General features: G+C 44.4%; 50 protein-coding genes, 1 tRNA gene and 7 pseudogenes. 40 read left to right on the plus strand and 18 right to left on the minus strand.

Annotated elements, in window-relative coordinates; all coding sequences use genetic code 11:
* The 13 genes and pseudogenes from CI959_RS20950 to CI959_RS21010 form a co-directional block, all read right to left on the minus strand.
* A pseudogene (locus CI959_RS20950) lies at positions 1 to 2419 on the minus strand (hypothetical protein); the annotation flags it as partial.
* Between the two features lie 34 nt (positions 2420 to 2453).
* The gene (locus CI959_RS20955; RefSeq protein ID WP_004289328.1) at positions 2454 to 2864 is read right to left on the minus strand and encodes a DNA-directed RNA polymerase subunit alpha C-terminal domain-containing protein; all 411 of its coding nucleotides are present in this window, start codon (positions 2862 to 2864) and stop codon (positions 2454 to 2456) included.
* A gap of 23 nt (positions 2865 to 2887) precedes the next feature.
* A pseudogene (locus tag CI959_RS20960) lies at positions 2888 to 5594 on the minus strand (DUF87 domain-containing protein).
* A gap of 106 nt (positions 5595 to 5700) precedes the next feature.
* Complete coding sequence (locus tag CI959_RS20965; RefSeq protein WP_032541330.1) at positions 5701 to 5997, minus strand: DUF4133 domain-containing protein; 297 nt, start codon at positions 5995 to 5997, stop codon at positions 5701 to 5703.
* A 12-nt stretch (positions 5998 to 6009) separates the two neighbouring features.
* A complete protein-coding gene (locus tag CI959_RS20970; protein ID WP_004289324.1) occupies positions 6010 to 6204 on the minus strand; it encodes a DUF4134 family protein in 195 nt (64 codons plus the stop codon).
* A 24-nt stretch (positions 6205 to 6228) separates the two neighbouring features.
* Positions 6229 to 8040, minus strand: coding sequence for a reverse transcriptase/maturase family protein (locus CI959_RS20975; RefSeq protein ID WP_004289323.1), 1812 nt, complete (start codon positions 8038 to 8040; stop codon positions 6229 to 6231).
* 562 nt (positions 8041 to 8602) lie between these two features.
* Positions 8603 to 8860, minus strand: a pseudogene (locus tag CI959_RS20980) (DUF4134 family protein); the annotation flags it as partial.
* 74 nt (positions 8861 to 8934) lie between these two features.
* Positions 8935 to 9261, minus strand: a complete 327-nt coding sequence (locus CI959_RS20985) for a DUF4134 domain-containing protein (RefSeq protein WP_004289321.1) — start codon at positions 9259 to 9261, stop codon at positions 8935 to 8937.
* A 1-nt stretch (position 9262) separates the two neighbouring features.
* Positions 9263 to 9709, minus strand: a complete 447-nt coding sequence (locus tag CI959_RS20990; RefSeq protein WP_004289320.1) for a hypothetical protein — start codon at positions 9707 to 9709, stop codon at positions 9263 to 9265.
* Between the two features lie 240 nt (positions 9710 to 9949).
* Complete coding sequence (locus CI959_RS20995; RefSeq protein ID WP_004289318.1) at positions 9950 to 10837, minus strand: toprim domain-containing protein; 888 nt, start codon at positions 10835 to 10837, stop codon at positions 9950 to 9952.
* Positions 10838 to 10918: 81 nt separating this feature from the next.
* Entirely contained in the window at positions 10919 to 12043 is a 1125-nt protein-coding gene (locus tag CI959_RS21000; RefSeq protein WP_004289317.1) for an AAA family ATPase, read from the minus strand.
* Positions 12021 to 12395, minus strand: a complete 375-nt coding sequence (locus tag CI959_RS21005; RefSeq protein WP_004294465.1) for a helix-turn-helix domain-containing protein — start codon at positions 12393 to 12395, stop codon at positions 12021 to 12023. Before CI959_RS21005 ends, CI959_RS21000 begins: the two co-directional genes overlap by 23 nt.
* A gap of 198 nt (positions 12396 to 12593) precedes the next feature.
* Positions 12594 to 13238 (minus strand): hypothetical protein, encoded by a 645-nt coding sequence (locus CI959_RS21010; protein ID WP_007478951.1) that lies wholly within the window; start codon positions 13236 to 13238, stop codon positions 12594 to 12596.
* Between CI959_RS21010 and CI959_RS21710 the strand changes: the two genes are divergently transcribed.
* Entirely contained in the window at positions 13143 to 13436 is a 294-nt protein-coding gene (locus CI959_RS21710) for a hypothetical protein (protein WP_224200298.1), read from the plus strand. The two genes, CI959_RS21010 and CI959_RS21710, sit on opposite strands and share 96 nt — an antisense overlap.
* Before the next feature lie 59 nt (positions 13437 to 13495).
* On the opposite strand, the gene CI959_RS21020 is transcribed toward CI959_RS21710, so the two are convergent.
* Complete coding sequence (locus CI959_RS21020) at positions 13496 to 14626, minus strand: site-specific integrase (RefSeq protein ID WP_004289313.1); 1131 nt, start codon at positions 14624 to 14626, stop codon at positions 13496 to 13498.
* A gap of 292 nt (positions 14627 to 14918) precedes the next feature.
* Between CI959_RS21020 and CI959_RS21025 the strand changes: the two genes are divergently transcribed.
* The 15 genes from CI959_RS21025 to CI959_RS21100 all read left to right on the plus strand — a co-directional run bounded on the left by CI959_RS21025 (position 14919) and on the right by CI959_RS21100 (position 30816).
* Complete coding sequence (locus CI959_RS21025; protein WP_008780898.1) at positions 14919 to 16010, plus strand: sugar-transfer associated ATP-grasp domain-containing protein; 1092 nt, start codon at positions 14919 to 14921, stop codon at positions 16008 to 16010.
* A 36-nt stretch (positions 16011 to 16046) separates the two neighbouring features.
* The gene (locus CI959_RS21030; protein ID WP_008780899.1) at positions 16047 to 17123 is read left to right on the plus strand and encodes an NAD/NADP-dependent octopine/nopaline dehydrogenase family protein; all 1077 of its coding nucleotides are present in this window, start codon (positions 16047 to 16049) and stop codon (positions 17121 to 17123) included.
* A 14-nt stretch (positions 17124 to 17137) separates the two neighbouring features.
* A complete protein-coding gene (locus tag CI959_RS21035) occupies positions 17138 to 18139 on the plus strand; it encodes a sugar-transfer associated ATP-grasp domain-containing protein (protein WP_057317578.1) in 1002 nt (333 codons plus the stop codon).
* A 12-nt stretch (positions 18140 to 18151) separates the two neighbouring features.
* Complete coding sequence (locus CI959_RS21040; RefSeq protein ID WP_011966007.1) at positions 18152 to 19378, plus strand: CapA family protein; 1227 nt, start codon at positions 18152 to 18154, stop codon at positions 19376 to 19378.
* Positions 19379 to 19382: 4 nt separating this feature from the next.
* Positions 19383 to 20630 carry a CapA family protein gene (locus CI959_RS21045; protein ID WP_011966008.1) on the plus strand — a complete coding sequence of 416 codons (1248 nt, stop codon included), beginning with the start codon at positions 19383 to 19385 and terminating at the stop codon, positions 20628 to 20630.
* On the plus strand, positions 20627 to 21775 hold the full coding sequence (locus tag CI959_RS21050) for a glycosyltransferase family 4 protein (RefSeq protein ID WP_011966009.1): 1149 nt from the start codon (positions 20627 to 20629) through the stop codon (positions 21773 to 21775). Before CI959_RS21045 ends, CI959_RS21050 begins: the two co-directional genes overlap by 4 nt.
* A 559-nt stretch (positions 21776 to 22334) precedes the next feature.
* A complete protein-coding gene (locus CI959_RS22000; RefSeq protein WP_224202555.1) occupies positions 22335 to 23057 on the plus strand; it encodes an O-antigen ligase family protein in 723 nt (240 codons plus the stop codon).
* Positions 23058 to 23099: 42 nt separating this feature from the next.
* Positions 23100 to 23975, plus strand: coding sequence for an ATP-grasp fold amidoligase family protein (locus tag CI959_RS21060; RefSeq protein WP_011966011.1), 876 nt, complete (start codon positions 23100 to 23102; stop codon positions 23973 to 23975).
* Positions 23968 to 25452, plus strand: a complete 1485-nt coding sequence (locus CI959_RS21065; RefSeq protein WP_255223131.1) for a flippase — start codon at positions 23968 to 23970, stop codon at positions 25450 to 25452. Before CI959_RS21060 ends, CI959_RS21065 begins: the two co-directional genes overlap by 8 nt.
* 11 nt (positions 25453 to 25463) lie before the next feature.
* Positions 25464 to 26720: a nucleotide sugar dehydrogenase gene (locus CI959_RS21070; RefSeq protein ID WP_009017637.1), complete on the plus strand. Its 1257-nt coding sequence runs from the start codon at positions 25464 to 25466 to the stop codon at positions 26718 to 26720.
* Between the two features lie 1160 nt (positions 26721 to 27880).
* Positions 27881 to 28384 carry a hypothetical protein gene (locus CI959_RS21080; RefSeq protein WP_008771657.1) on the plus strand — a complete coding sequence of 168 codons (504 nt, stop codon included), beginning with the start codon at positions 27881 to 27883 and terminating at the stop codon, positions 28382 to 28384.
* A gap of 200 nt (positions 28385 to 28584) precedes the next feature.
* Positions 28585 to 29034: an HU family DNA-binding protein gene (locus CI959_RS21085; protein WP_005855526.1), complete on the plus strand. Its 450-nt coding sequence runs from the start codon at positions 28585 to 28587 to the stop codon at positions 29032 to 29034.
* Between the two features lie 5 nt (positions 29035 to 29039).
* A complete protein-coding gene (locus CI959_RS21090; protein ID WP_005855528.1) occupies positions 29040 to 29237 on the plus strand; it encodes a hypothetical protein in 198 nt (65 codons plus the stop codon).
* A 5-nt stretch (positions 29238 to 29242) separates the two neighbouring features.
* Positions 29243 to 29671, plus strand: a complete 429-nt coding sequence (locus CI959_RS21095; protein WP_005855530.1) for a D-Ala-D-Ala carboxypeptidase family metallohydrolase — start codon at positions 29243 to 29245, stop codon at positions 29669 to 29671.
* Between the two features lie 95 nt (positions 29672 to 29766).
* A complete protein-coding gene (locus CI959_RS21100) occupies positions 29767 to 30816 on the plus strand; it encodes a DUF3810 domain-containing protein (protein WP_095231529.1) in 1050 nt (349 codons plus the stop codon).
* A gap of 8 nt (positions 30817 to 30824) precedes the next feature.
* Here CI959_RS21100 and CI959_RS21105 read toward each other — a convergent pair whose 3' ends face one another.
* The gene (locus tag CI959_RS21105) at positions 30825 to 33032 is read right to left on the minus strand and encodes an alpha-galactosidase (protein ID WP_057317576.1); all 2208 of its coding nucleotides are present in this window, start codon (positions 33030 to 33032) and stop codon (positions 30825 to 30827) included.
* A gap of 225 nt (positions 33033 to 33257) precedes the next feature.
* Here CI959_RS21105 and ileS point away from each other — a divergent pair, with 225 nt between their 5' ends.
* The 4 genes from ileS (at position 33258) to CI959_RS21125 (ending at position 38632) form a co-directional block, all read left to right on the plus strand.
* Positions 33258 to 36680, plus strand: a complete 3423-nt coding sequence (gene ileS, locus CI959_RS21110) for an isoleucine--tRNA ligase (protein ID WP_005855534.1) — start codon at positions 33258 to 33260, stop codon at positions 36678 to 36680.
* Positions 36681 to 36847: 167 nt separating this feature from the next.
* Positions 36848 to 37228, plus strand: a complete 381-nt coding sequence (locus tag CI959_RS21115; protein ID WP_005855535.1) for a TraR/DksA C4-type zinc finger protein — start codon at positions 36848 to 36850, stop codon at positions 37226 to 37228.
* A complete protein-coding gene (locus CI959_RS21120) occupies positions 37229 to 37846 on the plus strand; it encodes a lipoprotein signal peptidase (protein ID WP_005855536.1) in 618 nt (205 codons plus the stop codon). It abuts the gene before it with no gap.
* Entirely contained in the window at positions 37847 to 38632 is a 786-nt protein-coding gene (locus CI959_RS21125; protein WP_008771662.1) for a DUF4296 domain-containing protein, read from the plus strand.
* Between the two features lie 276 nt (positions 38633 to 38908).
* On the opposite strand, the gene CI959_RS21135 is transcribed toward CI959_RS21125, so the two are convergent.
* Positions 38909 to 39676: an RNA methyltransferase gene (locus tag CI959_RS21135; protein WP_005855539.1), complete on the minus strand. Its 768-nt coding sequence runs from the start codon at positions 39674 to 39676 to the stop codon at positions 38909 to 38911.
* Between the two features lie 76 nt (positions 39677 to 39752).
* Between CI959_RS21135 and CI959_RS21140 the strand changes: the two genes are divergently transcribed.
* The 14 genes from CI959_RS21140 to CI959_RS21225 all read left to right on the plus strand — a co-directional run bounded on the left by CI959_RS21140 (position 39753) and on the right by CI959_RS21225 (position 50077).
* Positions 39753 to 42113 carry a BamA/TamA family outer membrane protein gene (locus CI959_RS21140; RefSeq protein WP_005855540.1) on the plus strand — a complete coding sequence of 787 codons (2361 nt, stop codon included), beginning with the start codon at positions 39753 to 39755 and terminating at the stop codon, positions 42111 to 42113.
* 78 nt (positions 42114 to 42191) lie between these two features.
* Positions 42192 to 42265, plus strand: a tRNA-Arg gene (locus CI959_RS21145).
* Between the two features lie 188 nt (positions 42266 to 42453).
* Positions 42454 to 42834 (plus strand): transposase, encoded by a 381-nt coding sequence (locus CI959_RS22005; RefSeq protein WP_008780911.1) that lies wholly within the window; start codon positions 42454 to 42456, stop codon positions 42832 to 42834.
* Between the two features lie 32 nt (positions 42835 to 42866).
* Positions 42867 to 43715 carry an IS3 family transposase gene (locus CI959_RS21375; RefSeq protein WP_036628659.1) on the plus strand — a complete coding sequence of 283 codons (849 nt, stop codon included), beginning with the start codon at positions 42867 to 42869 and terminating at the stop codon, positions 43713 to 43715.
* Between the two features lie 905 nt (positions 43716 to 44620).
* The gene (locus CI959_RS21165) at positions 44621 to 44914 is read left to right on the plus strand and encodes a hypothetical protein (RefSeq protein WP_004289507.1); all 294 of its coding nucleotides are present in this window, start codon (positions 44621 to 44623) and stop codon (positions 44912 to 44914) included.
* 18 nt (positions 44915 to 44932) lie between these two features.
* Complete coding sequence (locus CI959_RS21170) at positions 44933 to 45109, plus strand: hypothetical protein (protein WP_004289506.1); 177 nt, start codon at positions 44933 to 44935, stop codon at positions 45107 to 45109.
* 14 nt (positions 45110 to 45123) lie between these two features.
* Positions 45124 to 45456, plus strand: coding sequence for a hypothetical protein (locus tag CI959_RS21175; RefSeq protein ID WP_005777168.1), 333 nt, complete (start codon positions 45124 to 45126; stop codon positions 45454 to 45456).
* Positions 45457 to 45467: 11 nt separating this feature from the next.
* The gene (locus CI959_RS21180; RefSeq protein ID WP_004289504.1) at positions 45468 to 45764 is read left to right on the plus strand and encodes a hypothetical protein; all 297 of its coding nucleotides are present in this window, start codon (positions 45468 to 45470) and stop codon (positions 45762 to 45764) included.
* Positions 45765 to 45768: 4 nt separating this feature from the next.
* A complete protein-coding gene (locus tag CI959_RS21185; protein WP_004289503.1) occupies positions 45769 to 46026 on the plus strand; it encodes a hypothetical protein in 258 nt (85 codons plus the stop codon).
* 474 nt (positions 46027 to 46500) lie between these two features.
* Positions 46501 to 46788, plus strand: coding sequence for an LPD11 domain-containing protein (locus CI959_RS21195; protein ID WP_004289501.1), 288 nt, complete (start codon positions 46501 to 46503; stop codon positions 46786 to 46788).
* A gap of 36 nt (positions 46789 to 46824) precedes the next feature.
* The gene (locus tag CI959_RS21200) at positions 46825 to 47058 is read left to right on the plus strand and encodes a hypothetical protein (protein ID WP_004289500.1); all 234 of its coding nucleotides are present in this window, start codon (positions 46825 to 46827) and stop codon (positions 47056 to 47058) included.
* A 756-nt stretch (positions 47059 to 47814) separates the two neighbouring features.
* A complete protein-coding gene (locus CI959_RS21205; RefSeq protein WP_004289499.1) occupies positions 47815 to 48198 on the plus strand; it encodes a single-stranded DNA-binding protein in 384 nt (127 codons plus the stop codon).
* A gap of 377 nt (positions 48199 to 48575) precedes the next feature.
* Positions 48576 to 49103 carry a hypothetical protein gene (locus CI959_RS21215; RefSeq protein ID WP_004289498.1) on the plus strand — a complete coding sequence of 176 codons (528 nt, stop codon included), beginning with the start codon at positions 48576 to 48578 and terminating at the stop codon, positions 49101 to 49103.
* A gap of 659 nt (positions 49104 to 49762) precedes the next feature.
* Positions 49763 to 50077, plus strand: a complete 315-nt coding sequence (locus CI959_RS21225; RefSeq protein WP_004289495.1) for a hypothetical protein — start codon at positions 49763 to 49765, stop codon at positions 50075 to 50077.
* 181 nt (positions 50078 to 50258) lie between these two features.
* Here the strand turns inward: CI959_RS21225 and CI959_RS21230 are convergent, their stop codons facing one another.
* Together CI959_RS21230 and CI959_RS21235 are read right to left on the minus strand one after the other, a co-directional pair.
* Positions 50259 to 50540 (minus strand): HU family DNA-binding protein, encoded by a 282-nt coding sequence (locus CI959_RS21230; protein WP_005777181.1) that lies wholly within the window; start codon positions 50538 to 50540, stop codon positions 50259 to 50261.
* A gap of 434 nt (positions 50541 to 50974) precedes the next feature.
* The gene (locus tag CI959_RS21235) at positions 50975 to 51607 is read right to left on the minus strand and encodes a recombinase family protein (protein ID WP_004289492.1); all 633 of its coding nucleotides are present in this window, start codon (positions 51605 to 51607) and stop codon (positions 50975 to 50977) included.
* A 235-nt stretch (positions 51608 to 51842) separates the two neighbouring features.
* Between CI959_RS21235 and CI959_RS21240 the strand changes: the two are divergent.
* From CI959_RS21240 to CI959_RS21270, 6 genes and pseudogenes are all read left to right on the plus strand, one after another.
* A pseudogene (locus CI959_RS21240) lies at positions 51843 to 52891 on the plus strand (hypothetical protein).
* A 26-nt stretch (positions 52892 to 52917) separates the two neighbouring features.
* Positions 52918 to 53370: a hypothetical protein gene (locus tag CI959_RS21245; protein ID WP_004289490.1), complete on the plus strand. Its 453-nt coding sequence runs from the start codon at positions 52918 to 52920 to the stop codon at positions 53368 to 53370.
* 10 nt (positions 53371 to 53380) lie between these two features.
* Positions 53381 to 53779: a hypothetical protein gene (locus CI959_RS21250; RefSeq protein WP_005777184.1), complete on the plus strand. Its 399-nt coding sequence runs from the start codon at positions 53381 to 53383 to the stop codon at positions 53777 to 53779.
* A pseudogene (locus CI959_RS21255) lies at positions 53776 to 54352 on the plus strand (hypothetical protein). Before CI959_RS21250 ends, CI959_RS21255 begins: the two are co-directional and overlap by 4 nt.
* Positions 54353 to 54354: 2 nt before the next feature.
* Positions 54355 to 55195 (plus strand): annotated as a pseudogene (locus tag CI959_RS21260) (MarR family transcriptional regulator).
* Between the two features lie 221 nt (positions 55196 to 55416).
* Positions 55417 to 55806, plus strand: a pseudogene (locus CI959_RS21270) (plasmid recombination protein); the annotation flags it as partial.

Genomic DNA, 55806 nt, shown 5'->3' on the forward strand with positions numbered 1-55806 from the left:
CGGGCAGCACATCCTTCAGCACGTCGATGATGCTCCGCTTATAGTGCATCATCTTTTCCAGCGACACGAGGTCTGCATATATTTTTGTAATCCGGGAATCCACTTCCCGTGCGATTTCGAGCCGGTCGCTCGACCACAGCAGATGGTACACCTCCCCGGTCGGAGTCTCTTCCAATGGCGGGGTACGGGCGTATTCCGTCGTGATCTTGCACGAAGGGTGTTCCCGTGCAATCTCCGCAATACGGTCGTTCACCAGTTTCGTTTTCTCCGCGTCCGACAGGTTCGGGTCGAGTGTCAGCACGTCGGCTACATACGTGTCGGTATATTCCGTGGTCAGTTCCCAACTGATCTGCACGATGGCACGGTGTATCTTGATACCGAGGAAATATTTCGGTTTGCGGGCTATCGAGACCGTCGCCTTGAACGTGATGACCCCGTTGATGTTCGGCATGGTCGCCTTACGGACATAGGTGTAGCCGTTCCACGCCCCGCCGTCCTGCCATGACAGGCTGTAAGCCGTCTTACAGTCCTGCATGATGGCCGGTATGCGGTAATAGTCGTCCGTTGCCACATCGTTATCGCCCGCCGCCTCGGCTTTTGCGTCGGTGTATTCCCGTTGTTTCTTCTGCCATTCGGACAGCTCGCTTTTCAGGCGGTCTATCTGTGTTTTGTTCGCATTGTACTGCTGTCGGTACACCGCCGCATCTTCCACGCTCGCCTCGGCGATTTTTTTCAGCAGGTCGGCATTCTCATTCTCCAACGCATTGATTTGCGACTGAAGGGCGGCCACCTGGTTCTCCGCCTCCTGCAGCATGGCGTCCAACTCGGACAAGTCCAATTCGTTCTCCGTAACCGTGGTCTGCATGGCACACTCCTTTGAATGGGCGTTCAGGGATTTGCCGCACTTTCTGCACTTGTACTGCGTCGTGCCCTGACCAAGCGTAGCCCCGTCCGAGCAGGTTACGCTGATGGTCACGCTCTCGCAGCCCTGCAACTTCGCAGCGTCCGTCGCCTGATAGTAGTTCCGCGCATCGGATGCGATATAGTAAGTATAACCCTCCTCGTTGTCGTTGAACTCCAAGAGGCGGGCATTGAGTTGCGCCTTGAACGTGTTCAGGTCCATCGAATAGGAATCGAACACCTCCTCGTAAATGATTTCCTCCCGGTTCCAGCTTTTCTTCACATGGATTTCATAGGCATAGGCTTTCTTCGTCTGTTTGCCGCCCCGACTGATGATGTAACCGTTCTGCCAGTAGTCGATGGTGTAGGTATAGCCGTCGTTCTGACTGTTGAGCAGCTGAACCCGGCTTCTCGACCAACCGGCGTACCGTTCCGAATTGGCGAGAACCTGCTCCCGTTGCGAGGCATTGGGATAGAAGCCGGGATCGGTCGTCTCGAAACGTGTCCACTCTCTGCCGTTCAATATGCTGTTGTCGTCCGTCGGCGGGTAGTAATCGCACAGGGCGATACTCCCTTGCTCGCGACGGGCGATATACCACCGTTGCGTGTAGTAGTTTCCCGCTGTCTTGTCCAGATAATCTGTCATCCACGAGGTAAGGTCGTAGTTGCTGAAATCGAACAGTCCCGCCACGTTGTCCTCTCCGCCCACCATATCAATCAGCAGACCTCCGAGGTCATGTTCCGCCTGCTCGAAGAGCGCACCGTAATGGTCATACAGGTCGATGACCTTGCTGACCCTGCCGCCCATCAGATCATGGAAAGAACTGGTCTGCAGCAGGACGTCACCGATATTTCCGATACCAGCCGAGGCGAGACCGACACCCATGTTGTAGAGGTTGTCGATGTCGTGTTGCAGGTTCTCTTTCGTAAAGTTACCCGGCACGCTGGCGAGATCGGTCAACATACGTTGCCAGTCGATGTCGCCCACTTCCGAGAGTTTCAGCAGAGGGCGATGTTTCGGTTGATTTCCAGAAACACGATGTCCGAAAAGCCCAGCGTGCTGTTCGTCACCACACTCTCGAACTGCATACACAGACTTTTCGTCTCGTCGCAGATTTTCATTCAGGTAGCTGCCCAGTAGATAGCCGTTTGAGGCGAGCGGAGCATCAGTTTCGCCACCACCCATATCTTCGGCATGATTTTCTCCGAGACCATGCGGTAAATGCGGCGGTAGTAGTAATTTTCTGTACTGCTATTCCAGATACGAGGTCGGAAAAGGCTTTATGCTCCAAGAACTTGGAGGCAAAAATCCCCGCCGTAGCACTTCCGCCGCATTGTAGTGCTTGAGAATGTCATCGACCTGCTCCCGGTAATAGCTTTCCGCCACGGCTTCCGTACCGAAAGCGGTAGCCATTGCCGCCACCGTGCGTGCGTCGTAGTTCACGCTGTAATACTGCGCGTGGACCTGCTGCACAACGGCGAGCGACAGGAGTATAAGGATAAGTGACAGCCGTTTCATCATGGATTCCTCTCCGGTTAAAAACAGATATCCGTCAACGGTGCGTCATGCCTCTTAGTGCACGTATCAGTCCGTCGGCCTCATATACGGCGGAATTTGCCACCAGACGGTGATGTATGAATACCTCCTTGGCGATCTCGTACCTGCGTTGTTCCCACTTCGCCTCTTCTTCCTCGTCCTGTACGGAATTTTCTATGCCGGCGTATTCGTCCAGTTCCTTACCGAGCATCCCCAACCGGAGATTGTATCTTTCCAGAACATCCTCTATTTCCTCAATGCTTTTTCTTCCCATGTCGCGTACCCTTACCAAGTCCTTTCCGGGCCATTGGCACAAATCCCGGATGGTCTTGATGTCGAACTCACGGAATATCCGCTGGATACGGGCTTCATATTTGCTCCCGAACTCAAGTGTCTTTACACTTTGGCTAATGTCTATCTTTTCCATTTTTGTAATTAATGATTTGATTGTTATTGTTTTACATGAAGGTTCAATACCTGCCCGGCCTCGTTGACCTTTTGGGGCGAACGGCAGGGACTTCCCGATACGCTGGCGTTCCAGTCCCGGCAGTACGCCTCAATAGCTTCCTGATGACTGCACCGCAGTTCCCGTTTATAGAGTTTCAAGGCTTCTTTCTCCGCCCGCTCCGTGGTGTAGGTCATGTAACATTCTCTTGGTTCTTCTACACCGTACACGCCGCTGGTCGTTCCCCGGCGGATGAACACCTCGCGGAAGAAACTGCGCCCTTCCTTGTTTTCCAGCCGGTTGATGGTGAATATCTTCTTGCAGTCCACGTCAGTAAGGCGAGGATAGCCTTGATTTCATCGAACCGCTCACGGAACTTGCTCTGGTCGAGCAGCATCACCACGTCCGAGTTGTTGATGATGGCTTCCTTGACGATAGGGCTGCCGATGATGTCCTGTATCTCCTGTGTCACCACGCCGACCGAAGCCCAGAACTTACGGGCCGTCTTGTACATAAACTTGATGTATTCGGCCATGAGCGGGCTGGCAATCGCCTTCCACGCTTCCTCTATGACCAGGACTTTGCGGTTCTTCTTGATACGCATCTTCTGTAAGAATACGTCCATGATAATCAGCGTGACAAGAGGGAACAGGAGAGGATCATCTTTTTATACTGTCGATTTCGAAGACGATGAACGTCTCATCAAACAGTGAAACTGTCCATGTTCTCGTTCAGCGTCTTTTCATGATTGCCTCCCCGGTAGAAGTCCTTCATCATGTAACGGTACGTCGAGATGTCGATGCCCGAAATGTGGTTCTCGGTACAGATGTCGGGGATGCGCTGCACGGAAAACTCATAGAACGAGTTGAACGACAGCTCTTCCACTTTTAGCTCCTTACGGCGGCGTTCCATCTCGTCGATCATGCGCTCGATACGCCCGGCCCGCTCTCCTTCGTCCTCGTCCCGCTTCTCGGTACGGTTACGGTCGTCGATGAGCAGCCCCTTACGCAAATCCTCCCGTTGCAGGGGCGTGAAGCCGTCGAAACCGTTGAAATAGGTGTCGTAATACTCCGTGATGACCTGTTCTATCAGGCGGTCCTCCGTCTTCGTGACCGTACCCTGCGAGCCTTTCCAGATGAGCAGTACGAGGTTTTTCAGGAAGCCCGTTTTCTCCACATTCATTTCAACCCGGTTGATGCGGAACGGGTTCATGGTAATCGGTCTTTCCTCGGTATAGGAAATGTACTTGCCGCCGAGGTATTCGCAAAGGCCCTCGTAGCTGTTACCCGTATCGACCATCACCACGTCTGTGCCCTGCTCGTACAACTGGCGCACGACAGAGTTCATGTGGAAGCTCTTGCCGCTGCCCGAAGGCCCTAAACAAAAGAAATTCGAGTTGTCCGTCAGTTTGTTTTTCCCTTCCTTTCCCGTGATGTCGATAGCTACCGGCACGCCTTGGCGGTCCGTGTAGTAAATTTTCAGCGGTGTTTCTTCGCTGTGCTGTATGTGCTCCTTATACATCAGGCACACCGCCGCGTCACCCAGCGTCAGGAAGCGGTCATAGTCCTCGTTCATGCCGTAGCAGTTACCCGGAAACGAGTTTACGAACAGTTCCAGCTGGTTGTACGCCCTTTTGGAAATATGGATACCCATACGTCCGAAAGCATTCTCCAAATGGTTCGTGCATTTTTGCAGGTCCGTACCAGTCGGTACGGCGACAATCAGGTTGAAATGAGTGTACACGAGCTGCTTGCTTTCCCGCGCGATGACCTCCTGTACCCGCTTGATGTCCTCCACGGCCATCTGGTTGCTCGGATTGGGAATACTGGCGTGCCGGTTCTTCTTTTTGTCCAGCAGGGCCAGTTCCCTTTTCTGATTGGGCAGGAAGACAATCTGGTTATAGATGACAGCCTCCGCACTCGGAATGCTGTCAATGGCAGCCAGCAGGTCCACGGGCATATCCGTGTTATTGACCTCTATATTGGTATAAGGTCTTATCAGTGAAGGCAGTGCGGCGCAGTCCACATCGACAAGACTATATACCTTGCAGCGTTTGTCGCCCATCGAGACTGTCTCGTCGTCTGCCTTGAAGTTGGTCATCGACACGATCCGGTCCTTGAAGTTCATGGCGAAATAGCGGTCCACGTATTCGCTCGCCTCGGCTTTGTTCAGGAACTTGGCCTGTACCCCGGCATCGTGCAGCTGGTCATGCACTTTGCGGATCTTGACCAGAAAATCGCGCCACTTCTTGTTGTCGAACGAGAACAGTCGGCTCTTCTTCGCCTCCTGTGTGATAGTCAGGTAACACACGCTGTCCGTGTAGTTGCGCCCCTTGAAGTAACGGAAGTAGGCCGACGAGAGGAACTCGTGTTTGTCGCCCGTCTCGTTCTCGAACTGTTTCCTGACGAAGATGTCCTGTTTGTGCAGGGCATATCCTTCGCCGAGCGTCTGTGCGAGGGCGGTGAAAAGGTGCGTGAACTCATAGTAGCTGTCAATGTTCGCGCAGTATTTTTGCACGGGGTTCTCTATTTTCAGGATAGCAGAATATTCGCCCGTCTTGGTATAGAGCACGCCCACGCCGTTCGTCTCTTCCACGGAAAAATAGATGTCCTGAAAGATACGCTTGCGCTTGCCTCCGGTACCGAACGCATAGACCGACAGGGCCATGCCGGCACACAAGGCGATAAAAAGTAGAATGATGTACAAAGTCATCTTAAAATACGATAAAAAAGGCCGGGCCGCCCGGATTTCAGGCGGCCGGCCCGCGTTCAACATTCAACAAGACCACACGTTGCCCGTGATGGTTTTTCTTTTCTTCTCACAGCTTCTTCGAGTGGGCGTAGATATACACCCCGCGCCCGTCTTTCTTGGTATGCAGCCCTTTCCGCTGTTTGAGCATGATAAGGGCGATACCCGTCGAGACGACCGCAACCAGCACGACCAGTCCGACCACGAACCCTGCGAGACAGTAGGCGATGATAAAGCCGACGATGGCTCCGCCGGCAACGCCTGCCGCCCAGTAGGTATAGCGTCCCTGGATGCCCATGAACTCCAAAGGCCGTTGAAGACCTTTGAACAGCGGGTAGTCAGGGTAACGTTCGTCCTTGCCTTTCATCGTGCGGAAGGTTTATGCGCCGATACCGAAGAACATCGGAAGTGCTTGTGCGGCAGCGATTAAGAAAATACATGCGCCCACGACCATCATGATTTTCTTCTTCACGTCCTGTTCCTCGTTGTGTGGGCTAAGCACCCAGCGCCATACCCACCTTGCGGTGGGCGGTTTCCGAGTACTCGCCCCCAAACCGTACTTACATGTCTCCATGTATACGGCTTTCCATTAGTAACATTACTCTTTACCATAGTTCTGAATCATAGAGTTGCAGTCCTCACAGACAACCAGTGTCTTGCGATGTCTTTTGAGCATCAGTTTCTCCCACTCATTATTGCCTTTCAGCTTGGTGAGAGTCCTCACATGATGCATGACTACTTTTCCTTCCTTACCACATAGTTCACATCTGCCATCCTTCAACCTTTCCACAAGGCTCGGATATGGCACGTACATGGTCTGTGGCAGTTTGTCATAGTCAACATCGAACTGAGCATTTCTCTTTTTGAAACCCTCATTGTAGAAGACTCTGTATTTCTGCTTTCCCTTGGCATCGTTGTACGGAATGACAAAGTCCTTGTCCTTCTGATACTTCTGGCGAACTTTCCTTGCGGAAGTGTTCAGTTTCCAGCCAAGTGTCTTGAACATACTCATCTTCATAATGAAGGCGAAAGATGCACATTCTTTGGACACGTTTGCAGCAAGTGAATAGTAGTTGTAAAGTCCTCTGGTTTCCGCATTGTATTGGGCAAGAATATCTTCGGGCTTCATTGGAGTCATATATCTGCGAGGCTTTGACCACCAAATGTCTTTGCCATCAATGTTTCTGACCTCCAACGCGTTGTACTCAGTGAGCTTCTTTTGTATCACAGCCGAGTTAAGGGTTAACACCACTGCGCCGTTGAAGTCTCTTTTGAGAACTCCGTCCTTATTCCTTTTCACTGCGTCTGACTTTCTGATGAAGATTTCATATCCAAGGAATTTCGCCTTGTCTTGTGCGTGTGTTATCAAAGTTTTCTCATCAGACAATTCAAGTTTGAGTTGTTCTCTCATGAATTGGGTGATGTCCGCTTTGATGGTCTCGCATTCAGACTTGCTTCCGATAACCGATATAAGGAAATCGTCCGCATACCTTACATACTGCATTCTTCTAAAGTCCGCATCCATTGCATCCTTGTGAGGAGTGGACAGCATCTGTTTGCTCAGTTGGGCAATTTCATACAGATAGCTTTTCCGTATCTGCTCATCGGATGTTTTCTGCAACTTCTTTTTCAGCCAGTTCTTCTTATTGTTCAAACGCCAGTATTCGGGATTGATGCTGCGTCTGTCACCTTTGCGGAATTTGGCTGCGTACTCCTTGATGTACTTGTCGAACTTGTCAAGGTAGATGTTAGCCAGCATGGGGCTGATTATTCCACCTTGCGGAGTTCCTGAGTACGTCTTGTTGTACTTCCAGTCCTCCACATACCCTGCATTGAGGAATTTACGGATAAGTCTGAGGAAGCGTTCATCTGATATGCGTTCACGAAGAATGCTAATCAGTACGTTGTGGTCTATGTTGTCAAAGAAGCCTTTGATGTCTCCCTCGATAAACCACTTTGCTCCCGCAAAAGACTTCTGTATCATACCCAATGCCGTGTGGCAGCTTCGATGCGGTCGGAAACCATGTGAAGTGCCTTCAAAATGACCTTCATAAATAGCTTCAAGCAGCAGTCTAACTACCTCCTGCACCAATTTGTCCTCGAATGAGGGAATACCGAGCGGACGTTTCTTGCCGTTCTTCTTCGGTATGTACACTCTGCGTGCAGGGTGGGGTTGGTAACTTTCGTCCTTTAAGGACACAATCAATCTTTCAATCCTTTCAAGACTCATCTCATCGATGGTCTTGCCGTCAGTTCCGGGTGTCATGTTGCCTTGCTTCGCATAGATGCGTTGGTAGGCTACAGCGAACATCTCTTCACTGAACAGATACCGATACAGTCGCTCGTATTTATAATCCGAACTTTGACTGTGGTCACTTAGAGCTTTTAATACTCTTTCTGATTTTTCCATACGTCTTACACGTTTTCAAAATTTGTATTAAAACATTACTAACTGTTCCCCTTCGCCATGTACAAGGCATTACCTTGCTCGGACTACTATGGGAACTCCGTTACCATATTGGATATTCAGAGCCAAAGCCCATAGCCACTTTCATGGCTTTCCAACTTAGGTAATCTCCGTTTAGCTGTATGATAACTATTAGCACGACAGATTGTCGGATACGACTTCCGCCCTTTTCTCCGCTTACTGCGGTTGCGTTGTGGCTGGTTCTTTGCTATAACACCAATGACGTTGTCTTAGTGCCACAATGCGACGTTTGTAAAAGCCTTCCGTCGCAGCTACATCTTTTGCCGCTGGGCTATCGTTCAATCAGTATGGACTTTATCCTCATATCTGTCTTTCTCCCTCGCAATTCAGTCGCAGTCTGGCTTTTGACTGACTTATTGCTTTCCCAAAGTGCTATTTTCACCTTTAGGTTTCCCCTCGGGCTTATTTGGGTGGAAGTAGATCACTTGAACCCTGACCTATCCTCTTGCTAAAGAGGAATTTATCATGCAACCATTACGGACGCACTCATGGCGATGTACACCGAGATAGCGCCTACGATAGCCACAACACCGGCAATGGCGTAACACAGTTTGACCATGATGGGAACGTACTTGGCGATTTCCTCCGTCACGGTAGCCAGTGCAGTCGTACCGGCGGAATAATCGCCTGCGGAGTTCTGGGCCATGACGGCCGTCGTGCCACACAGCAACATCAGTGTGAGCATCTGTACTTTTTTAGCAGAAAACATTTTTTTCATTTGTCTTTTTGTTTTTTGAAACATGATTATTTATTTTAGGGTAAGTATTGCAGTTCTTTCGAATCGTTATGGCGGTACTTGATTCCTGCCTCCCGTTTCTATATGCGATAGCCGAAAAAGGCAGGAAAGACGAGGAACGCACCGATCAGGAACAGGCACGCGCCCACAAGCGTTACGACGGACTTGGTAATGCCGTCCTCGCCCGTGTTCATCTTTACGTAAATCTGGAATCCGGACACAATCACACAAATCCCGGCGATGGCACAACAGAGAGCTTGGACGTAAAACATCATTGTTACCACGTAGTCGTGCATCGTCGCCAGCGCATCCGCACCCCAACTGTAATTCACGCTGCCGCTTTTCGCCAGAGCTGAACAGGGGATGATGGAACAAAGCGCACATAGTATCTTTTTCGTTTTCGACATCTTACAGCTTATCTTTGACCGGTCTCCATTTCAGGCAGGGACGGTTGTCCAAGCGTCCTTTGGAAATCAACGCCTTATACATCTCTTCGTCGGTAAAGCCGTCGGACAGGTAGGGAGCGATCTCTTCCATCTGCGCCTCCGCCTTGGCCTTCAGCCTTTCAAGCCGCTCTTTCGCGGCTGCCTCCTTTTTCCCTGTATCGCCGTCTTGTACCGCAGGCGGGGCAGCTACGGCTTCCGTGTCGCATGTCTCATTTCCGATACTAAACCCGGTCTCGTTCTCCGAAACCTCGACACTCTCTTCCGTGGCATCCATCGGACCGAGGTCGAAAACTTCTTCGTCAGTCTTCTCCGTTCCCTTCTTTCCATACAGGTCACGGGTAATATTGACCGCGTAATAGACGATGTACAGCACCGTCAGTACAAGGGCGAATATAAAGTATGAACTCATCTGTTTTAAGTATGAAATTAAACTTTAATTGAACTTTGAAAGTACAAAAGCAAAGAAAAGTATTATATTTGATATAATGAAAACTCTTTATATCAAACAATATTTTATTACGTATAAATAAGTATGAAACATATAAATTGAACTTTAATTTCATACTTTAAGGCGAATGTACCGGGAAAAACGGGCATAAAAAAAGCCCTCCGGGAGGAGAGCTTTCAAGGGAGGGGTAACGATAATGCCTTACCGTTTCTTTCCGCGCAGGTAATCGTTCAGGTCCTTGTACTCGTGATAACGGAGTGCTTCGTTGTGCACCCGCTTGCCGTACATGCCGGCGATGGTCTCTTCCGTTTTCTGTCCGGCGAGATCATTGTCGAGATAACAGTGTATTTCCTCGTACACCTGCAAGTGTTCCAAAGCCTTTTTCAGGTTGTTCACCGAGTTCATCACGAGGTAATCGCAAGGTGCGCCGATGCAGACCGTATCATCACCCGTCTGTTTCAGCGTCAGGTAAGAGAGAAAATCCATGAAGCCTTCGAACACGCAAACCCGGTTCTGTGCTTCACTATGAGAATGCCTGATGACAGAGATGTCCTTACACCGGATACAGCCCTTATAATAAGGATTGCGAACCTCGTACCCGCCCGCCACGTTACCGAAGGCAAGGGCGAAGTAGCGCCGTTGCCGCAATTCATAATGGACCTCCCGGCAGAACATGCGGCCGATGTCTCCGTCGATTCCACGGGAATGAAGGTACGAGAGCAGCGCATGGTGCTGCAACGGTACGACGAGCACGTCCTTCATGTCGGCTTCGACGGGTCGGGGCGTTGTCCCCGGAATCCGCACCCTTTGTATCGGGATAGCGTTCTCGTGCTTCCCTATATAGGCAAGCACTTCGCTCACGCTGTCCGTCTGGTAAAGGTGTTTGCCCAGTTCCACAAGGTCTCCGCCCGTCGCTGCGCCAAAGTCATACCATTCGTTGAGCCGGTCATTGACCTTGAACGACGGGGTACGCTCATTGCGTAGCGGCGACAAATACCAGTATTGTTTCGATGTTACACTCTGGGGGTGGTAGCCGAGACTGGCAAGATAGTCCACGATACGCAGTTGTTTTGCTTCCGCTATGGTCATGTCATTTTCTTTTCACTTGTTTTCAAAAAACGGTTTACTTTGGTTTTTCTCCTATATATACCCGGACCAAAGTAAACTAAATTATTTTTCACCTTCTGCGTCCTCGCATTCTTCGTCGAAAAGCAAGGCTTCGGTCGGGGTCACATCGTAATAAAAGAGCTTGTCCCGTTTGACGATCAGCTTCAGGTTTTCCGTCAGGTACTGCAGCAGTTTTATCATGACGCTGCGTCCCCGTTTGAACCCGATAGCCTCATAGGAGGCCATGAGAGCCTGCAGTACGTTCTCGAAACCTTTGATGGGCCTGTCCCCGAAAGCGGCGGAAAGCGCCTCCCGGTGCTGCTCGATGGACAAATCCATGAAGCTGCTCCGGGCCTTCGGTCTCACGCTGCCATCAAACGAATAGTTATCCACCATGACCGGCAATCCTTCGTCATCAACGGAAAAAGCAAACGGTTTGAACTCCTTCTCGCGGATATGCAGCGCATGAACTTCACTGATAACGGGATTCTCCGCACTCTTGGTGATGACCAGCACCGTTTCCGCCTTATTGCTCATTTCCGTGCCGATATGCCCGCGCACATTGTTGTCGCCTTTATTCAGGTGCAGCACACAATGGATATGCAGGTCGTATTTCGACGACCATTCCATCATCTTGTTGATAACCTCCACCGATTCGCTGGTGCTGTTGATGTCGAGCATCAGGTCGCGGATGCCGTCAATGATGACCAGCCCGTACCCTTTGTTCTGTCGCAGAGCGTAGTCGATGACCTCAATACGCACGGCCGGCGTGTATTCCCGCAGGCAAATGAAATCGAGATTCTCGTTGTCGGTTGTGGTGGGCAGTCCCGCCAGGCGGAGAATACGTTCCAACACGTTATGGCAATGGAAACGGCTCTGTTCGGTGTCCACGTACAAGATCCTGCGCTTGCCTTCGGGCAGATGCGCCCGGTAGTTCAAAACCTGCCGGCCCGCCAGTGACGCAGCGACAATAGCAGAGACATTAAACGTCTTTTTCGCCTTCGCCTTACCCGTCGAAGCGCTAAAATTGCCGAGCGTCGCTATGGTGGAGTTGTCGATCCATATAATCTGGGGCGGAGTCACGTAGGTGTCCGTGGCCTTTATCTGCGATGCCGTGAGAATATCCGACAGGCGATTCTCGTCCAGTTCCGCCCACGAGTTACGGTCAGTTCTTTTTTCGTTTTCCATAGCGCTTCTGGTTAAAGAACGGTTGGGTTGCGGATACTTCCGTCGCCATACGCATGGCATCGTCCACCGTAGGTTCGTAGTTTTGCAAGAGCCATGCGTCCAGCTCTTCCTTCGCGAAGTAAAGCATCTTGCCGCGAGGTTTGTAGTGCGGGATTTCCTTGTTCGATGTGAGTTTGTACAACATACTTTCGGACACGCCGATATACATGCACGCCTCTTGAAAAGTGAAGACTTTCTTGGTCGTGTAAATGGTATTTTCCAGTAAAGCCACACGCTCCAACAGACCTTCCACCGGTTCCAACTTCTTGAGAACCGCTTCTATGGCGGTCAGCCGTTCGCTTAACCGCTCCATGAATGTTGTTCTGTTTTGCATAAAATACATGTTAAAATTAGACAATGGAGAGTTACCTCCGTTATGCAGCGCGCTAACGGAGGTCAAAGTTATGTGATGTGAACCGGACAGCCGGAAATTCCGGCATGATACTATGCACGTATCACGGCAACTATCACTGTTTTATCTTTCACATACTTGGCTTTTTGGCACTTCGTGTCATATTTTCAGCCGACTGATGGCTTTTCGTATGCCGAGGTTTGCCGATGTAATGTTGTTCCTCGCCGCAGAGAGGGCAGACGAGAGGCTTGAAGCGGTAACATATCTTGTGCCGTCTTTGGACAACAGGAACCGCCCCTTGTCGAGAACCGACTGCCAGTGAGGTAGGATAAAGGTGTTTTCGAGCAACGCATCGAACAGAACCGCCACATGGCGGATATTGTTCACACGTATACAGAAATTCTCCTTGCAGGCAAAAAGCGCTTCCATGTCCTCGATGCGGAGAGTGGAAACGCAAAACAGATGATAAGCGTTGGCGCAAGCCACAATACCTGTCATCTGTTCACGGGAAAAATTGCAACCAAAGGAGAGAGGTGGAGCGTTTCTGGAATCTTCTATACGTGAAGAGTCGAACCATACTCCGGCAATGTCGTACTTTTGTTTCAAGGCCATGCACTCCTCGAAAGAAAATGTTTCTGCGGTAAAGAGGCTTTTGACGAGACTTGTACAATCGAGCAACAGCCCTCTGATGATATGAATGTTCATTTCATGGCAATTCCTGCAAACCGCACTGTTGCAGTCGATGTACCGGTGGCTGTTTATAAAGTCATCCACGTAGCGGCCATATCGTTTGCCGCCTGTCATGACGTCTTGAAGATAAAGCTCCCTTGCTTCGGAGAGCAACTCGTAAAATTCTTCCGCTACATCCTGTTCCGTAGCGAAGTGGTGCAGATGTGGTCTCCCTTCAAAAAAAGAGAGGACCTGTTGTTTTGTCCTTTCATGTCGAATTGTTTTTTATGGGTTTATACTTATTATAATAGTGGCATTACTTCGACCATTTGAAATATCGGAGAAAAGCCGGAAATATTTACCTTAAATTGAATTTGACATGTATGACTACATCAGTCGAATAGGCCGTTAACCAAATTGACTGCTTCGTCTTTTTTCTGGTTGATGATTTTGGCGTACACCTGTGTCATTCTCACGGAGGTATGGCCAAGCAGCTTCGATACGGTATAGAGATCCGCACCGAGCGTCAGCATCATGGTCGCGAATGTATGCCGGGCGGTGTGAAAAGTAAAACGCTTGGTGATTCCGGCCGCTTCGGCCCACGGTCTGAGATACTGATTGATATTTGAAGGCAGGTTGAACACAGGATCGTCTGCAGCCTTGTCCTCACGCTCCGGCATCCATTTCAACGCCTCGTTGGAGAGTGGCAGGTAAATCGGTTCTTTGGTCTTCTGCATAGCTACCGCCAGACGGTATTGGCCGTTATCGACAAAGACATTCTTCCATTTCAGGCCGACAATATCGCTGATACGCAGTCCGCAGAAGCAGGAGAACAGATAGGCATTTTTTACCCTCCCTTCCTGCATCGGAGTGGCAATCAATGCCCGTACCTCTTCGATGGTCATATAGGACCGCACGCTTTCCGGCATTTTGGGCTTCTCCGACTTTTCCATCTCGTTAAACGGATTTCTCAACAACCGTTTAGCCCGAACGGCAGCATTCAGGGCGCCATTGAATATCTGATAATAGGTGTTGCGTGTAGAAGCTGCTATCGGCTTTCCTTTAGGGCGGAAGGTTGTCAGCATGTAGTCGATATAGCCTTGGCAAAAAGCGAGGTCAACCCGATCCAATATAAATCTTTCCCCTGCATATTCTTTCAGGATATGGGTAACGGCTTTGATTTGACCGATGCCCTTCTTGTCGCGTTTCTCTTGGTACTCCAGATAGGTTTGCATCCAGTCCAGCAGATAAATCTTATCCGTATGGTTCACGATACCGGCTTCACCACTGGTCAGCTCGATAATACGTTTCGACTTGATGGCATTTGCGGCAGCCATTGTTATTTCATTTTGCCGACGGGTATTGCTGTCCGTTCCCGGAATAAGATACAGCTTCAGGTACTCGTATGTCCGTTTGCCGTTGCGGTATATATCCAGATACAGACTTTTGCTGCCATCGGACAAATCCTTCATCCGAAGACGGATTGGTTCTTTTACTTTTTTAGGCTTCTTTATTCGTGGCATAATCGTATTCTTTCATTCGTTATTTTTCGTATGCAAATGTACGAATTAAAACTGAAATCAAGAAACAAACAAGAAACAAAAATGTACCCAAAAAGAACCAATTAACAGAAAATAGTGAAAACAACTGAAAGAAATAACTACCCTATAAAGAACTGATATAAAGCATATTTAGTTGTATTTATTTGGATTTTATTTTCATCTTTAATATGCCTGTTTGTTTATTGGAAATTATTCGGAGGATATTTATATGATGAAATATAATGAAGTTTTGATTCGATAGAATGGATAGAATATGAGAAGTGGTGTACGTAAAAAATGGGATGATCTGAATTTCAAGGCTGAATCTTTTTATCGGAAATATGAGTATCGTAAAAAGGCTAAGCTTCGTTTAAAGCGAATGAATGGCGGATGCAAATGCACGAAAGAGTATAATGAGATTGTGATTCCTTTTTGGAAGAAATATGGATTGAGACCAGATAAAATGTGGTATCAGATCTTTTGGGATCGAACTCATGAGCCGGATCCGCGCTATATCCCGGATGATTTATGGTATGGGGTTATAGTCCCTTATTTCAGTAATTCACAGTTCCGTCGTTTTGGTGAGGACAAATGTTTACATGATGTTTTTTTCAAGGATTTAGTTAGACCTGAGACCATTGTGAAAAATATGGCCGGAATCTTTTATGATGCGCATATGTGTATAATCACTAAAGAACAGGCTATAGAGAAATGTATGGTGTATCAAGGAGAGTTTTTGATTAAGCCCTCAATAGATAGTGGAGAAGGTAGATTGATTAGTTTCTTTGACTCACAGGACTTGGATCAAAAATCATTAATATCAGCTATAGATGGTTTAAAGGCGAACTTTATTGTTCAAGAGGCAGTTAAGCAGCATGCGGTACTGGCTGCGTTGAATCCTTCTTCATTAAATACGATTCGTGTTGTGTCGTTCTTATTTGAAGGTACGATCTATATTTTATCCTCTATTTTACGAATGGGGGCAAGTGGACATAAGGTCGATAATATTGGTGCGGGTGGATTCGCCTGTCCGATTCAAGCTAATGGGCGGTTGACCGAGAAAGGTGTTAATCGAAAAGCCGAGTGGGTTACAGAAAATCAACACGGTATTCGTTTTGCGGATGTTATAGTACCTTCTTATGATAAAATCATAGCTATGATAAAAGAGCAACATTTGAAATTGGCCCATTTCAAACTAATCGGTTGGGATTTTTCTGTGAATGTGAAAGGGGAACCGGTTTTCATTGAATATAATGTTTGCCCGGGTTCCAATCAGATCACTTGTGGCCCCACATTCGGAGATTTGACAGAACGTGTGTTGGAGGAGGTCTTTGTGAAGAAGACTTTGGAATATGCGCAGAATTAAATAGATATATAATAATTTAGGCAAGGAGAATTAAAAATGAAAATTGCTATTTTAGGAGCTGGTAACGCAGGGTGTGCAGTTGCGGCTGATTTAACATTGAAAGGACATGAAGTTACTTTGATCAAGACATCTCATGCGATGCATGATGATAATTTTGAGTATATGCAATCACATAAAGGAGAAATGACTTTAAATGAGTTTGGCAAAGTTTCTACTGCGTATATTCATCGAGTTACAAGAGACCTAGAGGAGCTGCAAGACGCTGAAATCGTTATCATATATATTCAAACGAATTATCATGAGCAATTAATAGAAAAGATAGCACCATATCTACAAAAAGATCAAATACTTTTGATCAATCCGGGATATTTGTCTACCGCATATGTTCTTAAATATTGCCAAGATAAACCTATCATTGTAGCGGAAGCTCAAAGCTCTTTTATAGACGGTCGTGTTATGGAACCGGGGCAATTTAAGGTAGGGTTTCGAAATGTAAGGAATCCGATTGGTATTTATCCTTCATCAAGAAAAGAGGAAGCGATAGAAAAATTGGATAAATTACAAGAACGATTTGTTTATTTGGATTCTGTGGTAGAAGCGGCTCTTCATAATCCAAACTTAGTAGTGCATACAGTAGGTTCTGTTATGAGCATACCGCGTATAGAGAAATCACATGGTGATTTTTGCATGTATCATGAGGCATATACCAGGGACAACCCTGCTACCTGGAGAATCTTAGAGGCGATGGATGCGGAAAAGATGAATGTTCTGGAGAAACTAGGTTTTTCAAGGCTAAGTTATGTGGAGGCTTGTAAATACCGAAATTCATTAGATGATAATAAGGACGCTAAAGAGGTTTTCTTGGATTATGCGGAAATGGATACCCGTGCGAAAGGACCGACCCAAGTGGATTCCAGATATATTTCAGAGGATGTACCGCAGGGGTTAGTGATGTTAGAGGCTTTAGGAAAGTCGTTAGATGTCGCAACTCCTATTGTTTCAAGTCTTATCGAAATAGCTAGTGCGGCTTTAGGACGTGATCTTCGTGCGGAAGGTAGGACTCCGGAGAAGTTGGGTGAGGAAAATATTCAGAAAATACTGATGGACTGCTGATTCTAAAAAGAATTATGAAAGAAAGTATTTTGCAGAAATTTATTCGTTTGTTTCGTGATATTGATAAAGAGATTCTTCCTAATGCAAATGTTTTAGAACGAATTTATATAGTCTTTGATTTTTTGTGGGAAAAAATAAAATATAACATAGAATTAATAGACTATGTTCAGTATCGTTTTTATTTTAAAAGAAGAATCGAGAGGGATCAATTTATTACACATGGTAAGTTGTTGAAAATTATAAAAATATGTAATGATCCAAAATCAAGAATATTTTTTGATCAGAAACCATTGTTTAATCAAGAGTTTAAAGACTATTTAGGTCGAGATTGGCTTGATACAAAGGTTTGTTCAAAAGAAGAGTTTTATTCTTTTTGTAAAAGAAATTCAACACTTTTCTGCAAATCTCCTGATGGAATGTTTGGAAAGGGGATTGATATTATTCATTTGGCTAATGTGAGTGATTTGGATCGTTTCTATGATACGTGTAAGAAAAACAAGATTTTATTAGAAGAAGTACTAGAGCAAGATTGCGAGTTGGCTGCTTTTAATAATACTGCGGTGAATACGATTCGTGTTGTGACACTGATTTGTGCGGATGATTCAGTTAGAATTATGGCTGCGGTTTTAAGGTTAAGTAGAAAGGGAAAATTTGCCGACAATTTTCATCATGATGGGATAGCCTCGTTAATAGATGTCGAAACAGGTATTGTTAATACAACAGGGGTAGATCGTAAATGGAATCGATATACAATACATCCGGATTCAAGAAAACCTATTGTGGGATTTCAAATTCCAAGATGGTTTGAAGTTGTAGATATGGTAAAGAAAGCAGCAAGGGTTCATCCTGAAGTCAGATACGTAGGGTGGGATGTAACAATAAAAAGCAGTGGAGAAATCGTTCTGATAGAAGGAAATCCTGGGGCTGATCCAGATGTGACACAAATAGAGGATCAGGTTGGAAAATGGCCATTGTATGAGCCTTTGTTATTTGAGATAGAGAGTTGTAAGGAATAATCAGAATCGATCATGAAAAAAATTACTTTTATCGGGGATATTACTAGTGATAGGCCTTTGCTGAATGCTGCATATGATAGGAATACAGATGCTTATGATTTTTCCCCTGTCTTTGGTAAAGTTAAAAAATTGTTTGAGGAATCTGATTATGTGGTAGGTAATTTTGAGACCGTATGTGCGGGTGATAAGAATGGGTTCCAGAATCAGTATCTGTTATGTAACTCTCCAGATGAATTGATCCAAGCAATGGTGAAGGGAGGTGTCAATTGTGTTACGACTGCTAATAATCATTGTTTAGACCAAGGGATTGAAGGCCTTGTTCGTACAATTAAAGAATTAGATAGAAATAAGGTTTTACATACGGGTACTTTTACATATGAGAACGCTTCAAAACGAATTCTGTATTTATATTTGAATCATATTGTAATAGCACTAATATCGAATACCTATTCGACAAATTCGTCAAATACGGGAATTGCTCTAGATGATCGAAATGATTTCCATGTGAATTTGCTTAAAGAGCAAAGTGAATTTATTCTTGTTGGTAAAAGAAAATGGGCTAAAAGAATTTTTTTTAGGTTTATTAAAGCAAGATATCGGAGAAGAATAAATAGGGTTGTGGCAAGAATGCAACTTCGGCGGGGAAAAGTATTCTTAAAGCCGAGGGTAGATGTTATCATGGATGGTGATACTGATAATAAATATTTAGGATTATTGGCAGAAGATCTGAAAACCGCAAGAGAAAAAGCTGATTATGTGATCGTATGTTCGCATATTGGGGGACAATTTAATGAAACTCCGGGAACCTATAGTAGGTTTATGGCTGATTTTGTTTTAGAACATGGTGCTGATATGTTAATAGGAAATCATCCGCATGTTATTCAGAAAACAAGAATAGAAAACAGAAAGGTTGTTGCTTATTCTTTGGGTAGTTTTAATCAATCTCCGAGTGCCGATTATATAATTCATGATGCCCTACCTGAATATTCTATGGCTTTGCATGTTTATTTTTCAAAAGATCGAGATAAAGGGAATGTAAGAATGATCACATTCTCTATTTTAAAGGCTGTTGAAGATTCCAATAAGATGATTGTTGTTTATCCAATAGATGAACTAAATGATGAATTGGAGGGGGATGATCGTATTCAATTACAGGAAGATGTAAAGAGAATTTATGAACGAATTACTGGGACTTCTATCCTCAAAGATGTGATACAGAGGGAGTATGTATTGAGATGATGTGATGAAAGAATATTATAAAATAAGTTTTACCGGGGATATAATGTGCGAACGTCCCTTATTGAGTGCTTCTAGATCTGATAAAAAATATGACTTTGACTTTGTTTTTCATGGAGTGAAGGATAAGTTGCGGGAATCAGATCTTGTTGTTGGTAATTTGGAGACTGTATTTGCTGGGGAGGAGGCCGGATATACGAATGACGTGTATTCATTTAATACTCCGGATCGTTTTGTATGTTCAATGAAAAGTGCTGGTATCGATTATGTAAGTACGGCCAATAATCACTGTCTTGATCGCGGAACCGAAGGGTTGATTAGGACATTGGATCTATTGGATCAGTATGGAATAAAGCATTTTGGAACTTATAGGAGTAAAGAAGAACGAACTTCTTATGAACTTTTGGAGTTGGGGGGTAAGAAGATTGCTTTAATAGCTTATACGTATGGAACAAATGTAGTAGAGAATGGGATTGTATTCAAAGAAGATGAAGAGTTCTATGTTAATGTATTGAAGTCGCAAGAACGTGAGTGGCTGAAATTTAAAAAGACATTAAATACACCGGGTATTCGTAGTAAACTTTCTCGATACATACGAAAGGTTACTACTTTAGAGCAGCGAATGCGAATCAAAAAGAAACTTGGCATGTTGAAAAATCTTCCTAAATCAGATGATTTATTAGAGGATGACATCTATCCAAGATATTTAGAACGGCTTAAATCTGATATAGAAAAAGCAAGGTGTGAAGCCGACTATGTTATTGTTTGTTTACATTCCGGTGGCTTATTCAATGTTAAGGTCGGAGCATACACGGAATATATTGTAGATTTAATAGTTCGTGCAGGAGCGGATGCTATAGTAGGAAATCACCCCCATGTCGTTCAGAAATTCGTAGATAAAGGCTGTTTAGTTGCCTATTCGTTGGGTAATTTCAGCATATCTCCTAGTTCTCTTTATTTAGTAAGAGAAAATTTGCCCGAGTATTCGGTGTTATTACATTTCTATTTTGATAAAGAAAGAATGTCTCTTTATAAAGTTACATTTTCTATATTAAAGATTGTAGAATCTAAAAATGGAAATCTAAGTGTATATCCTATTAATGCGCTGTATGATAAGTGTGATATTACTAGTGAACGGGACATGTTGATAAGTGATTGTACGAAAATATACAATACTTTTACCGGTAAGAAGGAAATGGCGATAGATATATTGGATGAGTACGTATGTTTTGAAAAAATTAAGGATGCATTATGAAAGTCTGTTTTTTTGCGCATTGTAGCATTACCAATAGCGATGGGGCAACTCTTTCCATGTATAATATCATTGATGAAATGTTGCGTCGAGGAATTGAAGTTGTTGTCGTTCTTGCCAATACGAGGAATTTAGAGGGGCGAATTGCAGAAGGGAAGATAAAATTTATAGTCGCTCCATTATATGGGATGCGAATGGATTTGAACAAAAAAACTCCGATGACGCAAGTGAAGTTCTTTGTGAAAAGTATCTGTAATTCTATACAGAAAAGAAAAATAGAAAAGGTTCTTAAATCGGAGAATATTGACATTATCCATATAAATGGATTAGATAGTAGTATTGGTGCAGAGATCGCACAAAAATTGAAGATTCCATATGTATGGCATATTCGTCAATTCATGGAAGCTGATTTGGGTAAAAAGTTGTTTCGTGAAAAGTATGTATATCGATTGGTTGCAAGGGCCTCATCTGTTATAGCGATATCAAAAGATGTACAGGCTAAATTTGAGCCTCTCTTGGGGCGTAAAATGGATCTTGTATATAATGGAGTTCCGGTTGAAAAATATAAACTGGAAGATGTTACAAGATTTGAATCTCCGGTAACTAGGATGCTTTTGGCAGGGAGAATTTCTGTTCAAAAAGGCCAAATGGATGCGATAAAGGCTGTAGAGTTATTAATGCAACGTGGTATTGATACTGTTTTATTGACTTTGGTGGGACAAGGAGAAACGAAGGAGTATTTGGAATATGTGAAATCGTATGTAAAAGAGCATGAGCTAGAACAAAAAATTTGCATTTTAGAGCATCATGATGATTTAAGGGAGTTGCGAAGACAATGTGATATAGGTTTGACTTGTTCAAAAAAGGAAGCTTTTGGACGAGTTACTGTAGAGAATATGTTGGCTAAAATGCTTGTTATTGGAGCTAATACAGGTGGGACATTAGAGATTGTCGAGGATGGTTATAATGGCTTGTTGTACGAGGAAGGTAATCCGGAAAGTTTGGCTGGGCGTATTGAATATGCTATGGAGCATAAGATGGATATGCAAATATTATTGGATAGAGGATATCTGGATTCTATAAATCGGTTTTCTAGTACAACTCTAATAGAGTCCATATTGAATTTATATAAAAAGATAATATTCTGATATTTAAATTGGATTTATGAACATCGTTTTGAAACGGAAGTTTATCAATAAACTTATGTGGCATGTGATTTTTTGGGGAATACAGTTCGCTTTATTATGTCCTGAATTTATCACATTTACCTCTGCATATAACTATATTCGATATATACATCATGTGATTTGTGTCTGTTCAATAGTTGTATTTTTTGTGTTTTTTAGAAAAAATGAATTACTGTGGTTGATTCTGTTGTTCTTTTTCCTGTTTCTATTTGTAACGATGAAGAATGCGGGAAACTTGGGAAATTTTCTTTTGAATTTTGAGAGGTCTTATTCTCTGATATGTTTCTATTGCTTTTTTTATAGGATGAGCAGGCGATTATTCTTTATTGGAACTTCTTTTTTTTGGATGTCATTGATTTTAGTTAATACTATTCTTACCTTTCTTTATCCCAATGGATTGTATTTTTTTAATTCTCAATTTTCAGGTATAGATAAATCGTATTACTTCTTAGGAGTATCTAATCAGGTTATACCGTTTTATATGATTTCAATAGTGTTCGTTTTTTTGAAAAACTTTTATTTGAATAAAAATAATAAGGAAGTCTTTCTGTTGTTTATATGCATGTGGGGTTGTGAATTTGTGTATCAGTCTGCTACATCGCTTGTTGGATGTTTCTTTTTTACTATTGGCTATTTGTTTTTTGTATTGCCTAAAGATACACAGGGGAAGATTGTACATTCTATTCATCGGGGATACAATTTTATTTTAGTTGCCATGGCCATCACTGTGTTTATGATCCACTATTTGATAGTTGTGTATCAAATACAAAATAAATTTGCCTATTTAGTGGAAGTCGTTTTAAAAAAGGATTTAACATTTTCTACTCGAACTATAATTTGGAATAGTGCTATTAATATGATTGAAAAATCATTTCTTATAGGTTATGGGGCTGTTGAAAACAATAATAGATATATTGAGATAGGAAGTTCTTCTTTTAATGCTCATAATATTATTCTTCAGATATTACTTATGGGAGGAATCATATTGTTGTTGGTTTGTTTTTTACTTGTTTGGAAGTCAATTAAATCAATGTTGTTTTGTTTGGATTTGAGGGTCAAGAATATAGTGTTTTTGCTATTTGCTGTATTCTTCTTTATGTCCTTGTCAGAAGTGTATACACTAAATTTGATGTTTATTGTTCTATACTTGGGTTTTTTGATAAAAGAAAAAATTCCCTATTGTAAACATCTAGATGCTGAATCTTTTAGTAATAATGCAAGTATCCGATTGAATTTATACTAGTACAACTCTTGCGTTTGTTTTTTATATTAAATAATTAATCTAATGTTTGGTAAAATTAAATTTTTATTTTCTAGAATTTTAAAACAACTGTCTCCTGTATTTTATGTTAAGCAGAAATATTATAGAATATTTGGAACGAGTTTGGATTTAGTAAACCCTCAGGGTTTTAATGAAAAAATATGCTGGCTTGCCTTGTATTGGCAAAAGCCTATAGTAGTTAAATGTGCTGATAAATATGAGCTTAGAGAATATGTTAGCTCTTTAGGTCTCATGGAATTAATGCCTCAGCTATATGGTGTCTATACTGATGTGAAGGGTATAGAGTGGAATCGATTTCCTAAAAAGTTTGTGATTAAATGTACACATGGTTGTAAGTATAATATTGTATGCTTTAATAAAGATGAATTAGATATTCATTCTGCTGATATTTCTTTAAATAAATGGCTTCATTCTGTTTATGGTACCAATACTTATGAGCCTCATTATTCAAAAATGACACCTCGTATTATTGCTGAAGAGTTTATTGAAACTAGTGAAAGAGGACTTCCGGAAGATTATAAGGTATATTGTTTTAATGGAGAGCCAAAGTGTGTGTTGGTTTGCCTTAACAGGGAGTCGGAACTTGTACTTGAATGGTATGATCTTGAATGGAATGTATTTGATATTGGTGCTAAAAGTAATATGCGTAGGGCTAATAAACCTGCTTGTTTGGATCAGATGATAAAATATGCTCGAATATTGTCAAAAGGATTTCCTTTTGTAAGAGTTGATTTCTATGATAGTTTTGGTAAGCCAATTTTAGGGGAAATGACGTTTACACCTATGTATGGAATGGCTAAATATTATTCGAAAGAAGGGAATCTATTATTGGGCAGTATGTTGACTCTTCCAAATAAGTATAAAGGGCATTTTGAGTAATCTTATAAATGGTTGTTTTGAATTTGGAGTATTTGTGATGGAAGGAAAGATAAAAAAGAATCTTGTGTACAATGTATGTTATCAACTATTGGTAATCATATTGCCATTTATAACTGCACCCTATGTGTCAAGAGTTTTAGGGGCATACAATATCGGTATATATTCTTATACACAAGCTCTTGCTAATTATTTTTATCTTTTTGTGATGTTAGGAGTGATCAATTATGGGAATAGAACGATTGCTGCAATAAGAGACGATCGAAATACCTTGGATAAAACATTTTGGGAAATTTATTCTTTTCAGTTACTGGTTGGATTATTTGTTACGGCTTTATATTTTATTTACTGTATTTCTTATGTGAAAGAAAATCGATTGATATATTGTATGCAATTCTTTTATGTTGCATCGGGAATTTTTGATGTTAATTGGCTTTGCTTTGGTTTAGAAAAGTTTAAATTGACTACGATCCGTAGTGTAATTGTCCGATTGGGAATGGTATTTGCGATTTTTTTATTTGTAAAAGATCAGTCTGATTTATCAATTTATACGGGAATCCTTTCTGTTGGAAGCTTATTGGCTGTATTAGCTGTATGGCCATTTGTGTTATCAAATGTAAATTTTAGAAGACCTTCTCTTACTGGCATTGTAAAGCATATTAAACCTAATCTGGTCCTTTTTTTGCCAGTTGTAGCTGTCAGTCTATATAATATAATGGATAAATTGATGTTAGGAAGTTTTAGTACGGAAGAAGAAGTTGGTTTTTATACTTATGCAGAGCGAATAACTCAGATACCTAATACGATAATTTTAGCATTGAATTCTGTTCTTATGCCTAGAATGGCTAATTTATATGCCAAAAACGATACTATTAAGACTAGGAATATGATGGATAATATTATGTTATTTGCAATGTTTATGAGTGTATTGATGGCATTTATATTAGCGAGAATTGCTCCGAATTTTGCTCCTTGGTTTTATGGTGATGAGTTTGATCGATGTGGATTATTTATAGTGATGCTTTGTCCTATTATAATATTTAAAGGTTGGGCTGGCGTGTTGAGGACACAATATATTATTCCTAAAGGTAAGGATCGAGTTTTTATTACTTCATTGACTATAGGGGCAGTGGTTAACCTAATAATAAATTACTGTTTGATACCAAAATATAGTGGGATCGGTGCTGTAGTTGGTACGTTGTTCGCAGAGTTTGCGGTTTGTTTAGTGCAATTTACTATGATATATAAGGAAATTCCATTTAAGATTTATTTGAAAGATGGGCTTGCTTTTTGTTGTATGGGGCTCGTGATGTATAATGCCGTATTGTATATAGAATATTTAAATGTATCTCCATTCTTTACTATGGTAATACAAATTGTAATTGGAACTATTTTATTTACTATTTTGGCTGTATTTTATTGTATTAAAGTAAAGGGAATAAATGTAAGGAATAAAATTTTGTATGAATTGAAAAAATAAATGCATAATAGATGAAATCATTTCAAGAGTTAAAAATAGCCGTGGCCGGTACCGGTTACGTTGGTTTATCAATTGCCACTTTGTTATCACAGCATCATGAGGTGGTAGCCATAGACATAGTTCCTGAGAAGGTAGATTTGATCAATAATAAAAAATCACCGATTCAAGATGATTACATAGAAGAGTATTTGGCTAGTCATAAATTGAATTTGAAAGCTACGCTAGATGCGGTGATGGCTTATAAGGACGCTGATTTTGTGGTGATAGCGGCTCCGACAAATTATGATAGCCAGCGAAATTTCTTTGATACGTCCGCTGTTGAGGCTGTGATAGAGCAGGTGCTTCGTTTTAATCCAAATGCTTTTATGGTCATTAAAAGTACGATACCTGTTGGTTATACGATTTCCGTACGTGAGCGTTTTCATACAAAGCGTATTCTTTTTAGTCCGGAGTTCTTGAGAGAGTCTAAGGCTTTGTATGATAATTTGTATCCTAGCCGGATCATCGTGGGTACGGATTTGTCTGATCCGGAATTGGTAGATGCCGCTCATATTTTTGCTGAACTGTTGCAAGAAGGTGCTATAAAAGAAAATATAGATACCTTATTTATGGGGTTGACAGAAGCTGAGGCCGTAAAACTATTCGCAAATACATATCTTGCACTACGTGTTTCTTATTTTAATGAGTTGGATACGTATGCGGAAATGAAGGGGTTGGATACTCAATCGATCATAAATGGTGTGTGTTTGGATCCTCGTATCGGTAATCACTATAATAATCCTTCTTTTGGCTATGGGGGGTATTGTCTGCCGAAAGATACAAAACAATTACTCGCTAATTATGAGGATGTACCCGAAAATTTGATAGAAGCGATTGTGGAGAGTAACCGGACTAGGAAAGACTTTATAGCAGATCAAGTACTTCGTATGGCGGGTTATTATGCTTACGGGGAAGAGAATGAATGGAGTAGTGTACGGGAACATCCTGTTACGATCGGTGTTTATCGATTGACGATGAAGTCTAATTCTGATAATTTTAGACAATCTTCTATTCAAGGAATAATGAAACGAGTGAAAGCAAAAGGGGCTACTGTGATTGTTTATGAACCAGCCTTGTCGGATAATACTACATTCTTTGGGTCAGAAGTTGTTAATGATTTGGATCTCTTTAAAAAACGTAGTGCGGCTATTATAGCCAATCGATATGATGTGGAATTGGATGATGTGAAAAATAAGGTATATACACGAGATGTATATAGAAGGGATTAATCTAAATTAAGGTTAGCGTCCAAAAATGACGTATAGCATCATTCAACAGAAATATAGATCTTTGTTGCTGTAATTAAAACCCAATTAATATGTAGAGCAATAACAATTCTGAAATTTTTTTCCTCCGCTACAAATCCGAAGCGGTCACGAACAAGGATTCCATCCGATCCTTCTGTTTTAGAAATAAGGTACCGTATAACCTGTTTGAAAAATGGTTAAGATGTTTTCATGGGAGATGAGTTGAGATCTGTACATTTAAGGAGGCTGAACACCAACTGTGCCTGTCACATGTCCGGGCTAATATGTTAAAGCGTATGATCAAGGAGGTGAAAAAGAGAGCCTTGGTCTTTACGGACAGTTTGGATTTCTTCTTTAGAAAGGAACGTGATTATAATGAAGAGAATCTTATTCTTGAAGAAAGAGTCTGACGATCACTTACTATGCGATGTAACAGTATGTTACACTTTGGTCGTGACGAAGGTGTAGAAATGGTAGTTGCATATCATGGTGTAATCAGTACTGTGAGGCTGCAAGGGAAGTGCGCATGGGATTTCCTTGGTGAATTTTTCAAAAATATTTTTAATGGTTGTAAGGACTTTGTTAATCTCATACCCCAGAATATAAAGTTGGTATGTACTAACAGTTAAATTCAACGTTTTTAACATAAAATTAGGTAGGTGCTATAAAAGCGCCTATACATTGGTGCATGCTCTAATTTGAGTACCAACAAAGGTATTGCGTGATTGCCATAAATTAATTAGGAAAGTACTATTGGCGGTTTACTTTTGTTTATGTGGAGTCGATTTTTAAGATATCTCCTCTTCTATGTCTTCAACTCCCATGGTGTCAATCATGGGAGTACATATCGCCGATATGCTTATCGGTATAACGCCAAAAAAGAAAGAGGAACTTCCATGGAAGTGTTTGCAAGAAATGAGAACCACAAAGGTGCGATGATGAATGTGTAGATGATAGAATAGACTGTAGAATCGATATAGAATAAAGATATTTGTACCGGTCTTCTTTTTCCCTTCGGGGAGGTAAGGAGGCCGGTTCTGTTTTTATGTATGCCTTGATGATCCGTATATATAATGTGGGATTCGGCCTTCTGCGGTGCAGGGATAAATATTCCCCCTGTGATCGTGGAAATGAAAAATCTTATGAAAGATTTGAAGGGACTGTTGGGCGAGTTTCGGGGTTGGCCTACCGTTGAGTTGTTTAGTGTACGTCTGGCCGGATTGTCGGCGGAAGATAGGGAAAGGCATTTGCTGGGGTTTTGTAAGCTGGCTTTTGGGCATTATGAAGAGTTGCCGATGGGATATCGGAGATTGGTGGATGGTTATTTGGATGGGGAGCGAGGGGAGAACTTGATGGTGTGGTATTTGACAAGGCATACGCCGTGGAAGAATGCCCGTTATGAGTTGCATCGACCGGACTTGTTTTTGCGGATGGCGAAGCTGGTGGAGTTTACGGATCGGGATGGGCGTTTGCCTTATTCTCATTTGGCGGCTTGTTTATGTATGGCGTTTTTCGTCCGGAGTTTATCGGATCCTAATTCGGAGGTCTTGCCGAAATCCTTGGCTAGCCGTTTGAGCGCATTGAATATATTACCAAGTGATATTCTGGAACTGGCGGGGAAGAGGGAAATAACGGATGAGATGTGATTCTTTATTGATAAATGTTAAATGTACGTGGATTGAAGTCGATGAAATTTGGTGTGTTTTTCGTTGATTTGGGAATGTGTGTGTTGGCTGCTACGCCGTTAACTGTTTTGCATCATCTAAGTTAGGCTTTGTGGCTATTATACCTTTGTCATGTGTTCGAAGCATGGTTACATTCATTTATTCATTAAAAACGTATAGTTATGGCATTGAAATTTAAATTGGTAATGAGAAAGAATCTAGGTGAGGATCACGAATCTATTCCTGAAAAGGTATACGCTCAAATGGTGTATGGAGATCTGGTTACTTTCGATGAATTTGCGGAGGAGGTGGCGGATAGCTCTGGTGTAGGTAGCGCTAGCGTGAAGGCGGTTCTGGATCGTATGAATGTGGTGTTGGTCCGTCATTTACAGCATGGCAGGCGTGTCAGTGTAGGTGAGCTGGGGCTTTTCCGCTTTTGTTTCGGATCGTCGGGGGTGCCGGATGAGAAGACGTTTTCGACGAACTTGATTCGGGAGCCGAAAGTACGGTTCTACCCGGGCAAGGCGCTACGGGTAGCCAAGAGCCGGACAAGTTTTGAGAAAACTGCGCTTCCGAATGAAGAAGATGCGGGTGGAAACGGGAGTGATAGTGAAAGTCCGGATGAAATCTAAGAGCTATGAGGCGTTTGACGGTTCAATTAATTGTTGCGATCCTGCTCTCAATGAGCGGGATCACACTTCTCTTCAGCGGATTCTGGATTGATCCGCAAGGATTGATCGATAACAGTGTACTGGTGGCTTTCGGTGAGATCAGTACGTTTGCCGGGGCCCTTTTTGGGGTGGACTACTCTTATAAATTGAAAATTAATAATTGAAAATTATGGAAAGACATGATAAAAGGTTAACAGAGCATTTTTGTTTGGATGAGTTTACTTATAGTGGTATTGCCGTGGACAATGCGATAAATAATCAGCCTCCTCCTTGTGCATGTCTAGCGCTTCAAAATTTGGCAGTTGGTTTATTGGAACCATTACGTCTATTGTATGGGGCACCGATTGCTATATTGAGTGGATATCGGAATGAGAAGGTAAATCGTCTTGCTGGCGGGGTCGTTACCAGCCAACACTTGAAAGGAGAAGCAGCAGATTGCTATGTTGCCGATGGGCCGGAAAAACTGTTGGATGTGTTGCAATGTTCCGGTTTAGTATTTGACCAAGCTATATTATATAGACGAAAACGTTTTTTGCATCTTTCCTTAAAGATAAATGGAAATAACAGGATGCAAGTGTTAGTTTATAACAAATCTTGATACTTCGGTGCGGAAAGAGACTTGCCCATGATCAAGTGCGGAAGGGAAGATCTGTGATTTGGTGGACTGAAAAGGATATGATATATTTGCCTCCTATGATTAAGCTTGAATATCTAAAAAAGATACGTGTTCGTTGGATTATATTGGCGATCCTTCTCATCTCTGTATGGATCGTGATGGGAAATCCCAGATTAGGCGAATGGTATTCCCGTTCGATTTATCCATGGGTATCGGGTATGCTATCTCGTTTCTCCTGCTTGTTCCCTTTTTCCGTAGGGGATTGTTTTATTTATGGTAGCATCGCCGGATTATTAGGGTATCTGTCGTATGCGATTATAAGGAGGCGGAGGATCGGGAGGACAATAAGGCATGTTGTGGAATATCTGGCATGGGTGTATGTCTGGTTCTATATCGCTTGGGGATTGAATTATTTCCGGGAAGATTTTTTCACTCGTACGCAAACCACTTATGTGCCTTTTTCCTCGGAACATTTCCAATCCTTCTTGGATGCCTACACGGATTCCCTGAACGCCTCATGGGTTCCGATAGAGACGATCGATCGGGAGGTCGTGAAAGAGGCGGTGCAGGAAGGGTATCGGGAATTGCCTACTCGTTTCGGGCTTACCACTCCCGGAACCTATCTTCATCCTAAAACGATGCTGTTCTCCCGGTTGATGAGTGGAGTAGGGGTGATGGGATATATGGGGCCGTTTTTCACGGAGTTCAATTTGAACGGCCAGCTCTTGCCCGTGCAATATCCCGCCACTTACGCCCATGAGATGGCTCATGCGCTTAGTATATCCAACGAGGCCGAGGTTAATCTATACAGTTATTTAATATGCACGAGTTCTTCCGTGCCGGAAATCCGGTTCTCAGGTTACTTCTCTTTGCTGCCTTATGTGTTGAGCAACGCATATGTGGCTTTGGATAAGGACTCTTTTGAGGCATGGAAGAAAAGATTACGCCCCGAGATCAAGGACTTGTATAACGAGAAAGTAGCCTATTGGCAATCCCTATACAGCCCGCTGATCGGCGAGGCGCAAGACGTGGTCTATAATCTTTTCCTGAAAGGCAATAAGATACCTGCCGGAACCGCTAATTATTCGGAGGTGATCGCTTTATTGATCGCTTTGGAAGGAGAATGATTTATTCATCATTTAACTTCCTCCAAATAAAGCACTCGGCTCGAGTAATCATTCTGCTTGTGATAATCGACAATGTGATTATAAGGGATTTCCAGTCCGTTCGCCATGAGATATTCCCCGGTGAAAGCTTTACCCTCGAAGGCCAGAGGCTCGTTGTCGATCCGGTTCAGTTCGCAGACTCTGTATTTCTTGTCTGGGGATAATCCGTTCATTTTTACACGGGGTAAATGTTGGTTGACAAAATGCTCGGTCTTCCACCAATAAAATACGGCTTTGTCTTTCTCCGGTGAGGTGTACATCAAGGAAGCTACTCCCAAACGATCGTACGGAGAAACCAGACGGTAGATATCGCCGAATTGCACGACGGGACGGATCGTCTTATAATCGGCGATCGCCTTACGGCAAAGTGTTTTCTCTTCTTCTGTCATATTCTTGGGTTGGATCTCCATGCCCAAACGGCCGCTCATCGCTACGTCGATCCGATATTTCAGGGGAATGACCCGGAATGTTTGATGGTTGGGGGCGGCGCTGATATGTGAGGCCATGGCGATAGCCGGGAAAAAATAAGAAGTGCCCCATTGCATATAGATACGCTGTAAGGCATCGGTATTGTCGCTTACCCAAAACTCATCGAAGTAAGGCATGACCCCGTAATTTGCCCGGCCTCCACCGCTGGCGCAAGCCTGTAGGGTTAAATCCGGGTATTTGGCTCGGATACGCTCACAGACTTTCTTGAATCCTTCGTGATATTCGATATACATATGGCTTTGCTGATCCGAAGGCAGGTATTGGGAGCCATGGTTCAGGATGCTCATATTGGCGTCCCATTTGATATAATCGATCTCCGGGTATGTTGTCATCAAGTTGTCGACGATACCGAATATGAAGTCTTGCACCTCGGGATTGGAGAGATCAAGAACGACCTGTGTACCGCCACGCCCCAGGACGATTTCCCTGTTTGGAGCTTTCAATACCCATTCCGGATGCTTCTCGTACAATTCACTTGTCGTGTTGGCCATTTCCGGTTCGATCCAGATACCGAATTTAATACCATGCTTGTTGGCGTCGGCGATCAGGCCCTCGATGCCTCTTGGTAGTTTTCGGGCATCAACCATCCAATCCCCTAAGGACGAGTTATCTTTATTACGAGGATATTTATCGCCAAACCAGCCGTCGTCCATGACGAACAACTCGCCGCCCATAGACTGGATATCACTCATCATTTGGTCCATACCTTCTTGATTGATATCGAAATATACACCTTCCCAACTGTTTAGTAAGATTTTCCGTGCGGTCGCTCCATTCGCTATCTTATGTTTGCGTGCCCATGCGTGGAAATTTCGGCTGCTTCCGCTTAAGCCGTCCTTACTGTAAGTCAGCGCCAATTCTGGTGTACGGAAACTTTCTTTGGCTTTGAGGGTGTAAGCCGAGTTCTCCTCGTTTATTCCCGCAAAGAAATGGTGATAGTCGCTATCATCCGTATCGAAGAATAATTTGTAGTTACCGCTATAGCATAGGGCGGCGCCAATAACGGAACCGGTGTTTTCCTTTGGTTTTCCGTCTAGGGAGATCATCACTTCGGCGTGGGCGGTATGGGAGTTGCGGATACCATCCTTGTTTTTTATCATCTTGATGCCCGGTCGTAACGGTTCTTGTGCCAATTGAGCCTCGTTTGCCCATGAGCCGTATAAGTGGGAAACCCATACGTCTCCTTTCCGGATCGGCAGATGAGCGGAAGCGAAACGATTGAGGGTGATCGCTTTTTTCTCCTCATGCGTGATCTCTGTCCAAGTCTCGATGATATCAGCGTCCGGATAGGTTCTGTAACAGAGATTCATATAAAAAGGATACACTTTATCTTTTAATCGGATCGTTGTGATATCTGCTATTTGCTCTTTTCGTGTATCTACTTTTATGACTTCCAGTTGAAGGGTCATATTCCCGTCGCCATGGGTAACGGACAATGCGCTTTCGGAGGGACAATTCAAGCCGTAGACCGGATAAGCGGAAAATGTTTTCTGCTCGGTCTCGAGCAAGGTAGCCGCGTCGGAAGTGGATAACTTGTCTCCATAGTAGATGAATCTTACCTCTCCGCCGACAGGTGCGTCTAGCAATAATGAGGTATTCCTCGTGGAAATCAATACGTCTTGTGCCCATAAACTAGTGGTCAATAGGGAGGCGCAACATAAATAACCGAATTTACTCTTAATGTTCATTTTATTAGTAGGTGTTAGATTTAAATTCAGGGGCAAAAGTAGGAGAGAGCCGGTAGGTTTCCTAATAGGATTTTATCAGATACTGTTACTTTTCTGCTTTAACTAAAATTTGTTTCACGCAGAAGAACCCCGTGCTTTCATTAATGAAAATTCCATATTGTCTAATTCGAAAGAAATCACTAACTTTGCGGCAATTTTTTAGAAGCAAGATAAATACATCGCGATATGAGTAAGAAATTTACCGAATATTCTAAGTTTGACTTGTCGAACGTAAATAAAGAGGTGCTGAAGAAATGGAAGGATGGAGACATCTTCCATAAGAGTCTTGAAACAAGAGAGGGACATCCTACATTCGTATTCTACGAGGGCCCTCCATCCGCAAACGGTATGCCGGGTATTCACCATGTTATCGCCCGTTCGATTAAGGATATTTTCTGCCGCTATAAAACCATGAAGGGATTCTTGGTGAATCGTAAGGCGGGTTGGGATACACACGGTCTGCCTGTCGAGTTAGGCGTGGAGAAGGCTTTGGGCATCACGAAGGAAGATATCGGTAAGAAGATTTCTGTCGCTGAGTATAACGCCGCTTGCCGTAAGGACGTGATGAAGTTCACGAAAGAGTGGGAGGATCTGACGCAGAAGATGGGTTATTGGGTGGATATGGAGAATCCGTATATCACGTATGATAACCGCTATATCGAGACCTTGTGGTATCTATTGAAAGAGCTTTATAAGAAAGGTCTTTTATATAAAGGCTATACGATCCAACCGTATTCGCCCGCCGCAGGTACGGGCTTGAGCACGCACGAGTTGAACCAACCGGGTTGTTACCGTGACGTGAAGGATACGACTTGTACGGCACAGTTCCATATATTGGACCCGAAACCGGAGATGGCACAATTCGGCGATCCTTATTTCTTGGCATGGACAACGACTCCTTGGACGTTGCCTTCCAATACGGCGCTTTGCGTAGGCCCGAATATTACTTATCTGGCTGTACAGACTTATAATCCTTACACGGGTATCCCGATGACTGCTGTTATAGCGAAAGATTTATTGTCTGCTTATTTCAATCCGAAAGCTGCGGAGCTTTCTTTGTCTGATTACAAACCGGGTGACAAGCTGGTTCCTTTCAGCGTAGTAGGTGAGTGGAAGGGTTCCGAGTTGGCCGGTATGAAATATGAGCAATTGATCCCATGGGTAAATCCGGGTGAAGGTGCATTCCGTGTGATCACGGGTGATTTCGTTACGACAGAGGATGGTACGGGTATCGTACATATCGCACCGACGTTTGGTGCGGACGATAACCGTGTGGCGAAAACATTCGGGGTTCCTCCTTTGATGATGCAGGATAAGGATGGAAATATGCGCCCTATGGTGGATATGACCGGTAAGTTCTATAAGCTGGAAGACTTGGCTCCGGAGTTTGTACAAAATTGTATGAACGCCTCTGATTATGATCCATGGCAAGGAAAATTCGTGAAGAACGCTTACGATGATACGAAGACGGATAAAGATGAGACGTTAGATATAGAGATCTGCATGATGCTGAAGGCCCAGAACCGGGTGTTCAAGATCGAGAAGCATGTCCACAATTACCCGCATTGCTGGCGTACCGATAAACCGGTATTGTATTATCCGTTGGATAGCTGGTTCATCCGTACGACCGCTTGCCGTGAGCGTATGATCGAGTTGAACAATACGATCAACTGGAAACCGCAGAGCACGGGTACGGGACGTTTCGGCAAATGGCTGGAGAACTTGCAAGACTGGAACTTGAGCCGCAGCCGTTATTGGGGTACTCCGTTACCGATCTGGCGTACGGAAGATGGTAGCGAGGAGAAGTGTATCGGTTCCGTGGTAGAGTTGTTTGGCGAGATCGAGAAATCGGTGAAGGCCGGCTTTATGGAGTCTAACCCTTACAAGGACTTCGCTCCGGGAGATTATACGAAGGAGAATTACGAGAAGATCGATTTGCACCGTCCGTATGTGGATGATATTATCTTGGTTTCCGCTTCTGGTAAGCCGATGAAGCGTGAGACAGACTTGATCGACGTATGGTTCGATTCCGGCGCTATGCCTTATGCCCAGATCCACTATCCGTTCGAGAACTTGAAGGAGTTCGATAATCGTCAGATCTATCCGGCTGACTTTATCGCTGAGGGTGTTGACCAGACACGCGGTTGGTTCTTTACCCTGCACGCTCTGGGTACCATGATTTTTGATAGCGTGGCTTACAAGGCTGTCGTGTCTAACGGTCTGGTATTGGATAAGAACGGAAACAAGATGTCTAAACGCTTGGGCAACGCTGTTGATCCATTCTCTACGATCGAGAAGTATGGTTCGGACCCGTTGCGTTGGTACATGATCACGAACGCTTCTCCATGGGATAATATTAAGTTTGATATCGATGGTATCGAGGAAGTTCGCCGTAAGTTCTTTGGTACATTATATAATACGTATTCATTCTTCGCTTTGTACGCGAACGTGGATGGCTTCGACTACTCCGATCCGGATGTGGAATGGAGCAAGCGTCCGGAGATTGACCGTTGGATCCTTTCTCTGTTGAACAGCTTGGTGAAGGATGTGGATGGCTACTTGGAGGCTTACGAGCCGACTCGTGCCGGACGTGCTATCTCTGATTTCGTAAATGATAACTTGAGTAACTGGTATGTGCGTTTGAACCGCCGCCGTTTCTGGGGTGGTGGTATGACGGAGGATAAGTTGTCCGCTTACCAGACTTTATATACTTGCTTGGAGACAGTGGCTAAGTTGATGGCTCCGATCGCTCCGTTCTATGCCGATCAGTTATTCTTGGACTTGGTCGCTGTTACGGGACGTGAGAACGTTGAGTCCGTACACTTGTCCGATTTCCCGGTTTACGACGAGTCTAAGATCGACAAGAATTTGGAAGAGCGTATGCAAATGGCTCAAGATGTTTCTTCTATGGTATTGGCTCTTCGCCGCAAGGTGAATATCAAGGTTCGCCAGCCGTTGCATACGGTAATGATTCCGGTTGTAGACGCTCATCAACAAGAGAGTATCGAGGCTGTGAAGAACCTGATCTTGAACGAGGTGAACGTGAAGGAGCTGAAGTTCGTGGATAATACGGCAGGTATCTTGGTGAAGAAGATCAAACCGGACTTTAAGAAGTTGGGCCCGCGCTACGGAAAGATCATGAAGGCGTTGGCCGCCACGATTCAATCGATGAGCCAAGAAGATATCAACGCTTTCGAGAAAGCCGGAACGTTTACCTTGATGGTAGATGGACAGGAGGCCGTTTTGGAGCGTACAGATGTAGAGATCATCTCTGAGGATATCCCGGGTTGGTTGGTCGCTAATGAAGGTCGCTTGACAGTCGCTTTGGATATTACCGTAACCGAGGATTTGCGTAAGGAGGGGCTGGCCCGTGAGTTGGTGAATCGTATCCAGAACTTGCGTAAGAGCAGCGGTTTCGATATAACGGATAAGATCCATGTATCCATTCTTTCTTGCGAGGAGATGGATGAGGCGATCTATGATTATAAGGATTATATCGCTAACCAAGTATTGGCGGAATCTATCGAAATCATGGATAATGCGATCAGCGACGCTACGGAACTCGATTTCGAGGACTTTAAATTGTCCGTAAAGATCGAGAAAGCTTAAAAATAGAATAGCATTTCTTGCGGAAGAATTAGGAATGAAATATAGGAAAATCGATAATTATATTATCTTTGCATGCAAAGAAGAAATAATATGATTTTATATTCATTCTTAATTCTTCTTTTTGATTGATATTTGAACGATTGTTGAACCTAAATTTTTTTAGAACCATGGCAGAGAAGACAAGATATTCAGACGCTGAGCTCGAGGAGTTCCGCGCTATTATATTAGAGAAACTGGAAATCGCGAAGAGGGATTACGAGCTTTTGCGATCAGGGGTTACGAATTCCGACGGTAACGACGTGGCTGATACGTCTCCTACATTCAAGGTGCTGGAGGAAGGCGCTTCTACGTTATCGAAGGAAGAGGCGGGCCGTTTGGCGCAACGCCAGATGAAATTCATCCAGAATTTACAGGCCGCTTTGATCCGTATCGAGAATAAGACCTACGGTATTTGCCGGGAGACTGGTAAATTGATCCCGAAAGAAAGGCTACGTGCTGTGCCTCATGCGACTTTAAGTATCGAAGCAAAACAAGGAGGTGCAAAGTAAATGAGATATTCTAAAGGTTGGGGAGCAGTGTTAATCATAATACTGCTCCTTCTTCTTGACCAAGTGCTGAAAATATGGATTAAGACCCACATGCAGTTGCATGAGAGTATAGAGATAACTCCGTGGTTTTATCTCTATTTTACTGAGAATCCGGGTATGGCATTCGGTATAGAGGTGATTGGGAAATTATTCCTTTCCGTATTCCGTATCGTGGCTGTATTGTTTATCGGATATTATTTGTATAAGCTGGTTAAAGAAAATTATAAATTCGGTTTTATTGCCTGTATATCTTTGGTTTTTGCGGGGGCGGTGGGTAATATAATCGACTCGATATTCTATGGCGTGATCTTCGACCATAGTTTCGGGCAACTCGCTACTTTTATGCCGGAGGGAGGTGGTTATGCCTCTTGGCTGCATGGTAAGGTGGTGGATATGTTCTATTTCCCATTGATAGAGACCGTATTCCCGGATTGGGTTCCGATCTGGGGTGGACAGGAGTTCGTTTTCTTCCGTCCGATCTTTAATTTGGCGGACTCGGCGATTTGCGTGGGAGTTTTCCTTTTGTTAATATTTTATCGGCATACTTTGTCGGCTAGCCTTTCGAAAGAAGAGAAATAAATGCGGAGAAAATTACGGATATATGGTATGGCTTTATTAGCCACGACGTTGCTGGCGGCATGTAGTAAGGTTCCGGATGGTATTCTGTCGGAGAAAAAGATGCAGGGTGTCTTGACGGATATGTTGCTGGCTGAGGCCATGGTAAATGTGGATTATAATACTTATAAATCCGATACCATGAAGCTTGCCTTGTATGAGTCTGTATTCCGTAAGCATGATATTACACAGGCGGTGTATGATAGCTCGTTGGTGTGGTACGGCCGTAACTTGGATATTTATATGGAGGTCTACAACCGGGTCTTGGCCGATCTTAATAAACGGATCAATAACTTAGGGGATGTGCAGGCGGACGCTGCGCCGGTATCGAACCGGGATTCTGTGGATATTTGGCCTCGCCGTTCTTATCTGGTCTTGTCTCCTACCTCTGTATTTAATGGGGTGACTTTCGATATACGTCCGGAAACGAATTATTCCTCGGGCAGTAGTTTCGTGCTGGGCATGCGTGTCTGGGGATTGAATAACAAAATGGCTTATAAGCCGGAGGTACGTTTAAGCGCAGACCAAGGTGATACGACCTTGACGGTGAATAGTAAGATCACGAAAGATGGATATCACGAGACGATCTTGAAGACTATACCAACTAAGAAAGTAAAGCGTGTGTTTGGATATATCCGTATGGATAATATGGATACGACTTATTATAAGGTGTATATAGATAGCTTAAGCTTGATGAAATATAACTATGGTAAGGAGCTTGCCGAATTACCTAAGGATTCTATTAAGTAATCTCTCTATTTGTTTATTATACTTATGAGAAGAATTGCCGCTCATTACGTTTGGTGTAAGCAGGTTTATCGTATGCATTATATCGAACTGGATGATAATGGTGCGTTTCATGGTGTTTACCCGTTGAATGAGGAGATAGCTGGAACCGCTTTTTATGATGGAGTGCTGGTGCCGGTTCTTTCCTCGGAACCGGCGATTGGTTTTAAGCAGGTGATGGGATCTTGGCCGGCGTTAACCGAAAAGATTACGCCGGGTTGTTCAGTCCATATATATCGTTTAAGCGGGATTCCCTTGGCGTCTGCGAAACTCGGCACAGACCACAGCTGTAGCGATGGCCACATTGAGAGACTCTGAGGTGTCTCTTCCTTCCGGATAGTTCGGGATATATAATTTTTCGTTTACAAAAGCCTCTATGGCGGGACGTATTCCATTTCCTTCATTACCCATTATCAAGATACCGTTTCCGGATAAGGTTTTCTCATATAAGTTTTCTCCGCCAAGGAAGGTGCCGTATAAAGGTATGGCTTGGGCTGATTGGGCCTGTAAGAACGTTTCCAGATCGGTGTAATGTATTTTTACGTGGGCGAGCGCACCCATAGTGGCTTGTACGGTTTTTGGACTGAAAACATCGGCGGTATCTTTGCTGCATACGATATGGGAAATACCGAACCAGTCCGCTAACCGGATGATCGTACCTAAGTTGCCCGGATCTTGGATTCCGTCTAATGCGAGAACAAGCTCCTTTTCCGGCGTTATTTCCGTTATATCCCAATTGGGGCGTTTAAAGATCGCGAGTACATCTTGGGGATTTTTCAGGAAGCTGGCTTTACGAATATCATCTTCTTCCGCTACCAATAACTCCTTGGCCGGAATATCGCCTTGTGTAGCCATCCAAGATGGCTTGGCTATTAATAACTCACATTCAAAGGCCGGTAACATATCGGCTACCAATTTATTTCCTTCGGCTACAAAAACATTATTTTCATTCCGGAATTTCTTTAATTCCAGAGAACGGATGTATTTGACTTTGGTCTTGCTTAGCATCTTAGTTCTTTTTACAAAACAAAAGTACGGTAAATTCTTTAAATTCCAGTACATTCGCGATCGTAAAAAGCTTGGAATGATGAATCGATCTCTACGTATATGCTATTTTATCTGTATCGTACTACTACTAACCTCTTGTAGTACGACCAAGTTTGTGCCGGATGGGGAATATTTGCTGGATAAGGTGGAGATCGTGTCGGATAACAGGGACTATAAGTCTGCGGATTTAAAATCTTATCTTAGGCAGCAACCAAACTTCAAGGTGTTTGGTCTGATGAAGTGGCAGTTGTTTGTCTATGATTGGTCTGGTAAGAATGAGAAGAAATGGATCAATAAACAGTTACGTAGGATTGGTGAGCCTCCCGTGGTGCTGGATACGATGTTGGTGGAACAGTCCGCCATGGAACTAGAGCGTTTTTACATTAATAAAGGGTATGTCCATGCGGATGTATCAACGACGATTGATACGGCACGCCATAAGAAAGCGGTTGTAACTTACCATATAAAGGCGAACGATCCGTATAGGATACGCAATTACACGATGAAGTTCCCCGATCCGAAAATTGATAGTTTGGCACATCTGAAAGCGCCTCGCCGCTCTCCCTTAGCTTCTGCGTTCCGGTCCTCACAGGAAGAGTATAACCAATTAGTTAAGGAAGGAACTTTATTTGACCGGGATATATTGGACAAGGAGCGGGAGCGTATTACGACCTTACTTCGCTGGAACGGGTATTATGGTTTTAATCGGGATTATTTAGGATATATCGCTGATAGTTCTTTTAACCAAAATGTCGTGGATCTTGATATGTCCATGAAACCTTATCGGAAGGTGTTGCCCAATGGGTCGGTAGAGGATCAGCCGCATCGTCAGTATTATATTAAGGATGTAACGGTCTTAACCGATTATAATCCGATGGGGGTAGGAGAGGACGCTAGTTTCATGGCTACAGATACGATGCTCAGCGCAGGGGTGAATATCGTATATGGCCGGAACGGGAAGAGTATCCGTCCGAGCGTGCTCCGGAGGAGTACTTATATTCGGCCGGGGCAATTATTTAGTGAGAAGAATATAGAGCAGACCTATTCGGCGTTCGCTTCTCTAAGGGCTTTGAGGAACGTAAATATACGTTTTACGGAAGTAGAGGAGCGGGATACGATGAAGTTGGATTGTTACATTCTCACTTCTCCCGCGAAGATAAATACGGTGGGAGTGGATTTGGAAGGTACTAACTCGGCGGGTGACTATGGGTTTGCCTCCAGCTTGAATTATCAGCATAGGAATATCTTCCGAGGATCGGAGCTGTTCTCGGCGAGGGTGAGAGGGGCTTACGAGGCGTTATCCGGAAATAAGGCGAATGGCTTTGGTAATTACTGGGAGTTAGGTGCGGAAGGGTCTTTGCTGTTTCCTCGTTTTTTGTTCCCGTTCTTGAGTTCGGATTTTCGTAGGCGGCTACGTGCGTCAACTGAAGCGAAAATAAGTTACAACCTGCAAAAACGTCCGGAGTATACGAGGGCGATTCTATCTGGTGGTTGGAGTTATATTTGGCAAGATCGGGGTAATACACAGGCACGCCATACCTTTAAGCTTGTAGACTTGAATTATGTGTATTTGCCGGATAAGAATATGGACTTTATCAATAGCTTGCCGGATTATATGGTGTTGTATAACTATACGAACCATTTTATCATGAGTTCGGGATATACTTATTCCTTCAGTAATTATTCTCCCCAGAATCGTTTGAGAAACACGCATTCCCTACGTGCGTCGGTCGAGGTCGCAGGGAATTTGTTGAGTGCCTTTTCGCATCTTACGGGGGCGAAGAAAAATGATGACGGTTATTATGAGTTGTTTGGTACGGAATATGCGCAATATGTGAAATTGGATTTCGATTTTAGTAAAGGAATCGTGCTTGACAGTCGTAACAAGTTAGCTTTCCATATAGGAGTGGGAGTGGGGATGGCTTATGGTAACTCAAACTATTTACCTTTTGAGCGTGCTTATTTCTCGGGGGGAGCGAATAGTGTCCGGGGATGGTCTGTACGAGAGTTAGGTCCGGGTAGTATGGAAGTTGACAGCACGACTTCTTTCGCTCTTCAATCGGGGGATATCCGCTTGGATTTGAACTTGGAATATCGAACGAAACTTTTTTGGAAGTTTGAATTGGCGGCTTACATAGATGCCGGAAACATATGGACCCGGAATGTATCTGATGAACGCTATAAGGCTGGAAACTTTGATTTCTCTCGTTTTTACAAGGAGATCGCTGTTTCCTATGGTTTGGGACTTCGTTTGGACTTTGATTTCTTTCTACTACGTTTAGATACAGGCTTCAAGGCTTATAATCCTCAGGAGAAAAAGTCTAGGCGTTGGGCGATAACCCGTCCTAATTTCAAGGATAATTTCGCCTTGCATTTTGCCGTTGGTTATCCATTCTAAATTCAATATGTAAAAAAGTGTACTAAAAGTTTGCAAGGAAAAGAAAAATCCTTACCTTTGCACCACGAAAATAAGGATGGTCAGGTAGCTCAGCTGGATAGAGCAACAGCCTTCTAAGCTGTGGGTCCTGGGTTCGAATCCCAGCCCGATCACGAGGGAGATTCTAAAAGAGTCTCCCTTTTTTGTGTCATAACTTCGTTGGCAAAGTATCTTAGGTGCGTGAGCCGATGTACTTAAGATACTTTTTTGGGGGGAGGGATCGACAAGAGGTTCTTTCTTTTTCCGACTGTGTCTTGTCCTGAAATAGCTTGACACTTTTAAGGGGCTAAAAAGTATAGAAATGATCAAAAGAAAGCCCAAAAGAGTGTTCACGGAACCCTTTAAATTATCCGTGTTACGCGAGTATTACAGTAGCGGAATGAGCAAGTATGCGATAACGAAGAAATATTCTTTGAGCCCTCCTTGCATATATAGATGGCTAAAAGAATACCCAGTGGGATCGGACCAGTTACCTTTGCCATCAGAAACAAAAGAGAGGTTACAGATGGTTCCCAAGCAATCGGATTTGACAGATATGGAGTCCCTTCAAAAGCGCATAGAGGAATTGCGTCGTTCTTTGGAGCTGGAGAAGATGCGTAGCCGTGCCTTCGAGAAGATGATAGAGATAGCGGAAGAGGAAGAAGGCATCAGTATATTCAGAAAAGATGGTGCCAAACAGTAACGGCGTTACGTGAGGAGTATCCCCATGAGAGTGTGGCTACCCTTTGCGGGCTGTTTGGAAAGAAACGCCAATGGTATTACGCGAACATGAAGGCGGATGTATCGGAGAGACAACGCGTCAAGCTTCTTGCTGACATGATAGGCTATTATCGTCTTTGTTGTCCCCGTATCGGAGGTTTCAAGCTGTTCCATTTACTGGAAAAGGATTTGGGACATGCTGTGACCCTCGGGCGAGACTCGTTCTTAAAGGTTTATGAATCAAAAGGCTTTAAGCTCAATCCCAACAAACGTAGGCGTACGACAGACTCCAATCATGTCTATAAAAGGTACCCCAATCTTATCAAGGGAAAAGACGCGCGGTATTCCAACCATATATGGGTGTCGGACATCACGTACGTGTGGATATTGGGGGACGTGTTGTACTTGCATCTTGTCACCGACGCCTATTCGCACGCCGTATTGGGCTGGTGCCTATCCGACAGTCTCAGCGCCTCGCATACGACAGAGGCCTTGCGCATGGCGATCCGGATCGCCGGAGGCGGCAACCTTTGCGGTACCATACACCACTCGGACAGGGGGTCACAATACGCCAGCGAGGCTTACGTCAGCTGCCTCATGGAGCATCACATACGGATAAGCATGACAGAAGGATATGAGCCGACAGACAACGCCATGGCGGAAAGACAGAACGGGATCTTCAAGGTCGAATGGATATACGAGCAGGAAATGTACAGGGATAAAGAACAGGCGATCAATGAGATCAATCGTATGATTGACTTTTATAACAACCGAAGACCTCATATGAGCATCGGAATGGAGTGCCCGATGGAGGTGTATAAAGGCAAACTGCCGGGGAAAAATCTTTGGCGAAAAAGACCCTGATTCTTTTTGATTCCTTACATTTGTACGCCGAGAATATGGATCACTCTGGTATATCCATTGTCCATTCTTGATGACAGGCTTTTTGGTAGGCTTTATCAGAGAGTGACAAGTAAGCCAGGAGGATCATGAGTTTATTGACAATAAATCCAATCTCTCAAAAATAGTATATATAATGATTTGAAATTCAGTGTGTTGAAAATTTTATAGTTTTAATTGAGGAACAAATAAGAAACAAAATTGCTAATTAAAGGCATTTCCCGATTTTTTGTTTTCACTCTGTTTCTTTCCTTGCACTTACTTATAATCGGGACTTCTTGAACCAGCTTCCTACCAGAATTTTTTTCCTCGTCCGACGGTTGTATTTGAACTTCCAAGAACCATTGCAGCCAAAAGAAAAGCAAGCCTTCTTTAATTCATACAAAGATAAGGAAAAACTTATAGGCAGGCAAATTTGTCTGCCTAAATATAGTTTACTTTGATTTAGCATATATATAGGCTAATGGACTAAACTAAACCTTTTCCCGAACTTCGTAAAACACTCTGGTCCCATTGTGCAGCCAAAAGAAAAAAAGATTCCACGGCATATTTTTCTTTTCGCTGCAACTCCCTTTTTATAAACCATCAACCTTTTACACGAGATCTTCTCTTCCCTGTATTCGCACATCCGCTTTCGGGCTGTCTGATATGAATTGTGTCGCAAAGGTACTTGACATGTCTTTCTTGTATGCAAGGTCACAGCCTGACGGTTCACGACAAAATCTCCACGCTCCGCTTTGCGGAGGTAGTATTTGGTTGTGAAACCCTGCATAAAGAGCCATGTCACCTTTTGAAGCGACATAATTAAATCAAGCCCGAAAGTAGCTGATGCTACAAGAGGGAAAAAAGAAAACTCAAAATTTAAGATTATGGCGAACTATGCAACAAACATTTTTCACGCAAGTACGGAAAACAAGCAAGACCTCGATAAAATAGAGGCATTTCTGGACGATAATTTCAACGGTTTTGTCAATCGGTATGGCGACACTGTAGATGCAGAATTTTCTTCCCGTTGGGAATACCCAGAAAAAGAAATCGACGAACTGGTAGCTTCTTTGGAAGCCAAAGATAAAATCTATATCCGCATACTGACATACGAGTTAGAGGACGAATACGTGAGCTTTCGGATATTCTCGCAAGGCAAGTGGGACATTAAGCTGTAACCTAAAAACGCATTCACTATGTACGAATACGAAGAAGACAGCGATATTATCGGTTTGTCTTGCACACTGCTCAATCCATACAAAGGTTACACGGAAGGTACAATCGTGGGCAACTATGGTAACACCATAGTTGTCCGCCTTGAAAGCGGCAAGGAAATTTCAGAATACCGTGATGAAGTGATTATCCATGATTAAACGATAGCAAACGTATGACACAGATAGCAACAAAATTCGTCAAATGGGATATTCCCGAACTGGCGACATTACAGGACAGCAAGGTTTACAAATTGCGGGTACACCTGAACAACGGAGGCAAGTTAAACCGGGAAGAAAAGAACTGGATTACCCGTAACGTGTGGGAAAGCATCTATTTCAAACGTGGAATTGCCTTGAGCGGTTATCATTTTGATTTTTCCGACGTTCTCAAACGGTATTTCGTCAAACAGCACGGAAGCATTCACGAGTATTATGCGATTGACAAAACAGCGTTACGCTCGATACTGTACGGCAGAATCGAGGATATTGTAGAAGTAAACAGTTAAACAACAAGGATATGGGAGAATACAAATTTTATCAAGACCGTAAGGTTACAAGTTGGGAACGGGATTATTTCAGTGTAAAAGCAAATAGTTACGAAGAAGCCGAGGCAATCGTCCGCTCATGGAACTGTGAGGACGTGTCGAACATCATTGACAACCGTCTTTGCTATGAAGAGTGGCAAGCATTGACCGATACATCGGAATCTATGCTCCCCGAAGAAAACGACGGCAACCCGACAATAGAGATTTTCAACGAAGACGGAGAATCAATAATGACCAATGTACCTAAAACACCTCAATCAAACCAATAGAACCATGAACGTAACAATCGAACACGTCTTTTGCCGCTATAGCGATGAAGCGGAAGAAATCTATTTCCGAATCATGAACACGATTCTTTTTGCAACTGACGAAACCGAACTTCGTGCAAGTATGGAACGTTTGAAGAACGAGACCTCACTCGATGAGTATTTTATATTCGGATACGGAGCACACCATATCTGGATAAACCAACGGCGACCGAGTGATAAAAACAGAATTTTCAAAAATCGGATTATGGTAGCCCATTTCTGACGGGAACGGGCAAGAGACCTCCGATGTACTTTTGCGGGCTAAACCGGAACTGCCAGTTTCAGCCCGTTTCTTTTTCTCTCGGCAGACATGCCGGCGCAATACCTTTTTTATCCTCATAATTAAAATTCTTATACAACCCGGAGGCCCATTTATATTTTCTTTTCGCTGCAACCCTTTTATATAAGCTATCGAACCTTTTGCAAGAGACCTTCTTTTCCCTGTGTTCGCACGTCGCTTTCGGGCTGCCTGATATGAATTGTGTCGCAAAGGTACTTGTCATGTCATTCTTGTATGCAAGGTCAAAGACTGACGGTTCACGACAAAATCTCCACCCTTCGCTCCGCACGGGTAGTATTTAATCGTGAAACCTTGCATAAAGAGCCATGACACCTTTCGAGGCGACATAATTAAATCAGGCCCGAAAGTAGCTGGTGCTACAAGAGGGAAAAAAGAAAACTCAAAATTTTATAGATTATGGCAAACGATGTAACAAATTCAAATGGACGAGTAACGGCAGACGAAGTAATACACAAGGATTCGGTTTTCAGATACCAACTGTTAGACCGCTTACGGTCAGATTGCGAGTATTACCTTAATTACGGTAACAGACACCCGAAATCCTTATGGGCTGGCGACGAAAAATTGCAAATTGAATTTATGATAAAACTGCATGAGAGTTTCAAAGAGGACGAAAAACCAGAATGGCTTACGATGGATGAGATTTTAGAATACAGCAAGAAAATGATAGCTCAAGAAGAATAAAATTACAACTAAGGAACAGACTAAAAATGTGATTTTATGGCATGGTTAGCAGTAAATAAAGACGGAACAGAATGGATAATGCCCGGAAAGCCCGTTCGAGGCTGGTGCGGGCATTGGGAGTACTCGGAAAAAGTGTACGTCGAGAGCGAGCAAGGGTACGTATCAATCGAGATAGAACTCCCCAAGGGGTCTGTTTACAAACTACTCGGTAAGGAGCTGACATGGGATGATGAACCGGTGGAATTGCAGACCGAAACAGAAAAGAGGTAAAAGCAAGCGGGCTGAACGTAGCATCGGTTTCAGCCCGCTTATACCGGCTAAACAGGTACACACCGGCGGGAATCCCTTTTTTATCTCCGTAACAGACATCCATACCGTTTCCTTCGGAAATAACCTTTTATACCTTTTGGCAGGCTATATCCTTTTGTAGAAAACGTCCGTTCGTGCGAAGGCGGTTCCTCCGCTTTGTTTCAAGACAGACTTCAGCCCTTTTTCCTTTTCCTCTTCTTTCCCTCATTTCTCTTGCCGGATAGAGACAGCGACATCAATACGCTGCATACATCTTTTGTCGGCTCTTCGTTTGGGCCCCCTTTCCACTATGCAGCGTACATGGTTGTATAAACGGTATATCGTTCTTGCCGCTTCAACCCCAAACAACCGATACGCTTTCTTGCCAGATGTTCTTCCCGCCCACCTGCCGGAACGGGAGCGGTCTTGTGTCAGTGGACGGACAGGTCTTTCATGTCTCCGAATCCGCTGCGGATTGTTTCGCCTCGACTTTTTCGCGACCGCTTTCTATTTGAAGTCGCCATATCGTTTTTCGTTGCAAAGTTAGTATGCAGACGGGCGCGACCTGGTGGTCTTGACCAATGGCGTATCGCACAAATCTTCCTTTATCGGGCCTGCGGTTTGGGGCTTCGCCTCCAAAATAAAGAGTATTTATGCGCTATCCTTGGTGCAGCCCTTTACTGCACCTACTTTTTATGCACCGTAAAACTGATTTATTAACTTCAAAAAGCAATCGCAATGAAAAAGATCGAGAACAATTTCGCAGTAACCGGATTCGTGGCAAAAGATGCCGAAGTCCGTCAGTTCACCACCACAAGTGTCGCACGTTTCCCGCTGGCAGTAGCCCGTCAGGAGAAGAACGGCGAAGAAACCAAGCGCATATCCGCTTTCATGAACATTGAAGCGTGGCGCAAGAACGAGAATACCGGGTCGTTCGACCAGCTCACCAAGGGCACGCTGCTTACCGTGGAGGGCTACTTCAAGCCCGAAGAGTGGACCGACAAAGACGGCGTGCTGCACAACCGCATCGTAACGGTCGCCGTCAAGTTCTATCCCGCTGTCGAGAAAGAGGAGGAAGCTCCTGCGGAACCGGTAAAGAAGCAGGAAAAAGGCAAGAAGTAATTCCTGCCTTATCCGGACAAAGCGGCTTGAAAGCCGCTTTTGTTTTACTCGTTACCGTTCCGGAACGTCCACACTTTTATACTCCTTCATACTCCACACGAAGAGTCCGCCGCCGTCCATTGATTTTCCCGTGCAAAGTTAAGGCGGTCGGGAATCGGCAAGGCGCGGCTTCATTTGTCGTTAACAACCATCAACTCGCAAGCTCGTCAATACTTGTTCAACACAAATGAAATCGTCCACGGGACTATCCGCTTCCTCCTTGCCTTATTTCCCTTCTGTCCGCCTTGTGGCCCGCACGTAAATCAAATCCCGCCGGACGAGGGAAACCCTCCGAAAGCAGGGATAAAAACGAAAGTCAAACTTAAAATTCAAAATGTATGAAACAGATGATTTGGTCAAGCTATGACCTGTTGGACGAAACGGCAAAAGAAGAATATCAAAATTCCCAGCGGGAAATATTGGACGATGACAGTTACGAGGTCAGCGATGAAGAATGGGCAGAAGAAGTATATTGCCGGCTGGACGACGAACGAAGCAATCTGAATAAAGAAGTGGACGGCATTATTGTCGTGTTCGGCAACTTGGGATTATGGAACGGCCGGAGACGAGGCTATCAAATATTGGGCAGCACCATTGCCGATATTTTGAAATCCCAGTGCGACGATGCAGAATGGTACGGCGACGGCTACAACATTCGCGGACGGATGGACCATCATGACGGTACGAACTATACCTTATACCGTATCGCCAAAGGCCGTGACGAAGCGGAACGTATCGCCGATAAGATTTACAACCGTGAAATCGACGAAGAAGGCTTCCGCCGGAGAACACGTTCCCTCTATCCGTATGTAGCCGCCGTGTACGGCTGGAAAACAAGGCAGCGCAAGCCGGACAAGGCCGCATAAAAATGCTGCCCGCAAAATACCGCAACGCACCCGCCAGAGGTGGTTGCGGTATCCTTTATTGAATGACTGAAATACAGAACCATCACCTTTTATAATCAGCTTCGTTCCTTTTTTATCTCATGTTTTTTGTGAAACCGGGAATGGACGAATATTTTGAACTGACGGACGAAGGTTACGAGTGGGTCTCCTAAACATTCGGTACAGATAATGACAGGTACGGGTTCGGGATACATTGGCAATGGATGTGTCCTGAATCCTTTTGCCGGAATTACCCTTTTATATCTTCATGACTCTTTCCCTTTTATCGAAGCGTATTCCGTACCCCATTGTACTCCGGCTAACCAACCGGAAAGCAATCCTCTTATAACACCTTAGCTTCCCCATTTTACTCCTTACAGCCGTTCCCCAGACACACTCCATGCCGAAAGCCCGCTTATTTTTTCTGCAAAGTTCGATTGCCGGCTGCCAGTCCCGGCAAGGACCGCTGGCGCTTGCAACCGGAAAATCTTCCTCTCCGACTTCGTTGGAGAGCGTATTTCCCGTTGCCTCCTTGTCTGGACTGACCGTCAATCCTGTGGCAGAAAAATAACCAGCCTCTCGGTACGAGATTGTACCAAAGGGAAAAACAAAAAATAGTTCAAACTTAAAATTTAAAGCGTATGACATTTAGAGAATTTATGCGAGAAAACGGTTACGAGTTACAGACAACTTTTTGGGAGGACTTCTCAATAGCGGACCGATTCGGTCTGTCAGCTATACAAGACACTTTCAAACGTGCTTTCGAGGAATGGAAAAATAACTATAAATACCTCACGGAACTGATATTGGTACTCAATCATAAAATCTGGCAGTATTATGAAACGAAACCGGAATTTGCGACACTTTACAATACCCTTTGGGAACAGGCAGGTCAATATGCGGTAGAGAACCTGAAAGATGACGAGTTAAGTTATTATTACGAGGTGACGGATTAAGCAAGGGAACACAAAGAGTCGGCTTTCATCGGCGGCTCTTTGTGCCACTTCCTTTTTTATAGCATACGGCAAAACAAATACCGCAACCGTCCGCAAAAGACAGTCGCGGTATCGTGTTATCCTGTATAACCATTGTCAACGGTCTCCCGAAACACTATGAAGAAAACCGTTTATACTTTCTTTATTTTCCCTCTTTTACCGCATCTAAGAATGTCTTTGCAGGCTTGAACGCAGGAACAGAGTGAGCCGGAATCACGATGGTCGTATTCTTTGAAATGTTACGAGCCTTTTTCTCTGCCCTTTGTTTGATGATGAAACTTCCGAATCCTCGCAGGAACACCTCGTTCCCGGCAATCATCGACTCCCTGACACTCTCCATGAATGCCTCCACTACAGTTGTCGCTACCGACTTTTCTATTCCGGTCTCCTGTGCGATCCGGGCAATAATATCTGCTTTTGTCAGACTGTTTTATTATAAAATCCGTTGCAAAGATAATAACATATCTCTTTGTCGTCTGGATTGCCAGCCTGATAATGTTACGGAAAACGATAATCCACCTTTATCTCACGGTGTTCCTTCGGCACGAACCAGACAATCGGAAAGCCCCGATAAAAGGAGAGAAACATAAAAAACATACAAATCCGTATCCTGTAGTCAAGGCAGGCAAACACCCGATCACCATTTATCGGTCATGATGGTAATCACTCTTGCTGAAACCACCGAATATAGCTTTCAGAATCTTTCCGATAACATAGAAAACCACTATAAAAACGATAAGTTCTCCCATATTCTATACTACTTAAAGTTAATATAAAGATACTAAAAATCAACGAGAACAGAAAACATATAGCCCTGATTCTCAAAAAAATCCATTTCAATCCGGCTAATACGAAAGCTCATTGCCCATCTTTCGGCTTACGCTTGCCCAACGGTCCTTTGAATTTTCCCCTATTGAGCTTTACCCCGTGCCGGTTGAGCACACTGAACACCGAACTCCGGCTGTTGTACCCGCTTACCGCCATGATGTCCTCGAAAGAATGACCGTTGACATACATATCAACGATGGTATTCTCCCGGTCGGCCTTATCCATCGCCTTCATCGTTTTTCTCGGGACCTTCGCTTTCTGTTGCAGATTCATGACATGTGCGGACGAATACCGCAATACCGCCACCTCTTCGGGTAGCGCCCCGAACATATCCAGTACATCGGCTGCCGTCGTTTCGGGGAACAGTTTTCCCCGCGAGTCGATCCGGTCATGGATGGAAATGATACGCACCACTTTGATTCGGCACAACTCAATAAACGCGGACAATTCGCGCGACCCACGGAGAGCGTTGCTGAATTTGGCCACGACAATCTCGTCACCTCTTTCGAGATTCGCTACAAGCTGTTTCCATCTGGGGCGCAGAGCCTCGTTTTCGACAAGTTCCTCTATCACTTGTACACAACCGTATTTCTGCATCCACTCTTTATCAGCCTCGAATCCGTCGTAACGATCCGCCTTGAATATGTAACCTACTTTTGCCATATCATTGTGCACTTCTATAAGAATAAGTACAAATATAAGAGTTTTATTTTAAACTAAACCATACTTTGAACGAAAATGATATGAAGGGCTTTCTGTGTCCTTCGTTTCTTTCACTTATTTTCATTGAAAATCAAACTATTAAGTGCAATGTTAAAAATGGTTTATAAAACGATTTTCGGCGCTTGTCATCTTGAAAAGAATACTTAGATTTGTGCTGTAAAATACAAAATGAACTATGAATTGTAAAAATCAATACTTAAAAATTGTACTATCGATTGCTGGACTTTCTGCCGTTCCGATTGCCATTTTCACACTTACATCGTGCGACGGTTCGAACGTCAAATCACTGGTTGAAGCCCAACCTACTCCAGCCGGTCTGTATCGGGAGTATCTGTCCGAAACACGCGGGCAAAAAGAACTTTCCTTTGAGGATTTGACCGCGTATATCGGGAAGTGGCAGACCTTGAAAGATTCCGTGACCGCAACCATGCGCCGGGACACGACCTATCGGGCACATTCCGACATACGTGAAGAGTGCATTCTGCTGCACGATTCCGTCCGTGCGGAACTTTCTCGGCTGGCGATGTCGAAACCTCGCACCTATAAAGAAGTGCTGATTCTGAAAGAACGTTTCTCTTCCTATACCGGAGACGTGGAACTGCATCGTTCCGCCGAAGAAATCCGTCCGTTTTTCGCAGAATTGGATAAACGTCCGGCCTGTCGGGGTAACAAGGAGCAAATTCTGTCAGCATATCGTAACGTGCTTGCCGAAACCCTGAACAATGGAATACATGGGAACGGCGACCTCAAAAAATTCATCGAAAGGGAGGATGCCGCTTTTCGAGCTTTCCTGTCCGGGTTGCACGAGCTTGGCGAAGCGAATATGGCCGACATCACCCGTGACACAGAGAAATGCTGCTCCGAGGTGTTTTTCGCCGCTGGGCGCAAGGAAATCACTTACAAGGACGCCACGATATACATGGCCTTACGTACCGACCGTCGGCTGATCCAGAACGTGCGTGCCTGTCTTGACAACATACGCCGTGGAAAGGTCGTAACGCCCGAACAGGCACAAGCCTATGTCTGGATGATTCTACAGCCCTACGCTTCCTTGGACGGCCTCTGCATGACGCTATTGTCCCGGAAGATAAGGAAACCCTTTACAGGATGGCCGCAGAAACACCCGCCGCATTCGAGAAACTGCGCAGAATCCTGCCGTCGGAGGGCGACCGGTTGGACGAACTGCCCGGTATGCTCATGGAGATATTCATCGCCTCGTTGTAAAAGCCTATTCACAAAATAAACGATATATGATTATGTTACGACACTTTCTGGATGACTTCATGTCGTTCGTACCCCTGCAAATGCCGCAGCTTCTCAATGTGGCAACGATGGAGGAGCCGCAGTTCTACGGTGACTATGTTCTGCTCACATTCCCGCTGCGGGACCCCTATGATCTGGAGGAGGTCATGGACATATTCGAGGACGACATGGAGCTGATTACACTCTACCACCATGTGCCGGTCGGACTGGAGAAATCCGGTCATAGCACCTGTGCCTACTCCAATCCCGCTTTCGGGCAGATGTTCAAGATGAACGCCCGGACAGACGCGGACGGCAAGGTAAACCGTATCATCGCGACCATTTACGATTCGTTGGAGCTGATGTACGGCGACCTGTGTCTCGATCTGAAACTCCACGCCGGGAACGGCAGCTTCAAGTACAAAAAGAATCAGGAAGACGTGTTGTTGGATTTCATGTAAAACAACCCCTATGCGAAACACGATATACCGCCAAATGGTTTTCTGTATCGACACGTACCGCACGTGGATAGAAGTGGCCGATGACAACCTCTACAAGGAACACGTCATTTCGAGAAACACCCGGACCGACTTCCTTGTGACCCGCACGCTGGTACTGCGGGCCTACAAACCGCATGGTCCATACGAAAAGGGCATGACGTGGACGATTCCGGAGCATGATCTGGACACGGCACTGGCTACATATCGTAAGCAGAACGGCACATTCAAATCCCGGATGAAGAAAGGCGCGTCGTCCCTGACAGCCGAAGACACCGAGAACATTATCCGCTTGGCCACCCACGGGATTGTCCGATTGGAACTCGTGGTACGGCCCGTTCATATACCTTCAAAACCCTATTACCTGTTATGACCTGGATTATATTACAATTCGTATTTCTTGCAATGCCTGTCGTCCTTCCGGCACTGTTGTACAGAAGCAGGCGTTGCTTCATGGCAAGATTCTACGATAAAATGGTGTGGAGCGAAAAGGCCGCAGGCTGTACGCCCATGTGCTGCTTATCGTATTACTCTTGTTTCATTATGTCTATACGAGTGGACACCCGGCGAGTTCGGTATCGTGCCATCTACCATCGTGTGTGCCGCATGGGCCTCTTTCAGGCGGGCGGACCGATGGATGCGCGGCTTGCTCGACCGGCCGAAACGTTTCGTCTGGTTTGCGCTCTTGGCATTGGTCATCGGCTTCGTGCCGCATCTGTACACGATGGCCGTAACAATCGCCTTTGTTCTTTTGGCTGCCCTGTTCTACCCGTCGGCAAGGGTCATGTCCGAAAAGACAGACATACGCAAATTCCTCGAATGGCTGGAATGTCCCGGAGCATTAGCCGACAGTTATCATAGTATCATCACGCGAGGCTGCCACGATAATGCGGATAATGGCAACCTGAAACTATCCGCACATTATGAATCATCAAAAACAGAATGAAAATGAGAAATAGAAATGAAGCGCCCGCCGCCATACTGGCGAACGTGGAAGTGTTCGACTACCTGAAAGAAAAAGTCGGCGAGCGGAAAACGAGAACGGAAGCCTACTGCGATTTGTTGGATAAATCGCTGGCAGGTTTCGTCTCCCCGTTTTTAAGAAGGCAGGACTACGACCTCTCTCCCTGCCAGTGCCATGTAACCGTTTCCGACCTTGCATCGGATGGCATTGGCATCGGGCTACTGTCCGCTCGTTTCTGTACACGCTCGAAGCGCTCGACAGTTTAGAACGCATCCGGCTGGCAAAAAGCGTCGTCATTACCATGCCCCTGCGGACCGGCACGCCTGCCATGCCGGACAGCGGACGGAAGAAAGCGGACTTTGCCACAAGAATACAGGAAGCATTGTACGACCTGGATAATCGGCAAAGCAACCTCTTTCGATGTGGGTAAATCATGTGGACAAATCATGCGCCAGACCTTGACGGAGATAGCCGGACGGGACAGTCGTATCTATCCGGACATCATTCCGACACGGCATCGGCACAGACCGTCCGGTCGGAAGAACAGCTGTGTGAGACCGTCTTGGAATGTATTGCCCATGCCGCCCTCTGGCGGTTCTGCGTAAATCGAGGTTCGACGACGGCTCGCCGCTCGTGCAGTTCTTCCGGCTCGACCTCAGCGGGGAATGGGCGGCGTTCATCGAGGCCTCGAAAGAGCTTGCAGAGCTTGTTATCGACGGAAAACCGGACGGGACAGGCTTCGGTACGGACGAAGAGACGGAACGCCTTGAATCGCTTCGCAAACCCTTTTTATCGCTTCTGGCGAAGGCGCAGGAGGAAAGCTGAACGGGGATTCGCGGACAGAGATTGTATAACCACGGGCAATTCTCCCCAGTTCAGGTTCAAATATCCTTCCAGTTATAGCAGGCATCCGGGCTTGCCCGTCTGCCACTGAACAAAGGGAAGGGGGAGCCTAATACCCCTGCTGACTGACGTCGCAGGGAGAAGTGTCCAAGCAAGCAGCAAGCTGGGACACGGGGAATTGTCCGAAACAACACGAAAACAGTATGGCAAATGCAAAACAGGTTCTCGATGTTCAGGTATCGAAAGGGATCACCGCCGCCCAAGGCAACGAACACCTGCGTAATCGCAGCGAAGAGGCGGAGAAGTACGCCATGAGCAAGGGCAACTACGACCCCACCCGCAAACATCTGAACTTCGAGATTGTGCCCGGAGGCAAGGTTCGCCCCATCGACACGAGCCGCAATATCCCGGAACGGATAGCGGACATATTGGGCCGTCGCGGGATCAAAGACCCCAACGAGGGATTGGTTGAACCGAAATACCGCACGGTGGTAAACATCATTTTCGGCGGTTCGCGGAAGCGGATGCACGAACTCGCTTTCGGCACGCAGAAGGTGGATTTTGAAAAAGGTGCGGACAATACCCGCATCAAA

It is taken from the genome of Parabacteroides sp. AT13 (genome assembly GCF_002272965.1).
Lineage (GTDB): Bacteria > Bacteroidota > Bacteroidia > Bacteroidales > Tannerellaceae > Parabacteroides > Parabacteroides distasonis.

Excerpts from the sequence above, each read along its gene's own strand:
- CI959_RS20955 (WP_004289328.1), bottom strand. The coding sequence starts at position 2,864 with ATGGAAAAGATAGACATTAGCCAAAGTGTAAAGACACTTGAGTTCGGG.
- CI959_RS20965 (WP_032541330.1), bottom strand. The coding sequence starts at position 5,997 with ATGAAAGGCAAGGACGAACGTTACCCTGACTACCCGCTGTTCAAAGGT.
- CI959_RS20970 (WP_004289324.1), bottom strand. The coding sequence starts at position 6,204 with ATGGAGACATGTAAGTACGGTTTGGGGGCGAGTACTCGGAAACCGCCC.
- CI959_RS20975 (WP_004289323.1), bottom strand. The coding sequence starts at position 8,040 with ATGGAAAAATCAGAAAGAGTATTAAAAGCTCTAAGTGACCACAGTCAA.
- CI959_RS20985 (WP_004289321.1), bottom strand. The coding sequence starts at position 9,261 with ATGTCGAAAACGAAAAAGATACTATGTGCGCTTTGTTCCATCATCCCC.
- CI959_RS20990 (WP_004289320.1), bottom strand. The coding sequence starts at position 9,709 with ATGAGTTCATACTTTATATTCGCCCTTGTACTGACGGTGCTGTACATC.
- CI959_RS20995 (WP_004289318.1), bottom strand. The coding sequence starts at position 10,837 with ATGACCATAGCGGAAGCAAAACAACTGCGTATCGTGGACTATCTTGCC.
- CI959_RS21000 (WP_004289317.1), bottom strand. The coding sequence starts at position 12,043 with ATGGAAAACGAAAAAAGAACTGACCGTAACTCGTGGGCGGAACTGGAC.
- CI959_RS21005 (WP_004294465.1), bottom strand. The coding sequence starts at position 12,395 with ATGGAGCGGTTAAGCGAACGGCTGACCGCCATAGAAGCGGTTCTCAAG.
- CI959_RS21710 (WP_224200298.1), top strand. The coding sequence starts at position 13,143 with ATGGCAATTCCTGCAAACCGCACTGTTGCAGTCGATGTACCGGTGGCT.
- CI959_RS21010 (WP_007478951.1), bottom strand. The coding sequence starts at position 13,238 with ATGACAGGCGGCAAACGATATGGCCGCTACGTGGATGACTTTATAAAC.
- CI959_RS21020 (WP_004289313.1), bottom strand. The coding sequence starts at position 14,626 with ATGCCACGAATAAAGAAGCCTAAAAAAGTAAAAGAACCAATCCGTCTT.
- CI959_RS21025 (WP_008780898.1), top strand. The coding sequence starts at position 14,919 with ATGAGAAGTGGTGTACGTAAAAAATGGGATGATCTGAATTTCAAGGCT.
- CI959_RS21030 (WP_008780899.1), top strand. The coding sequence starts at position 16,047 with ATGAAAATTGCTATTTTAGGAGCTGGTAACGCAGGGTGTGCAGTTGCG.
- CI959_RS21035 (WP_057317578.1), top strand. The coding sequence starts at position 17,138 with ATGAAAGAAAGTATTTTGCAGAAATTTATTCGTTTGTTTCGTGATATT.
- CI959_RS21040 (WP_011966007.1), top strand. The coding sequence starts at position 18,152 with ATGAAAAAAATTACTTTTATCGGGGATATTACTAGTGATAGGCCTTTG.
- CI959_RS21045 (WP_011966008.1), top strand. The coding sequence starts at position 19,383 with ATGAAAGAATATTATAAAATAAGTTTTACCGGGGATATAATGTGCGAA.
- CI959_RS21050 (WP_011966009.1), top strand. The coding sequence starts at position 20,627 with ATGAAAGTCTGTTTTTTTGCGCATTGTAGCATTACCAATAGCGATGGG.
- CI959_RS21060 (WP_011966011.1), top strand. The coding sequence starts at position 23,100 with ATGTTTGGTAAAATTAAATTTTTATTTTCTAGAATTTTAAAACAACTG.
- CI959_RS21070 (WP_009017637.1), top strand. The coding sequence starts at position 25,464 with ATGAAATCATTTCAAGAGTTAAAAATAGCCGTGGCCGGTACCGGTTAC.
- CI959_RS21080 (WP_008771657.1), top strand. The coding sequence starts at position 27,881 with ATGAAAGATTTGAAGGGACTGTTGGGCGAGTTTCGGGGTTGGCCTACC.
- CI959_RS21085 (WP_005855526.1), top strand. The coding sequence starts at position 28,585 with ATGGCATTGAAATTTAAATTGGTAATGAGAAAGAATCTAGGTGAGGAT.
- CI959_RS21090 (WP_005855528.1), top strand. The coding sequence starts at position 29,040 with ATGAGGCGTTTGACGGTTCAATTAATTGTTGCGATCCTGCTCTCAATG.
- CI959_RS21095 (WP_005855530.1), top strand. The coding sequence starts at position 29,243 with ATGGAAAGACATGATAAAAGGTTAACAGAGCATTTTTGTTTGGATGAG.
- CI959_RS21100 (WP_095231529.1), top strand. The coding sequence starts at position 29,767 with ATGATTAAGCTTGAATATCTAAAAAAGATACGTGTTCGTTGGATTATA.
- CI959_RS21105 (WP_057317576.1), bottom strand. The coding sequence starts at position 33,032 with ATGAACATTAAGAGTAAATTCGGTTATTTATGTTGCGCCTCCCTATTG.
- ileS (WP_005855534.1), top strand. The coding sequence starts at position 33,258 with ATGAGTAAGAAATTTACCGAATATTCTAAGTTTGACTTGTCGAACGTA.
- CI959_RS21115 (WP_005855535.1), top strand. The coding sequence starts at position 36,848 with ATGGCAGAGAAGACAAGATATTCAGACGCTGAGCTCGAGGAGTTCCGC.
- CI959_RS21120 (WP_005855536.1), top strand. The coding sequence starts at position 37,229 with ATGAGATATTCTAAAGGTTGGGGAGCAGTGTTAATCATAATACTGCTC.
- CI959_RS21125 (WP_008771662.1), top strand. The coding sequence starts at position 37,847 with ATGCGGAGAAAATTACGGATATATGGTATGGCTTTATTAGCCACGACG.
- CI959_RS21135 (WP_005855539.1), bottom strand. The coding sequence starts at position 39,676 with ATGCTAAGCAAGACCAAAGTCAAATACATCCGTTCTCTGGAATTAAAG.
- CI959_RS21140 (WP_005855540.1), top strand. The coding sequence starts at position 39,753 with ATGATGAATCGATCTCTACGTATATGCTATTTTATCTGTATCGTACTA.
- CI959_RS22005 (WP_008780911.1), top strand. The coding sequence starts at position 42,454 with ATGATCAAAAGAAAGCCCAAAAGAGTGTTCACGGAACCCTTTAAATTA.
- CI959_RS21165 (WP_004289507.1), top strand. The coding sequence starts at position 44,621 with ATGGCGAACTATGCAACAAACATTTTTCACGCAAGTACGGAAAACAAG.
- CI959_RS21170 (WP_004289506.1), top strand. The coding sequence starts at position 44,933 with ATGTACGAATACGAAGAAGACAGCGATATTATCGGTTTGTCTTGCACA.
- CI959_RS21175 (WP_005777168.1), top strand. The coding sequence starts at position 45,124 with ATGACACAGATAGCAACAAAATTCGTCAAATGGGATATTCCCGAACTG.
- CI959_RS21180 (WP_004289504.1), top strand. The coding sequence starts at position 45,468 with ATGGGAGAATACAAATTTTATCAAGACCGTAAGGTTACAAGTTGGGAA.
- CI959_RS21185 (WP_004289503.1), top strand. The coding sequence starts at position 45,769 with ATGAACGTAACAATCGAACACGTCTTTTGCCGCTATAGCGATGAAGCG.
- CI959_RS21195 (WP_004289501.1), top strand. The coding sequence starts at position 46,501 with ATGGCAAACGATGTAACAAATTCAAATGGACGAGTAACGGCAGACGAA.
- CI959_RS21200 (WP_004289500.1), top strand. The coding sequence starts at position 46,825 with ATGGCATGGTTAGCAGTAAATAAAGACGGAACAGAATGGATAATGCCC.
- CI959_RS21205 (WP_004289499.1), top strand. The coding sequence starts at position 47,815 with ATGAAAAAGATCGAGAACAATTTCGCAGTAACCGGATTCGTGGCAAAA.
- CI959_RS21215 (WP_004289498.1), top strand. The coding sequence starts at position 48,576 with ATGAAACAGATGATTTGGTCAAGCTATGACCTGTTGGACGAAACGGCA.
- CI959_RS21225 (WP_004289495.1), top strand. The coding sequence starts at position 49,763 with ATGACATTTAGAGAATTTATGCGAGAAAACGGTTACGAGTTACAGACA.
- CI959_RS21235 (WP_004289492.1), bottom strand. The coding sequence starts at position 51,607 with ATGGCAAAAGTAGGTTACATATTCAAGGCGGATCGTTACGACGGATTC.
- CI959_RS21245 (WP_004289490.1), top strand. The coding sequence starts at position 52,918 with ATGATTATGTTACGACACTTTCTGGATGACTTCATGTCGTTCGTACCC.
- CI959_RS21250 (WP_005777184.1), top strand. The coding sequence starts at position 53,381 with ATGCGAAACACGATATACCGCCAAATGGTTTTCTGTATCGACACGTAC.